A 48253-nucleotide genomic window follows, 5' to 3' on the forward strand; every position below is an offset into this window, starting at 1 on the left:
GCGGCGCGGCGGCGGGACGCGGCCGCAGGGCCGCGTAGCCGTACGGACCGGCACACACGAGGGGCGCCCGGAGGGATCCGGGCGCCCCTCGCGCAACCTCGCCCGCCGCCTACACGTCCGCACCCTCCGCCCGGGTCACCGCGCCCAGCGCCGCGTGGGCCTCGGACATCACCCGTTCCACCAGCTCCGCACAGCTGGGCAGATCCTCGATCAGGCCCGCCACCTGACCCGAGGCCATCACTCCCAGATCCGTCCGGCCGTCGACCATGGACGCCTTCAGCAGCATCGGTGTGTTGGCCGCCAGCAGGACCTGGCTCCACGACAGGTCCTTGCCGTGTTTCATCGCGAGACCGTCGCGCACCATCCGGGACCAGCTCGTCCCGGAGATCCGCCGGAAACCCGCCGCTCGGCGCACCGCCTGGGCCAGTGCCTGGACCCGGCCCGCGTTCTCCAGCGCGGCGACCATCTCCGTACGCAGCATCCGGTGCGGGAGCCCGTCCACCGCCCTGGTGACCGTGATGTCCTTCACGCCCGCCGCCAGATACCGGGCCTTCACCGCGTCCGGCACGGTCGAGTCCGACGTCAGCAGGAACCGGGTGCCCATCGCGATGCCCGCCGCCCCGTACGCCAGCGCCGCGACCAGGCCCCGGCCGTCACGGAAGCCGCCCGCCGCGATCACCGGGATGTCCACCGCGTCGACCACCTGGGGCAGCAGCACGGTGGTCGCCACCTCACCGGTGTGCCCGCCGCCCTCGCCGCCCTGCACGATCACCGCGTCCGCGCCCCACGCCGCGACCTTCTCGGCATGACGCCGGGCGCCGACCGACGGGATCACGACCACACCCGCGTCCTTCAGTTCGGCGATGAGTTCCTCCGAGGGGGCCAGCGCGAAGGACGCCACCTGCACGCCCTCGTCGATGATGATCCGTACCCGCTCGCGCGCGTCGCCCGCGTCGGCACGCAGATTGACGCCGAACGGCTCGTCCGTACGGGACTTGACCTCCCGCACCGCCGCCCGCAGCTGCTGGGTGGTCATCGTCGCGGAGGCCAGGATGCCCAGCGCGCCGGCGCGGGCCGTGGCGGAGACCAGGCGGGGGCCCGCGACCCAGCCCATGCCGGTCTGGACGATGGGGTGGCGGACCCCGACGAGGTCCGTGAGGGCCGTCCGCATCAGACCCTGACCTCGCGGTTCCGGGTGCCCTGCGGGTCGATGACCTCGCGGATCAGGGTCAGCTCCGCGGCGGTCGGCTCCCGGGTGTACGGGACGTCGTCGGCGATCGTGAGCGCGAAGCCGGTGGCCTCGCGGACCTGGTCGACGGTGACGCCGGGGTGCAGCGAGGCCAGGCGCATCGAACGGTCCGGGGTCGCGAAGTCCAGGACGCCGAGATCGGTCACGACGCGCGGGATGCGGTGGAAGCGGGTCGCCGACGGACCGGCCGCCGCGGCACTGTCGTGACCGACCCCGCAGATCATGTCGACGCGCTCGACGAAGACCCGGGTGGAGTGTCTGGGGATCCAGTAACTGACCGGGTTGTTCAGGGTGTTGACCGGTGCGCCGCGCACGCCGAGCAACTGGCGGGAGGGCTGCTCCCAGTCGCCGATGCAGGAGATGTTCTGGTTGCCGAACCGGTCGATCTGGCTCGCCCCCATCATCACGTGACGCCTGCCGCCGGTGACCATGGTGAGGTGATGGCGGTAGGGCAGCCAGCCCTCCGTCGTACCGTCCGGGCCGACGAGCAGCGCCTCGCCGTCGGTGAGCAGCAGATCGGGCGAGAAGGTGCGTCTGGCGAGCCGGGCGCCGACGGACGGGACGAGGCCCATCGGGCTGGCGAGCACCTCGCCGTTGTCGCGCCAGGCATCGGCGCAGGCGATCACGCAGTACTCGGCCCGGGTGGCCGCGGTCGGGTTCGCGGTCGCGTTCTCCGTGGTCACTTCTGCTCCTCGCGCCAGGTCCGGACGGCCGACTGGTAGCTCTTCTCGTCGCCCCCGGCGGGCAGGAAGCGCTCGCTGAAGGCCGCCCAGGCATCGGGGTCGGCGGCGGCGGTCGCGTACGCCTTCTGGAACGCCTCGTCGCGCGGATGGTCGGGCACGCAGGAGGTGAAGTGCGCGCCGTTCGGGGTCTCGACGACACCGGTGACGGAGTGCCGCTTGACGAGGAGGGTCTGCGGGGCGGCCTCCCGGGTCAGTTCGGACGTGTCCACGAGGCGTTCGCAGGACATGTACGCGGTGTCCGCGGCCTCGCAGAAGAGGTCGTCGAAGTACGGGTCCGGGCCGAGGTACTGGCCGTTGCCGGACCGGTCGGCGCGGTTCAGGTGGACCAGCGCGGCGTCCATCCGCAGCGCGGGCATCGCGACGAACTCCTCGCCGTCCGCGTACGGTGAAGTGACCGGGCGCAGGCCCGGGTTGACCCGCATCACGTCGGAACCGATACCGGCGCGCACGGGGAGGAACGGCAGCCGGTTCGCGGCGGCGTGCAGCCCCCACATGAACATGGCCTCGTCGATCTCCATCAGCTCGAACGCACCGCGCTGGCGGGCCGTCCTGAAGTGGGGTTCGAGCGGGATCGAGTCGAGCGTGACGAAGGCCGTGACCAGTTTCCGGATCTTGCCGGCGGCGGCGAGCAGACCCACGTCGGGGCCGCCGTACGAGACCACGGTGAGATCGGTGACCCGGGAGCGGAGCAGTGCCCGCACCAGCGCCATGGGTTTGCGGCGCGAGCCCCAGCCGCCGATGCCGATCGTCATCCCGTTGCTGAGCCGGGAGACGACGTCGTCGGCCGTCATGGTCTTGTCGGTCATGGTCATGCCTCCTTGCCGAACGTTTCGCGGACCCGGCCGGCGACTCCGCTGAGGTTGGCCTCGAAGGTGAAGCCCTGCTCGAAGCGGTAGCTGCGGCGTACGTCCACCGGGTCGATGCCGTTGATGGCGGCCTTCGCCAGCCGGATCAGATACCCGTCCTTGCGCGCTATCTCGCCCGCCAACTCCAGTGCCGCACCGAGAAGTTCGTCACGCGGTACGACCTTCCAGACCGAGCCGTGGGCGTGCAGTTCGGCGGCGGTGGCGGTGCGCGAGGTGTAGTAGAGCGCGCGCATCAGATGCTGGGGTACGAGGCGGGCCAGATGGGTCGCCGCGCCGAGCGCGCCCCGGTCCAGCTCGGGCAGGCCGAACGTGGCGTCGTCGCTCGCCACGATCGCATCCGCGTTGCCGACGAGGCCGATGCCGCCGCCGAGGCAGAAGCCGTTCACCGCGGCGACGACCGGGACCTCGCACTCGTACACGGCGGCGAACGCCTCGTAGCAGCCGCGGTTGGCGCCGATCAGGGTGTCGTGTCCGGTGTCGCGCTGCATCTCCTTGATGTCGACGCCCGCGTTGAATCCGCGTCCGGTGGCGGCCAGCGCGACGCAGCGGACCTCGGGGTCGCGGCCCGCCGCGCGGAGTGCGTCGGCCAGGTCGTACCAGCCCCGCACGGGGAGTGCGTTGACGGGCGGGTGGTCGACCGTGACGAGCCGGATGCCCTTGCCGGGACTTGTGGTGGAGACACCCATGAGCGAATCAGCTACCTTTCCACCAAACATTTGTTAGGTGTGGAAGGTAGCAGCCTGCCCCCGCATCGCCAACAAGGAGGCGAGTGATGACTGGTCTGTGCGACGGCCGCGTGGTGATCGTGACGGGTGCGGGGCGCGGGCTCGGCCGGGCCCACGCGCTCGCCTTCGCCGCCGAGGGCGCGAAGGTGGTCGTCAACGATCTGGGCGTCGGCCCCGGCGGCGACGGCGGCTCCCTGGACCCGGCCCGGCAGGTGGCCGACGAGATCGGGGCGGCGGGCGGCGAGGCGGTCGCGCACGGGGGTGACATCGCCACGACCGAAGGGGCCGCGTCGCTGGTCGCGGCCGCGCTGGAGGCTTTCGGGCGGCTGGACACGCTGGTCAACAACGCCGGATTCCTGCGCGACCGGATGCTGGTGAATCTGGACGAGGGCGACTGGGACGCCGTGATGCGGGTCCATCTCAAGGGCCATTTCCTGCCGTTGAGGCATGCGGCGGCGCACTGGCGGGCCGAGGCGAAGGCGGGCCGCACACCGGCCGCCCGGGTGATCAACACCAGCTCCGGCGCGGGGTTGCTCGGCAGTGTCGGCCAGGGCAACTACTCCGCCGCGAAGGCCGGGATCGTCGGCCTGACGCTGGTCGCCGCCGCGGAAATGGGCCGGTACGGGGTCCAGGTCAACGCGATCGCCCCGGCGGCCCGGACCCGGATGACCGAGCAGACCTTCGCGCAGGCGATGGCGGCGCCGGGGGAGGGCGGGTTCGACGCGATGGCCCCGGAGAACGTGTCCCCGCTGGTGGTGTGGCTCGGCTCGGCCGCGAGCGAGGGGGTGACCGGGCGGGTCTTCGAGGCGGAGGCCGGGCGGATCACGGTCATGGAGGGCTGGCGGCCCGGCCCCACCGCGGACCGGGGTGCGCGGTGGGCACCGGCTCAGGCGGGGGAGACGGTACGGAAGCTGCTCGCGGAGGCGGAGCCGGCGCAGCCGGTGTACGGGGCGGTATCCAGCAGCTCCGGCGTCTGAGGGGCGTTGCCCTCCACTCCGGAGCCCGTCCTACGTGTTGCAGTCCAGCACCGTACGGCACAGCCCGCACCGCGCCCGCAGCCTGCCCCGCACCGGGACCCGGATGCGCTGGTGGCAGGTCGGGCACGCGAAGGAGACCCGCAGCCCGTCCGGGCCGCCCTCGAAGGCGTACGGAACATTGGGGGCCGCGGGGGCGCCCGGATGGTCCTGGGCGTGCCGCCGGTCCTTCGCGTAACGGCGGCGGCCCGCCCAGCCCGCCGCCGTGAGCGGCGGCTGCCGGGTGTCCCGCAGTGCCCGCTCCCGCCCCGCCTCGTACGCCTCGTAGGCCTGCGGGCTGGTGAACCACGGTGACGGGTCCTCGTCGAAGGCGAACGCCCGTTTGGCGAGGACGTATCCGAACTCCTCCGGGGTGAGATAGCCGAGCTTCTGGCTGGAGACCCGGTCCTCGCGGAAGGCGTCGAGCAGCAGCCACCCGGCGCCCAGGTACGTGGTCACGGTGTCGGTGAGGATCTCGTTGTCGCGCGTACCGGGGAACTCCAGGCCGAGGCGGTGCAGCAGCACATGCGTGACCTCGTGCGCGAGCGCGGCGCCGATGTCCCTGCGGTGGGTCCGGAAGCGGTCGTTGAGCTCGACGAAGTACTCGGGCCCCGCGGCGAGTTCGACAGCGGCGGCGTGCTCCATCGCGCGGAAGCCGACGATCACGCGGGCGTCCGGCAGATGCAGATGCTGGACCACCGCCCGCGCCACCCGCTGGGCGCCGAGATACAGATCGTCCTGGTCGGAGAAGGCGGCGTCGACGGGGGCGAGGCTGGTGGCGTAACCGCGGACACCGTCGTACGACAGCCGCCGGTACAACGCCGTGATCGCGGACCGGACCGTTTCGAGATGCGGGAATCCGTGGACCACCGGACTGCTGGTGCTCCGGCTGTCGTCCGCCACGTCCCACCCCCATCCACGAGGTCCGACCGGCTTTCACTGTAGCCGCAACGCCGTGGGCGATCTTGGCCGGAAAGTGAACCTTGTGGGGGCCGTGATCATTTCCCGATAATCCGAATCACGCCCTTGTCGGGGGCATGACCATCCATTCGGTGCTGTGCCGACCGCGGTCAGAACCCGGCCGGGGCGCAGGCACACCCCCCACAAGTACCCCCCACAAGCACCCCCCACGAAAGAAGGCAGTCTCTTGAAGCAGCTTCTGCGTGCCGTGAAGAGATGTTCCGTCATAGCCGCCGTCGTCCTCGCGGGCGTCAGCCTCCAGCCCGCCGGAGCGTCCGCGGCCCCCCTCCCGGTCGTCGGCGGGACCCGCGCCGCCCAGGGCGAATTCCCGTTCATGGTCCGGCTGTCGATGGGCTGTGGCGGCGCTCTCTACGCCAAGGACATCGTCCTCACCGCCGCGCACTGCGTGGACGGCTCGGGCAACAACACCTCCATCACCGCCACCGCGGGCGTCGTCGACCTCCAGTCCGCCGGTGCGATCAAGGTCAAGTCCACCAAGGTCCTCCAGGCGCCCGGCTACGACGGCGCGGGCAAGGACTGGGCGCTCATCAAGCTTGCCAAGCCCATCGACCTGCCGACCCTGAAGATCGCCACCGACACCACGTACAACACGGGCGACTTCACCATCGCCGGCTGGGGAGCGGCCAGCGAGGGCGGCGCCCAGCAGCGCTACCTGCTCAAGGCCTCCGTACCGTTCGTCTCCGACGCCGAGTGCCAGGCCGCATACGGCAGCAGCCTCATCCCCGGCGAGGAGATCTGCGCCGGGCTGATCGACACCGGCGGCGTCGACACCTGCCAGGGCGACTCCGGCGGCCCCATGTTCCGCAAGGACAACGCCGGAGCCTGGATCCAGGTGGGCATCGTCAGCTGGGGCCAGGGCTGCGCCCAGCCCGGCTACCCCGGCGTGTACAGCGAGGTCTCGACGTTCGCCGCCGACATCGCGTCCGCGGCAGCCACGCTCTGACCTCCGCCCCGGCCCCGGCAGCCGCCCCGGCCGGCACCTGAGTCACACCTGAACATCCCCGGGGGTGCCCGTCCGGACGGGCACCCCCGGGCCCAGCTCCGCATACGGCGCGCCCGCACCCTCCAGCTCCAGCACCCACACCTCGTTGACGCCCTCGCGCAGCACCGGTCCCGGCACGTACAGCGTCCGCTGCGCACCCAGCGACCAGTAGCGCCCCAGGCAGAAGCCGTTCACCCACACGAAGCCACGTGTCCAGTCGGGCAGTTCGAGCCCCGCATGCCCGGTGCCGCCCGGCCCGGAGAGCTCGAACGTCCCCCGGAACAGCCCGGTGGGCCCGGCCTCCTCGGCACTGCCGAACGCCACCCCGGCCACCGCGTCCGGCTCCTCGAACGCATCGAGCCGCAGCGCCCGCGCCCGCACCCCGTGCAGATACTGCCGCTCGTGCAGCACCCCGCCCGTGATCCCCTTGGGCTCGCCGAGCCGCGGCCCGTAATTGACACGGCCCAGCGACTCCACCCACAGCTCGACCTCGGCCGGCCCGGCCACCGGCTCGTCCAGGGTGCTGTTCTCCTCGGTCAGCACCCCCTCCCGAACCCCGTTCACATACACCACGGCCCGGTCCCTGAGCCCCGTCACACTCAGCTCGTAGGGCTGGCGCGGACCGGGAACACCCACCTGGTAGCGCACCAGCCCCCGGTCGACCCCCAGCTCCTCGAAGGTCGGCGGAACACCGGACGGCGCCGCCTCCTCGTCGCCCAGCGCCTCCAGCACGGCAGCCAGCGGCGCCCAGTCCGTCAGCTCGGCCCGCACCGGGTCCGCAAGCCCGACAGGCTCGGGCGGAAGCTCCGGAAGCGGCCCGTCCGCGTACTCCGCGAGCACCTCACGGAACAGCCGGAACTTCTCCGTGGGGCGGCCGTACTCGTCGATCGGCGCGTCGTAGTCGTACGACGTCACCGTCGGCAGGAAGTCCTGGTCCTGGATCGGACCCGACCGGTTCGCCCCCGCCCACCCGGCGAAGTTCGTCCCGCCGTGCGCCATGTAGATGTTCACCGACGCCCCGCACTCCAGGATCTCCCGCAGCGCCTCGGTGGCCTGCGCCGGCTTCCGCGTGATCGGCTCGGCACCCCAGTGCTCGAACCAGCCGCACCAGAACTCCATGCACATCAGCGGCCCCTTCGGCTGATGGCGGCGCAGCACCTCGAACGCCTTCTGCGCACCCGACCCGAAGTTCGCCGTGGCCAGCAGCCCCGGAACGGAGCCGCCCGTCAGCATGTGGTCCTCCGGCCCGTCGGAGGTGAACAGCGGCACGGCCACCCCGCGCTCACGCAGCATCCCGGCCATCCACTGGAGGTAGACCTGATCGGAGCCGAAACTGCCGTACTCGTTCTCCGCCTGGACCATGATCACCGGCCCGCCGCGCCCGATCTGGCGCTGCACCACCTGCGGCAGCAGCGCCGTGAACCACCGCTCCACGGCGCCCAGGTACTCCGGGTCACGGGACCGCACCCGCCGGCCGAACCGCCCCGTCACCCAGACCGGCAGACCACCGTTCTCCCACTCGGCACAGATGTACGGCCCCGGCCGTACGATCGCCCAGAGCCCGGCCCGCTGCGCCGCGTCCAGGAACCGGCCGAGCGCCGCCACATCCCGGAACCGGCCGGGCTGCGGCTCGTGCAGATTCCACGGCACATAGGTCTCGACGCAGTTGAGACCCATGGCGCGCAGCATCGACAGCCGGTGATCCCACTGCGCCTCGTGCACCCGGAAGTAGTGCAGGGCCCCCGACAGCAGCCGTACGGGCTTCCCGTCGAGCCGGAAGTGGTCGTCCCCCACGGTGAAGTCAGCCATCGTGCTCGTACTCTCCTGTGCGTGCGGTCCCCCGGAACCGCACGGTCCGGGCCCGTACGACAGCACGCACCACGGAGCGGGCGAACCCGGGAGGAATGTTGCCACCCACCTTCGCCCCCTGGCGTCCGGCCGGTCCATGGACAAAGATCACTGCTGTTTGGACACAATTGTTCGGACCAATCGTTCGGACTCACGGTTCGGACCGACGCGATGAAGACGAAGGGGAGGAAGGAAGGCCTCGATGTACCACACCTGGATGCGTTTCTTCACTCCCAGCCCGCTCCACCACCGGCTGGGCCTCGTCTGCCTGGGCGTGGGACTCCAGCACGGCGCACTGCCGACCGTCGGCCCACGCACCCTGGACCACCATGTGGCCGTCGTCATCAACTCCGGCAGCGGCTGGTTCACCGGCCCCGACGGCCGCCGGGTGCCCGTCACCGCGCCCAGCCTGATCTGGCTGACGCCCGGCACCCCGCACCACTACGGCGCCGACCCGGGCACCGGCTGGGACGAGAGCTTCGTCGACTTCACCGGCCCCGCCACCACCACCTACACCGAACTCGGCTACATCGAGCCCGACCGCCCACTCGTCCCGCTCGCCGACACGGCGGGCCCACGCGCCGCGATCGGACGGATCGTACGCGCGGCACGGCGCGGCAACCCGCTGCTGGAGGTCGAGACCGGCGCCGCCGTCCACGAACTCCTCGTCGCGCTGCGCCGGGCCCGCGCCGATGTCAGCCCCGACGGCGACCCCGTCCTGCAGGCCCTCGCCCGCGACGCCTTCCAGCCGCTGTCCGTCGCCGAGCACGCCGCCCGGCACGGCATGACACCCGCCGAACTGCGCACGGCGGTACGCCGGGGCGCCGGCTGCAGCCCCAAGGACTACCTCCTCGGCATCCGGCTCGGCCGCGCCAAGGAACTCCTCGCCGCCACCGATCTGCCGGTCGCCGCCGTCGCCCGACGCGTCGGCTACGACGACCCGGCGTACTTCTCCCGGCTCTTCGCCCGCCGGGTCGGCACCGCCCCGGTCCGCTTCCGCGAACAACAGGGCCGCAATGTCCCCGGCGGCTGGAGCGACCAGGTCCCGGACCCGGAACACCCACCGACGATCACCCCGCTGGGCCCGGCCGTCTAAGCTCGCTGACCATGACCACGAGGGACATCGACGAGTCCGTGAGCGCGGAACTGAACCGGCTGCGCGAGAGCATCGACAACATTGACGCCGCTGTTGTCCATATGCTCGCCGAGCGCTTCAAGTGCACCCAGCAGGTCGGCCACCTCAAGGCCGCCCACCAGCTCCCCCCGGCCGACCCGGCCCGCGAGAGCAGGCAGATCGCCCGGCTGCGGCAGCTGGCGGAGAGCGCGCACCTTGATCCGGCCTTCGCCGAGAAGCTGCTGAACTTCATCGTGGCGGAGGTCATCCGCCACCACGAACGGATCGCGGAGGAATCGGCGTCGAACGGGGAGGCCTGAGCCCCGGGGACGGAGGGCCCACCGACCGACGCGCCCTGCGCCTCGACCGCACCACCCAGGCACTCACCAGCAGCCCGAACCCCGTGGCCAGCACGACGAGCCCGGCGCCCGCCGACTCGTTGACGTGATCACCGTTGCCCTCCGGGGCGGGCAGCCCGGCAGCCGCGCAGTGGGGGAGGACCAGCAGGCCCACCCCCACCAGGGCCGGCACCGCCCAGCCGAACCGCTCACGGTGCGAGGACCGGGCCGAGACCAGAGCACCCACGGTCAGCAGCACCGCACAGCCGAACGCCGGCAGCACCGTGAACGTCAGCCACTCGGACAGCAACGGCCGCCAGTACCACTGCGACTCCGGCCGCGGCCCGTCGAAGTAGTACAGGGTCCGCGGCTGCGGCTCACCCAGGAAGTCCCGGACGGTCCCGGGCACCAGACCGCCCAGCAGCCCGCCGGCGAAGACGAGACCCGCGTACCGCGCCGCTGCCCTGCCGCCCTCCCGCCACCGGGCCGCCGGGACGACCCGGAGAACCAGCACGGCACACCAACCCGCCAACAGCCCCAGGAACACACCCTTGACCGCCCCGTAACCGATCGGGGTCCAGACGTTCCACGGATAGTTCTCCGTGTACGCGGCCCGCCGGCTCCCCGCGAGACACCAGGCGACCGCACCAGCGGCCACACCCCACGGAGCGACCCCCACGACCCACCGCCGCTCACCGCGCGAACCCCCGGCGCCCTGACCGGCCACCCCCCGCTCCGCTTCGGACACTGCCCGCCCCATCCGCTCCGACACTCCGCCCGGCACCGGACCCCGGCACCCGTCGCAACGCGGGACGCGGCAGCCGCCCGCACGGTTGCACGGCCCGGCCACCGTCCGGCCGACAAGAACGACGAGTACCGGAGTTTCCTCGGCGACCGGTCGTGCCCGCCCCCTCTCTCTCCCGCGAAGGCCCCCGAACCCTCCCGCCCCGCCTCCGCTCAGCCGTGGGAGAACCCGCCTGCGGCCCGCCCACCGCGTACGGCAGCATGGACGCATGTCCGTACTGACGCGCGACGAAGCGCAGACCCGAGCCCAGTTCCTCGACGTACACCGGTACACGATCGACCTCGATCTGACCACGGGGGAGGAGACCTTCGACTCCCGCACCGTCATCCAGTTCACCGCAGCCGCGGCCGGAGACACCTTCGTCGAGCTCAAGCCGGCCACCCTGCGCTCGATCAGCCTCGACGGACAGCCCCTCGACCCCGCAGACCTCGTCGAGAACCGCTTCCCGCTGACCGCACTCACCGCCGGTACCCACGAACTGCGCATCGACGCCGCCATGCGCTACTCCCGCACCGGCGAAGGCATGCACCGCTTCACCGACCCCACCGACGGCGAGACCTACGTCTACACCCAGCTCTTCATGGAAGACGTCCAGCGCGTCTTCGCCGCATTCGACCAGCCCGACCTCAAGTCCGTCTTCGAACTCACCGTCACCGCCCCCGAAGGCTGGACCGTCCTCGGCAACGGCATCGCCGAACACCGCGGCGACGGCCGCTGGGCCCTGGCAGCCACCCCGCTCATCTCCACCTACCTCGTCGCCGTCGCCGTCGGTCCCTGGCACTCCGTGACCACCGAACACGCCGGACTGCCCTTCGGCATCCACTGCCGCCGCTCGCTGGCCCCCCACCTCGACGCGGACGCCGACGAGATCCTCGACATCACCCGGGCCTGCTTCGACCGCTTCCACGAAAAGTTCGACGAGCCCTACCCGTTCGACTCGTACGACCAGGCATTCGTCCCCGAGTTCAACGCCGGCGCCATGGAGAACCCCGGACTCGTCACCTTCCGCGACGAATTCGTCTACCGCTCCGCCGTCACCGACACCGAACGCCAGACCCGCGGCATGGTCATCGCCCACGAAATGGCCCACATGTGGTTCGGCGACCTCGTCACCCTCGCCTGGTGGGACGACATCTGGCTCAACGAGTCCTTCGCCGAGTACATGGGCTACCAGACCCTCGCCGAAGCCACCCGCTTCACCGACACCTGGGTCGACTTCGGCGTCGCCCGCAAGGGCTGGGGCTACGACGCCGACCAGCGCCCCTCCACCCACCCCGTCGCCCCGGACCCGGCCGCCGTCCCCGACACCGCGTCCGCCATGCTCAACTTCGACGGCATCTCCTACGCCAAGGGCGCGTCCGCCCTGCGCCAACTCGTCGCCTGGCTCGGCGAGAAGGACTTCCTGGCCGGCATCAACGCCCACTTCGCCCGCCACAAGTTCGCCAACGCCACCCTCGCCGACTTCATCGACAACCTCGCATCGGCCACCGACCGCGACGTCCACGCCTGGGCCGACGCCTGGCTGCGCACCACCGGAGTCGACACCCTCACCTCCCGCGTCGGGGAATCCGACGGCACCTGGTCCCTCACCGTCGCCCACGACGGCAGCCGCCCCCACCGCATCGCCGTCGGCGCCTACGACCACGCCACGGACACCGGCACCGGCCGGCTCGTCCTGCGCGACCGGTTCGAGATCGACGTCCCGCACAACGGCACACCCGAGGCGCGCCCCGGCAACCGCCCCGCGCTCCTCGTCCTCAACGACGGCGACCTCAGCTACGCCAAGGTCCGCCTCGACGCCCGGTCCTGGGAAACCGTCGTCAACGGCCTGGCCGGCATCCCCGACGCCCTGACCCGCGCCGTCATCTGGAACACCGCCCGCGACATGGTCCGCGACGGCGAACTCGCCCCCGCCACCTACCTCGAAGCGGCCCGCACCCACCTCCCGCACGAAACCGACCTCGCCCTCGCCCAGGGCGTACTCGCCTTCGCCGACACCCACATCGCCCGCCGCTACCTCGGCCCCGAGGACCGCCCCGCCGCCCTCGCCACCCTCACCGCCCTGTGCCGCGACCTCATCCGCCGCACCGAGGACGGCCACAACCCCGGCCTCCGCCTCATCGCCGTACGCCACCTCATCGACGCCGCCACCCAGCCCGACACCATCCAGGACTGGCTCACCAACGGCACCGTCCCCGGCGGACCCGAACTCGACCCCGAACTGCGCTGGCGCATCCTCACCCGCCTCGCCGTCCTCGGCGCCATCGACGAAACCACCATCGCCGCCGAACTCGAACAGGACCCCAGCGCCACCGGACAGGAGGGCGCCGCCCGCTGCCGCGCCGCCCTCCCCACCCCCGAGGCCAAGGCCACCGCCTGGCACGCACTGTTCAACGACGACAGCCTCTCCAACTACCTCTTCACCGCCACCGCCCAGGGCTTCTGGCAACCCGAACAGACCGACCTCGTACGCGAATACGTGCCCCGCTACTACCCCGAGGCCACCGCGCTCGCCGCCCGCCGCGGCCCCGCCATCGCGGACGCCGCGGGACGCCACGCCTTCCCGGCGTACGCCGTCGACGCCGAGAACCTCCGCCTCGGCGAACAGGCCCTCGGCGACAAGGCACTCATCCCCGCCCTCCACCGCAAGCTCACCGACCAGACCGACGACCTGCGCCGCGCCCTCAACGTACGCAACACCCACTGACCCACAGGCCCGCACCCGCACCACCCGTGCCCGGCGCCACCCCACCACAGGGAGGCGCCGGGCACACCCATGTCCGGCGCCACACCCATACCACCGGAGCCCCCGGCCACACCCGCCACTCCACCACCCATCCCCCTTTCGAGTTCACATCCCGCAGCTCCACGGCCGCGCCCCCGGAAACCCCGACAAGCTGGCATGTCCACCCATGCCCGGCCACGCGCACCCGAAGGGCCCAACACCATGCCCACCCCACTTCCGCCCCCACCCCTCGCCGGAACCACCACCGGTCCCACCGCCCTGCGCCCCCTCGTCGACACCGTCCTCACCGCACTCCACGACGGAGCCCACCGACGGGACGGCCCCCTGCCCGCGGGCGGCCCCGACGCCGTCACCCCACGGATGCGCACCGCCACCCACCCCGTCATCCCCGACCACGGCACCGGCCCCCACCACGCCCTGCGCACCCTCGTCACCGCCCTGACCGAAGGCGCCGCAGACCCCGCGGACCCCCTCTGCGCAGCCCACCTCCACACCCCACCCCTCGCCCTCGCCGCCGCGGCGGACCTCGCCGCCTCCGCCCTCAACCCCTCCATGGACTCCTGGGACCAGGCCCCCGCCGCCTCCGCCCTCGAAGCCGACATCACCGCCGCCCTGGCCGCCGAGGTCTACCCCCACCGACCCACCCCCGACGCACTCATCACCACCGGCGGCACCGAGGCCAACCAGCTCGCCCTCCTCCTCGCCCGCGAACGCAACGGCCCCGTACAGACCATCTGCGCCGCCAACGCCCACCACAGCATCACCCGCGCCGCCTGGCTCCTCGGACTTCCCGAACCCGTCGTCATCCCCGCCCCCACCGGCGTCATGGACCTCGCCGCACTCGAAGTGGCCCTCACCCGGCACCACCGCCCCCACCGTGCCCTCTTCGTAACCGCCACCGCAGGCACCACCGACACCGGCCGGATCGACCCACTCGCCGACATCGCCGAGCTCTGCACCGCCCACGGCGCCGAACTCCACATCGACGCCGCCTACGGCGGCCCCCTCCTCCTCAGTCCCACCCACCGGGGCAAGGTCCACGGCCTGGACCGCGCCCACAGCGTCACCCTCGACCTCCACAAACTCGGCTGGCAACCCGCGCCCGCGGGCATCCTCGCCGTCCCCCACCGCCACCACCTCGACCCGCTCCACCACCGAGCCCCCTACCTCAACGCCGACGACGACACCGAAGCCGGCCTCCCCGACCTCCTCGGCCGCTCCCTGCGCACCACCCGACGCCCCGACGCCCTCAAGATCGCCGTCACCCTCCAGGCACTCGGCCGCAACGGACTCGCCGACCTCATCGACCGCACCCTCGCCACCGCCCAACAATTCGCCGACCTCATCGCCCGAACCCCCACCCTCGACCTCTACGACCGCCCCACCATCAGCACCGTCCTCTTCCGCCCCACCGACGCCGACGACAACACCGTCGCCACCATCCGCCGCACCCTCCTCACCCGCGGCCAGGCCGTACTCGGCCGCGCCCACACCGACAACCGCCTCTGGCTCAAAGCCACCCTCCTCAACCCCCACACCACCCCCCAACACCTCCGCTCACTCCTCGACCTCGTCAACCAACTCACCAACGACCTCGCGGAAGGCAACACCCCCCGATGACCGACCTCCCCACCCCCGACACCGACCGGCCGCACGACCTCATCGGCATCGGCATCGGCCCCTTCAACCTCTCTCTCGCCGCCCTCGCCCACGGCGTCCCCGCCGACCCCCAACCCCTCACCACCGCCTTCTACGAACAACGCCCCGCCTTCCACTGGCACCCCGGCCTCCTCATCGACGGAGCCAGCCTCCAAGTCCCCTTCCTCGCCGACCTCGTCACCCTCGCCGACCCCACCAGCCCCTGGACCTTCCTCAACTACCTGCGCAGCCGCGACCGACTCTTCCCCTTCTACTTCGCCGAACGCTTCCACATCCAACGCGCCGAATACGACGCCTACTGCCGCTGGGTCACCGACCGGCTCCCCGGCCTCCACTTCGACCACCAGGTCGACGCCGTCCGCTGGAACAACCAACGCAAGCTCTTCGAAATCGACTTCACCCAGCTCGACAGCCAAGGCGAAGCCGAAGCGCTCGGCCGCGCCCACGCCCGCCACATCGCCCTCGGCATCGGCACCGAGCCCTACATCCCCGAACCCCTCAAACCCCTCACCGAAGCCGAGAACGTCCCCGTCATCCACTCCGCCGACTACCTCGACCACCGCCAAGAACTCCTCGACGCCACCCACATCACCGTCATCGGCTCCGGACAGTCCGGCGCCGAAATCTTCCTCGACCTCCTCCGCGCCCGCCCCCAGGGCCACGAAAACCTCCACTGGCTCGCCCGCACCCAGGCCTTCGCCCCCATGGAGTACTCAAAACTCGGCCTCGAACACTTCACCCCCGACTACAGCCGCTACTTCCACGCCCTCCCCGAAGCCGTACGGGACGAACTCGTCCCTCGCCAGTGGCAACTCCACAAAGGCATCGACGCCGACACCATCGCCGCCATCCACGACGAGCTCTACCGCCGCACCCTCCACGGCGGCTGGCCCGACACCACCCTCACCCCCGGCGTCTCCGTACGCACCGCAGGACGCGTCGCCAACACCCGCATCGAACTCCACCTCGAACACACCCAGCAGAACACCCGCTCCCGCCTCACCACCGACGCCGTCGTCCTCGCCACCGGCTACCGCGAACGCTCCCTCGACCGCATCCTCACCGGCCTCGACCCCCACATGCGCCGCGACGCCTCCGAACGCCCCCGCATCGACGACCGATTCCGCCTCGTCCTCGACCCCACCGTCACCGGCAACGTCTACGTACAGAACGCCGAACGCCACACCCACGGCGTCGGCGCCCCCGACCTCGGACTCGCCGCCTGGCGCAGCGCCACCATCCTCAACGACCTCACCGGCACCAACCCCTACCCGCTCCCCGAACGCACCGCCTTCACCACCTTCGGCCTCACCCCACAGAACCCCCGCGTCCCCACCCAAGGACCCGACCTCATCCCCCTCGCCCAGAACAACTGACACCCACCCCCACAAAGAAGGCGGCCGCCCCCTCCCGAAGGAGAAGACGGCCGCCCCACGACGACACCGCCGGACAGCCCTAGAACACCGACGTGCCCTCACGCGTCAGACGCCAGTCCACCGACGCGAACTGCGCACCGTCCACCGAACCCTTCGCCTGCACCCAGGCGATGATCGTGTTACGGATCTCCTCCGAGTTCGCCCACAACTGCTTCGCGCCCGCGACATGCGGGAAGTTCCCGCCACCACTCGCCCGGTAGTTGTTCACCGCCAGCACGAACTCCGCCGCCGGGTCGATCGGCTTCCCCCCGAACGAGAGATTGACGATCCGCGAACCATTCGGCTTCGCGATGTCGATCTCATACGTCAGACCCGACACCGCGTCATAGTTGTAATCCGGGATGTTGTCCGCGTTCGTCAACTTCGCCGTATCCACCGGCGCACCCACCGGAGTCTGCACGTAGTACCGCGCCGAGAACTCCAGATAGTCCTTCAGCTGCGCACCGGTCAACAACCGCGCCTCAAGCGTGTTCTCGAACGGATACAGACCCGCCGCATCCTTGATCGTCACATTCCCGGCCGGGATCCGCGCCGTACGCGAGAAGCACGACGCCTGGGACAGAACCGGAAGCGCCGCGTACGCGCCACCCGCCAGCGCCGCCTTCACCGTCTCCGCCTGGACCACATTGATCAGGTCGATGATCGGCTCGTCCTTCCAGGCGGCCTCCTCCGTCGTCATCGCCGCCGTCGACGTACCGATGACCTGGTTGACGTACGCCACAACCTTCTTGTGCTCGTCCGCCAGCAGCCGCGTGATCCCGGGATCCTCCGCCACGGTGTTGGAGTTCAGCACCTGCGAACCCGCCTTCTCCACCACCCAGCGGCCCTTCTCCCGCACCAGATCGAAGTCGAACAGCGTCAGCCGCTGCCCCCACTTCAACGGCTCGGAGAGCACCACCTTCTTGCCGGTCTGCTTGTTCTCCACGAAATACTCGGGGATCTCCTGGTGCGCGTGCCCGACCAGAATCGCGTCGATCCCCGGAACCTGCTCGGCCACCAGACCGGCCGCGTTCTCGACGTACGGGATCTGATCACCGTACGACGACGTGCCACTGCTGCCCGAGTGCGCCGAAACGATCACCACATCCGCACCCATGGAGCGAAGCCGCGGCACGAACTTCGCCGCCTGCTCCTCCAGCCCCGGGAACACCATCTTCCCGCTGACGTTCGCCTTGTCCCAGATGGCGATACCCGGATTGGTCAGCCCCAGGATCGCGACCTTCACATCCGGACCGTGCGGCGTACGCATCCGCTTGATCACATACGGGGCGAACGCCGGCCGCAGCGTCTTCGCATCCAGCGCGTTCGCACCCAGCAGCGGGAAGTCGCACTGCTCCTCGAACTTCCGCAGCACCGGAATGCCGTAGTTGAACTCGTGGTTGCCGAGCGCCGCGGCGTCGTACCCGATCGCATTCATCGCCTGAGCCATCGGATGCACCGGACCACGCTTCGCCGTGATCGGGTCGATCTTGGCGTAGTAGTACGACAACTGGGTGCCCTGGATCGTGTCGCCCGCATCGATCAACAGCGTGTTGCGGCGGCCCTTCTCCCGGCGTACCTGATCCACCAGCGTCGAGATCTTCGCCAGACCGACATCGTTGTGCGCCTTGTCGTCGAACTCCTTGTCCGTGAAGTAGTCCCAGTTGAAGACGTTCCCGTGCAGATCGGTGGTGCCCATCACCGTGAACGAGTACCGCTTCGGCGGACGCCCGTGGCCGTGCCCATGGCCATGGGCCGCGGCGGGCACCGCGGAGCCCCCCGCGATCGCCACGCCCGCACCGGCGGCCGCCGATGTGCCCAGGAACGTCCTACGGTTCAGCGGCATTTCGTCTCCCACATCTCAGTTCTCACGCAGTTCGGTTCGCGCACGGCCGGGATCTCGATCAGCCAGGACACCCGCCGCACACAACGCGCGTAGATAATGACCCAGGAGCCACACCCGGCAACACCCCTTGCGGGTTTCGATCTGATGACCACCGGCTGTCGGACCCGGATGCGACAGTGGACCCATGACCAGCACCCCACCGTCCTACGGCACCCCCGAGCACCCCCGCGTCGCCGTCCGGGGCGACGCCCGCCTCGAAGTCGACCCGGAAATCGCCCGCGTCGGCATCACCGTCACCGCCCGCGGCAAGGACCGCCGCAACGCCCTCGAAGACCTCACCCGCCGCAACAACCACGTCCTCGAACTCGCCCGTTCCTACGGACAAGCGATAGAAAAACTCGAAACCGGCGCATTCTCCATCACGCCCGAACTCACCCCGCAGAGCCGCAACGAGAAGGTCCGCGCGTACCACGGCCGCGTCCACATCACCGCTGTCCTCAACGACTTCACCGCACTGGGAGAATTCACCACCCGAATCGCCGACCTCGAAATGACTCGGGTCAACGGCCCCTGGTGGGGACTGCGCCCCGGCTCGCCGGCCCACGCGGACGCCCGCCGCCAGGCCGTCCGCGAAGCCGTCCAGCGCGCCCGCGAATACGCCGACGCCCTCGGCGCCCAGCTCACCGCACTCGTCGAACTCGCCGACCTCGGCGCGGAGAACACCGCCCCGCCGGCCCCCGCCGCACCCGGCGCCATGCGCGGCGCCGCCTTCGGCGCAGCGGCACCCGGTTCCGCCCCCGCCCCCGCCCTCGACCTCGAACCACAACGCCAGACCGTCTACGCCCAGGTCAACGCCCGCTTCATCATGTCACCGCCAAAACTGTAGAGAAGAATGCTCATCCGAGCACTCCGCCGCACAATTCAACACTTGTCAATAACCCTTCATCCAAAGGTCGTTGAGCAGTCACGGCACACCGATTCACTACCCGTAGGTAAGGTCTAGGGTCGAACCATGCGCCGAGCAAAAATCGTTTGTACCCTGGGCCCCGCCGTCGACACTTATGAGCAGATCAAGGCATTGGTCGAAGCGGGAATGGACATCGCCCGCCTCAACCTCAGCCACGGCACCTACGCCGAACACGAAGAGCGGTACCACCACGTACGCAAGGCCTCCGACGAGAGCGGACGCAGCGTCGGCATCCTCGCCGACCTTCAAGGCCCGAAGATTCGCCTCGGACGCTTCCGCGAAGGCCCCGTACTCCTTGAACGCGGCGACAGCTTCACCATCACCGTCGAACCCGTCGAAGGCGACCGCCACACCTGCGGCACCACCTACGACGGCCTCGCCGCCGACGTCACCACCGGCGAACGCATCCTCGTCGACGACGGCCGCGTCACCCTCGAAGTCACCGAGGTCGACGGCCCCCGCGTCCACACCACCGTCGTCGAGGGCGGCATGGTCTCCGACCACAAGGGCCTCAACCTCCCCGGCGTCGCCGTATCCGTCCCCGCGCTCTCCGAGAAGGACATCGAGGACCTCCGCTGGGCCCTGCGCACCGGCGCCGACATCATCGCCCTCTCCTTCGTGCGCAGCGGACGCGACATCGAGGAAGTCCACCGCATCATGGACGAGGAGGGCCGCCGCCTCCCCGTCATCGCCAAGGTGGAGAAGCCCCAGGCCGTCGAGAACATCGACGGCATCGTCGCCGCCTTCGACGGCATCATGGTCGCCCGCGGCGACCTCGGGGTCGAAATGCCCCTGGAGCAGGTGCCGATGGTCCAGAAGCGCGCGATCAAGCTCGCCAAGCGCAACGCCAAGCCGGTCATCGTCGCCACCCAGATGCTCGACTCGATGATCGACAACTCCCGCCCCACCCGCGCCGAGGCCTCCGACGTCGCCAATGCCGTCATCGACGGCACGGACGCGGTGATGCTCTCCGGCGAGACCAGTGTGGGCAAGTACCCCGTCGAGACGGTCCGCACGATGTCCCGCATCGTCGAGGCCGCCGAGGAGGACATCCTCACCAAGGGCCTGTCGCCCCTGACCGACCGCAACAAGCCCCGCACCCAGGGCGGCGCGGTGGCCCGCGCGGCGGCCGAGATGGGTGACTTCCTGGGCGCGAAGTTCCTGGTCGCCTTCACCCAGAGCGGCGACACGGTCAGGCGCCTCTCCCGCTACCGCTCACCCATCCCGCTCCTCGCCTTCACCCCGGACCCGGCCACCCGCTCCCAGCTGAACCTGACCTGGGGCGTCGAGACCTTCCTCGGCCCGCAGGTGGACTCGACGGACGCGATGGTCGCCCAGGTCGACGAGGAGCTGCTGAAGATCGGCCGCTGCGAGAAGGGCGACGTCGTGGTGATCACGGCCGGCTCCCCGCCGGGCGTCCCGGGCTCGACGAACCTGGTGCGGGTGCACCGCATCGGCGAGGACGACAGCCCGAAGTAGGCCGGTCGTCAGTACTTCGGCCCGACGTGGGCGTCCATCAGCGCGACGGACGCCCGTCGGGCGACGGAGATGTTCTGCCTGTTGGCCTGCTTCCAATGAACGCCGACGAGGTCCAGGGCATCGGTGAAGAGTCCCAGGATGTCGGCCGGCAAGTTCGTAAAGAAGTACCGGGGGCACTCGTAGCGCTTCTGCTCGCCGCCGATGAGTCTCGTGGTCCAGTTGGTGACTCGGCATCCGTCGGAGTGGATCAGACCGCGGATGAACTCCCAGGGGTGGATGCGCACGATCTGCTGTTGCCAGGGCTCAAGAGAGATCGCGCGGTCGTGCTTCTTGCCGGGGCCGTGCTGGGGGAAGAGGCAAGGCCAGTGCTTGCTGTAGCAGGTCACGTTCTGGCACCCTGTCGCTGGACTCGGAACACCTTGTTACCGGGACGCACGAGCTGCATGGCTTCGGCGCAAGCATCGATGAGGCCCGGCCAGCTGTCGGCGCAAGCGATCCGGAGGAAGTACACGCCCCTTTTACTGGAGCCGATACAGCCGTCGCCGAGATAGAGGCCGAGCAAGTAGGCGTACGCGGTGGGGTGTTCCGGATCATTCGGCATGTCGCCGCACCGCGGACAGTGCGCAGTGAGGCTCCGGCCGAGAGGCTCTGTGCGCGTCTGCCACGAACGGATTGCGGCGCGAGAGATACCGGTCTGCTTGCTTACGGAGTTCTGGCTGAAGCCCTGCGCGATGAGGGCCAGGGCGCGCTTGCGCGTATCAAGGTCGTACACCAGGCCGAGCCTGTCTGGATCTTCACAACCTGGAGGCGGAATAGGCTGGCATTCACACGTTCATGTGAAGTTCTGCTATTCTTCGGCGGCCTTGGAATCGAAGGAAAGTGCCCCGAGTCGGATTCGAACCGACACTGTATGGGTTTTGAATCCATTGCCTGCTGCCAATTGGGCTACCGGGGCTCACAGAATCGAAGGCGCTCTTCGACCCGCTGCGCGACCACCATACCGCAGGTGGGTAGGCTCAAGGGAGCTGCACCTGCCCCAGAACAAGGAGCCCCGTGACCGCCCCCGAGTCGCCCCAGCCCGCTGCCGACGACGACAAGTCGCACGTTCCGCCGCTGACGACCCGCGTCGTCATCGCCGAGGACGAGGCGCTCATCCGTCTCGACCTCAAAGAGATGCTGGAGGAAGAGGGCTACGCGGTCGTGGGCGAGGCCGGGGACGGGCAGCGGGCCGTCGAGCTGGCGCGGGAGCACCGGCCGGACCTGGTCATCCTCGATGTGAAGATGCCGGTCCTGGACGGGATCTCCGCGGCGGAGAAGATCGCCGAGGAGTCCATCGCGCCGGTCCTGATGCTGACCGCGTTCTCGCAGCGCGATCTCGTCGAGCGGGCCCGGGACGCCGGGGCGATGGCGTACCTCGTGAAGCCGTTCAGCAAGAGCGACGTGGTGCCGGCCATCGAGATGGCGGTGTCGCGGTTCGCGGAGCTGAAGGCGCTGGAGACCGAGGTCGCGGACCTGGCGCAGCGGCTGGAGACGCGGAAGCTGGTGGACCGGGCGAAGAGCATTCTGCAGACGGATTACGGGCTCTCCGAGCCGGCCGCGTTCCGGTGGATCCAGAAGACGTCGATGGACCGGCGGCTGTCGATGCAGCAGCTGGCCGAGGCGTTGATCGAGGACGCCGAGGAGAAGAAGAAGGCGGCCGAGTAGGCCGTACGCGAGTACGAAGAAGGCCCGCGTCCCGGATGTCCGGGGCGCGGGCCTTTCTCGTATGTGTCAGTCCTCGCCGAGATAGGCCTTGCGGACGGACTCGTCGTGGAGCAGGTCCGGGCCGGTGCCGGAGAGGACGATCTTGCCGACCTCCATGACGTGGCCCTGGTCCGCGAGGGAGAGCGCCGCCTGGGCGTTCTGCTCGACGAGCAGGATGGTGGTGCCCTGGGCCTTGAGTTCGACGATGGTCTCCATGATCTTCTGCATCATGATCGGGGAGAGGCCCATGGAGGGTTCGTCGAGCATCAGGAGTTTGGGCCGGCACATGAGGGCCCTGCCCATGGCGAGCATCTGCTGTTCGCCGCCCGAGAGGGTTCCGGCGGCCTGTTTCCGGCGTTCCCCGAGGATGGGGAAGAGGTCGTAGGCGCGCTGGATGTCCTTCTCGATGCCTGCCTTGTCGTTGCGGAGGTAGGCGCCGAGCTGGAGGTTCTCGGTGATGGTCAGCCGGGGGAAGATGTGGCGTCCCTCGGGGGAGTGGGCGAGCCCCAGGGAGACGACCTTGTGCGCGGGGACGTCGGTGAGGGGTTTGCCGTCGAAGACGATGCGGCCGCCGACCGGCTTGAGCAGGCCGGAGAGGGTGCGCAGGGTGGTGGTCTTGCCGGCGCCGTTGGTCCCGATGAGGGTGACGACCTGGCCGGCTTCGACGGTGAAGGAGATGCCCTTGACGGCTTCGATCTTGCCGTAGGCGACGCGGAGGTCCTCGACCTCCAGAAGTGCGGTCATCGGGTGTCCTCCTCCTCGGTGCTGGTGGTGGCTGTTCTGGCGGCGTCCGCTTCGGCGGCTTCGACCTCGGCGGCTTCCTCGGCGCCGGGGGCGCCTTCGAAGGGGGTGCCGAGGTAGGCGGCGACGACGCGTTCGTCGCTCTGGACGACGTCGGGGGTGCCTTCGACGAGCTTTTCGCCCTGGACGAGGACGGCGACGCGGTCGCAGAGGTTGAAGATGAACCGCATGTCGTGCTCGATGACGAGGACGGCGATGCCCTGGTCACGGATGGCGAAGATGAGTTCTTCGGTGACGCGGGTCTCTTGCGGGTTCATGCCGGCGGTGGGCTCGTCGAGGAGGAGGAGTCCGGGGTCGCTGGCGAGGGCGCGGGCGATTTCCAGCTTGCGCTGGTCTCCGTAGGGGAGGTTGCGCGCGAGGTGGTCGGCCTTGTCCGCCAGGCCGATGAACTCCAGGAGTTCCATGGCGCGTTCGCGGCTGGCGTGCTCGGCCCTGGTGAAGCCGGGGAGGCGCAGGAGGGCGGACCAGAGGCCTTCCTTGGTCCTGGTGTGGCGTCCGACGAGGACGTTCTCCAGGACGGTCATGTTGGCGAAGAGCCGGATGTTCTGGAAGGTGCGGGCGATGCCTGCCTGGGTGACGAGGTGGGGCTTGGGTGGCAGGACGGTGCCCTTGTAGCTGACCTTGCCCTCGGTGGGGACGTACAGGCCGGTGAGGCAGTTGAAGAAGGTGGTCTTGCCGGCGCCGTTGGGGCCGATGAGGCCGACGATCTCACCTGCGTTGACGGTGAGGTCGACGTCGCGTACGGCGGTGAGGCCGCCGAATCGCATGGTGACGCCGTTGGCGTCGAGGACGGTGGTGGCGGTCTTCGTGGTGGTCATGGTGGTCACGCCCCCGCCTTGGCGACGCCGGCGCCGGTCTCTTCGGACTGTCGGGGTTCCGGTACGTCGAGCTGGTCGTTCTCGTGGAATTCGAGTTGCTTCCGGCGGTCGGCGACCAGTCCTTCGGGGCGCAGACGCATCAGGAGGATGAGTGCGATGCCGAAGAGGAAGAGCTGGTAGTCCTGCATGAACTGCAGTTTGGCCGGGATGAGGTAGAGCAGTGCGGCGCCGATCAGGGGTCCGCTGAGCGTTCCCATGCCGCCGAGGATGACGGCGGCGAGGAGGAAGGCGGAGTTGGGGGGTACGGAGCCGGCGAACTGGTACTGCTCGGGTGTCACGGTGTAGTTGACGTGTGCCTGGACGGTTCCGGCGAGTCCGGCGAGGGTGGCGCCGAGGGCGAAGGCGAGCAGTTTGAGCCGGAAGGCGTTGATGCCCATGGCGGTGGCTGCGGTTTCGTCCTCGCGGATGGCGACCCAGGCGCGGCCGATGCGGGATTCTCCGGAGCGGCGGAAGACGAGGACGACGACGGCGGTGAAGACGAGCATCAGCAGGTAGTAGTTGGCGGACCTGCCGAGGTCGAAGCCGAGGATGTTGTGTTTGAGTCCGAAGTCGAATCCGAAGAAGTTGAGGTCGGGGATGCTGGGGATGCCCTGGGAGCCGTTGGTGAGGTCGGGTCCGCTGTTGCCGTTGAGGTTGTTCACGGTGAGGCGGAAGATTTCACCGAAGCCGAGGGTGACGATGGCGAGGTAGTCGCCGCGTAGCCGCAGGGTGGGTGCGCCGATGAGGACGCCGAAGACGAGTGATGCTCCGGCGCCGGTGAGGACGGCGGCCCAGAAGGGGAATTCGACCCCGATGGCCGACATGGTGGAGCCGGAGACCAGGGCGGCGGCGTAGGCGCCGACGCCGAGGAAGGCGACGTATCCGAGGTCGAGGAGGCCGGCGAGGCCGACGACCACGTTGAGGCCGAGCGCGACGGTGCCGAAGATGAGGATGTTGGCGCCGATGAGCGCGTATTCCTCTTTCTGCTGGGTGAAGGGGAAGCAGACGGCTGCGACGAGGGCTGCGGCGAGGGTGATGTTGCGGTGCTTCGCGGTCAGTGCGGTGAGGCGGGAGACGAGTCCGGCCCGGTGGAGTGCGGCGAAGGCGAAGCCGACGGTGATGAGGAAGCCGATGAAGAGTTCGGTGTAGTCGGTGTCGATGCCGTAGGCGAAGACGAAGAGGCCGATGCCGAACGAGGCGACGATGACGAGGATTTCGGCCCAGGAGGGCAGGGCCTTGGCGCGGGGGGCCTGGGGGGCGCCGAGGCTGTTGCGGAAGCGCTGCCAGGCGGTGGTTTCGGTGTCGGCGAGTGGTTGGTCGCCGGGGAGTCCGAGCGCGGTGACGGCGGCGACGAGTGCGCCGATGCCGCTGACCCAGGCGCCGGGTTCCAGGTTGACGATGCCGCCGAGGTCGTAGGCGATGGCGCCGATGGTGTAGCCGGTGGTGCCGAGGGTGCCCAGGGCCAGGAGGCGGACGGGGCTGTTGGTGCCGCCGGGGGTGAGCCAGCGCAGGCCTCGGATGCCGTATCCGGACAGCGCGAGCAGCAGGGTGAGCGCGGCGCCGATGAGGGTGAGGACCTGGAGGCCGCCGGGGTATCCGGTGACGGTGAGGTCGCCCGGGAATTCGTCGGTCCAGGTCCAGGCGAGGAAGGTGCCGGCGAGCGCGACGGCGGCGCCCGCGACGGTGCCGATGCGGGCCGCGTTCGTGGGGATCGGCAGGAAGGAGGCGGGGTCGGGTGCGGTGGTGTGGTTGGTGGTCATCCGTATCACGCCCGATCCGCGACGCGTTCGCCGAGCAGGCCCTGGGGGCGGAGCAGCAGGACGATGATGAGGAGGACGAAGGCCCATACGTCCTTCCAGGCGCCGCCGCCGAAGAGGTCCATGCCGGGGACGTTGCTCATGTAGCCGGTGGCGAGGGATTCGGCGATGCCGAGGACTACGCCGCCGAGCATGGCGCCGTAGATGTTGCCGATGCCGCCGAGCACGGCTGCGGTGAAGGCCTTGAGGCCCATGATGAAGCCCATTTTGAAGCCGATCTGGCCGTTCTTGAGCCCGTAGGCGACGGCGGCGACGGCGGCGAACGCGGCACCGATGGCGAAGGCCATGACGATGATGCGGTCGGTGTTGATGCCCATGAGCTTGGCGGTGTCGGGGTCCTGGCTGGTGGCCTGCATGCCGCGGCCGGATCGGGTCTTGGAGACGAAGAGTCCGAGGGCGAGCATGCAGACGGGTGCCGTGATGAGGACGAAGAGGTCACCGCGTTGGATGTGGGCGCCGAAGATGTCGATCGCTTCGCCCTTGAACTGGGGGAAGGAGCGGTCCTTCTTGGCGTCGGGGTACCACTTCCAGATGGCCTGCTGGAGTGCGAGGGAGAGTCCGATCGCGGTGATCAGCGGGGCCAGTCGGGGGGCGTTGCGCAGGGGCCGGTAGGCGAAGCGTTCGGCGGCTGCGCTGACGGCGACGGAGCATATGACGCCGCCGATGATCATGAGGGGGATGATCGCGAGGAGGGAGACACCGGCCGGCATCCAGAGGTACACGGTGAGAGCTCCGAAGCCTCCGATCATGAAGATCTCGCCGTGGGCGAAGTTGATGAGCTGGATGATTCCGTAGACCATCGTGTAGCCGATCGCGATGAGTCCGTACATCGCGCCGAGGATGAGTCCATTGGCCAGCTGTTGCGGCAGTTCGTTCACCGCAGGGCCTCCGTGGAGTGGTTCGGATATGGCACCGCGCGGGAGCGCTGGTAGCGCTCCCGCGCGGTCTGGTGTGGGTCGGGCGTGGCCCGGGAGCTTGCTACGGCTTGTAGGCCTCGCTGAGCTTGGAGGTCCACTTGCCGCCGTCGACCTGGTAGGCGGTCATCATGGTGTTGGTGGTGTCGCCGTACTCGTCGAAGGAGACGGGGCCGGTGACGCCGTCGAACTTGACCTTGGCCATGGCTTCGAGGACCTTGGCGCGGGCGTTGTCGGGGAGCTTGCCGTTGTTCTCGGCGACGGCGAGCTTGACCGCCTCGATGATCGACCAGGTGGCGTCGTAGGTGCCGCCGCCGTAGGCCTCGTAGGCGTCCTTGTATCCGGCGGTCTTGTAGTCCGCGATGAACTTCTTGGCCGAGTCGAGTTCCTCGACGGGCTTGCCGACCGAGGTGGCGATGTCGCCCTGGGCCTTCTTGTTGAGCTTGATGAAGTCGGCGCTGTACATGCCGTCGCCGCCCATGAGGGGGATCTGGACGCTGTCCTTGAGCTGCTGGCTCAGGGGTGCGCCGGCGGGGTACTCACCGCCGTAGTAGACGGCCTTGGCGCCGGACTTCTTGACCTTGGTGACGACGGCGTTGAAGTCGCGGTCGTCGGGGTTGACGTGGTCGGAGCCGACGATCTTGCCGCCGAGGGTGGTGAAGGTGTTCTTGAAGGACGCGGCGAGACCGGCGCCGTAGGGCTTCTGGTCGTCGATGAGGTAGACCTGCTTGATCTTCGCGTTGTTGAAGAGGTACTTCGCCGCGAAGGCGCCCTGGATCTGGTCCGTGGTGGCGGTGCGGAAGTAGGTCTTGAAGGGGCGCTTCTTGTCGCCGGTCTTCCAGTTCTCGCCCTGGGTGAGCTCGGTGCCGGTGTTGGCCGGGGAGACCTGGGTGAGGCCCGCGTCGTTGAGCGGCTTCTGCATCGACTGGGAGACGCCGGAGTTCAGGGGGCCGACGACGCCGAGGACGGTTTCGTCGTCGATGAACTTCTGGGCGTTCTGCTGGCCGACGGAGGGCTGTGCCTGGTCGTCGAGCGGCTTGACCTCGAATTTGATGCCCGGGACGGTCTTTTCCTTGTTGGCCGTCTGGGCGGCGAGGTCGGCGGAGTTCTTGATGCCGAGGCCGAGGGCGGACAGGTCGCCCGTGATGGGCGCGTCGACGCCGATGACGACGGTCTGGGTGCCGCCGCCGTCGCTGTTCTTCTTGCTGTCGTCGCGCGACCCGCAGGCGGTGAGGGTCAGTGCTCCGGTCGTGAGCACGGTGGTGAGGATGAGCAAAGAACGGTGTCGCACGAAAGGTCCTTTCCCTGGCGCGGCCTCCTCTGCTTGAGGTGCCGTGTTGTTCGCCGGGCCGTACTGGGTGGTACAGGGCCGTGCTGCAGACGCGCCCGGCGGCGCGGTGACTGGCGGTGACTCTAGGCGCAGGTGTGGGGGTCCGGGATGGGTCCGCCGCAGGATGTGACTGTCTTGTTATGCCGTTGAGGAAGGCTTGAGGTGGCTGTGCTGACATGTACGGCTTTTTACCGGACGGCGAAGTGACCGCATTCTGAGAACGCGCAGCTCTGCTAAGGGGCTTGAGCCGATCACGCTGCTGTCGCGCGAGGTGGGCGCGGTGGGGTGCGCGCGGGCATGGTGAGGCGCCCTGCGGCTGCGGGGTCGGGCGCGTGGAGCCGCGTGGGGGGAGTCTGCGGATCGGTTCTGGTTACACAGCGTCACATCGGGGGTGGGGTGGTAGACGCGGTGTTGTGTGTGTGTGGGGTGCCGAGTGGGCCACACAACGGTGTCGCCGGTCAAGGGAGTTGGCGTGCCAGGTCGTCAATTGCGGTTAGTGCGTGGGTGGTTGTGAGCGGGTATGGCGCTGCCCGGCCGGATTGCGTTCCGGCCGGGCAGCGGTGTTGTGCTGTGTGTTGTGTTCCGGCCCGTCAGGCGGCGTCGGGGCGGGGGGCGTCGCGGAGCATGCAGGTGAGGCGTGCGGTGCAGACCCGCTTGTCCTGTTCGTCGGTGATGGTGATCTCGTACGTGGCGGTGGAGCGGCCGCGGTGTACGGGGGTGGCGACGCCCGTGACGAGTCCACTGCGTACGCCGCGGTGGTGGGTGCAGTTCAGGTCGACGCCGACGGCGAGTTTGGAGGTCCCGCCGTGGAGCATCGAACCGACGGAGCCGAGGGTCTCGGCGAGGACGGCGGAGGCGCCGCCGTGGAGCAGTCCGTAGGGCTGGGTGTTGCCCTCGACGGGCATGGTGCCCACGACGCGGTCCGCGGAGGCTTCGACGATGGTGACGCCCATGCGTTCGCCGAGGTGGCCGGCGGAGAAGAGCGCGGGCAGGTCGACGCCGAGTGCGGCGTACTCGTCGATGATCTCCTGGGGGAACTTGGGTGCGGTGTGCTCGCCCATGGGTCCGGCTCCGATCGTCTGCGATGGTTCACTGCTGCATTGCTGTGTGCACCGTTCTTATCAGACGGCTGAGCGGATGCTTAGGGCTTGTCCGGAGGATCACATGCCGGGGTTCTCGAAGCGGACGACGACGGACTTGCTGGCCGGGGTGTTGCTGGTGTCGGCGGTGGAGCCGAGGGGGACCAGCACATTGGTCTCCGGGTAGTAGGCGGCGGCGCAGCCGCGGGCGGTCGGGTAGTGCACGACGCGGAAGCCGGGGGCGCGGCGCTCCACGCCGTCCTTCCATTCGCTGACGAGGTCGGTGTACGCGCCGTCGGCCAGACCGAGTGCGCGGGCGTCGTCGGGGTTGACCAGGACGACGCGGCGGCCGCCCTTGATGCCGCGGTAGCGGTCGTCGAGGCCGTAGATGGTGGTGTTGTACTGGTCGTGGGAGCGCAGGGTCTGCAACAGCAGCCTGCCTTCGGGGAGTTCGGGGTATTCGACGGGTGCGGCGGTGAAGTTGGCCCGGCCGGTCGCGGTGGGGAAGCGGCGTTCGTCGCGCGGGGCGTGCGGGAGGGTGAAGCCGCCGGGATGTGCGACGCGGGTGTTGAAGTCCTCGAAGCCGGGGACGACGCGGGAGATGCGGTCGCGGATCGTCGCGTAGTCCTTCTCGAACTCCTCCCAGGGGGTGTTCGAACCGGGGCCGAGAACGGCGCGGGCGAGGCGGGCGACGATGGCGGGCTCGGAGAGCAGGTGGGGGCTCGCGGGGGTGAGGTTGCCGCGCGAGGAGTGGACCATGCTCATGGAGTCCTCGACGGTGACGAACTGCTTGCCGCTCGCCTGGACGTCCTTGTCGGTGCGGCCCAGGGTCGGCAGGATCAGCGCGCGGGTGCCGGTCACGGCGTGCGAGCGGTTGAGCTTGGTGGAGACGTGGACGGTGAGGCGGGCGCGGCGCATCGCGGCCTCGGTGACGTCCGTGTCGGGGGTGGCCGCGACGAAGTTGCCGCCCATGGCGAAGAAAACCTTGGCGTCGCCGTCGCGCAGGGCCTGGATGGAGCGGACGACGTCGTAGCCGTGGTGGCGCGGTGAGGTGATCCCGAACTCTTTGTCGAGGGCGTCGAGGAAGGCCGGGGCGGGGCGCTCGAAGATGCCCATGGTGCGGTCGCCCTGCACGTTGGAGTGACCCCGGACGGGGCAGACTCCGGCGCCGGGGCGGCCGATGTTGCCGCGCAGCAGCAGGAAGTTGACGACCTCGCGGATGGTCGGCACGGAGTGCTTGTGCTGGGTGAGGCCCATGGCCCAGCAGACGATGGTGCGTTTCGAGGCGAGGACCATGGCGAGCGCCTCCTCGATGGCGTCGCGGTCCAGGCCGGTGGCGGCGAGGGTTTCCGCCCAGTCGGCTTCGCGGGCCGCTCGGGCGAACTCCTCGTAACCGTGGGTGTGTTCCCGTACGAAGGTCTCGTCGACGGCGCCCTCGGTCTCCAGGATCATTTTGTTGAGGAGCCGGAAGAGGGCCTGGTCGCCGCCGATCCGGATCTGCAGGAAGAGGTCGTTGAGCGCGGCGCCCTTGATCATGCCGAGCGGCGTCTGCGGGTTCTTGAACCGTTCCAGGCCGGCCTCGGGGAGCGGATTCACCGAAATGATCTTCGCGCCGGCCGACTTGGCCTTCTCCAGGGCGGAGAGCATCCGGGGGTGGTTCGTGCCGGGGTTCTGTCCGGCGACGATGATCAGGTCCGCCCGGTGGAGGTCCTCCAGGGACACGCTGCCCTTGCCGATGCCGATGGTCTCCGTCAGTGCCGAGCCGGAGGACTCGTGGCACATGTTGGAGCAGTCGGGGAGGTTGTTGGTGCCGAATTCGCGGGCGAACAGCTGGAGCAGGAACGCGGCCTCGTTGCTGGTGCGGCCCGAGGTGTAGAAGAGGGCCTCGTCGGGGGAGCCGAGCGCGTTCAGCTCCTCGGCGATGACGGCGAAGGCGCGCTCCCAGGTCACCGCCTCGTACCGCTCGGCGCCCTCGGGGAGGTACATCGGCTGGGTGATCCGCCCCTGCTGACCCAGCCAGTACCCGCTGCGGGTGGCGAGGTCGGCGACCGGGTGCGCGGCGAAGAAGTCGGGGGTGACCCGGCGCAGCGTCGCTTCCTCGGCGACGGCCTTGGCGCCGTTCTCGCAGAATTCCGCCGTGTGCCGTTTGTCGCCCTCGGGCCAGGCGCAGCCGGGGCAGTCGAAGCCGTTCTTCTGGTTGACCTTGAGGAGGGTCTGCGCGGTGCGCCGCACCCCCATCTGCTGCTGGGCGATGAGCAGGCTGTGCGCGACGGCGGGCAGCCCGGCGGCGGCGTGCTGGGCCGGCTCGACCCGCGGTGCGTCCTGGACCGGGTCACCTGTGGGCGGCTTGGTGGCCATTTCGCGCTCCCTTCGAGCCGACTGCGGACCTGTCCGGTGCGCCGTGCGCATCGGTGTGTCCGTGTTCCTCTTCCGATCCTGTCACGCGGCACCGACCGGGCGGGCGGCGAGCCGTGCCGGTCGGGAATGTCAGTGGTCCGTGGCAGGATCGGGGGCGTGGCTGAGACGGCATCGAAGAAGACGGCAGACAACCGACCGCGCCTGCTCCTGATGGACGGGCACTCCCTGGCGTACCGGGCGTTCTTTGCGCTGCCTGCGGAGAATTTCACGACAGGGTCGGGGCAGCCGACGAACGCGGTGTACGGCTTCGCGTCGATGCTCGCGAACACGCTGCGTGACGAGTCGCCGACACATTTCGCGGTGGCGTTCGACGTCTCCCGCAAGACGTGGCGCTCGCAGGAGTTCCCGGAGTACAAGGCGAACCGCTCGAAGACCCCGGACGAGTTCAGGGGACAGGTCGAGCTGATCGGCGAGCTGCTGGACGCGATGCATGCGGACCGTTTCGCGGTCGACGGCTTCGAGGCGGACGACGTCATCGCCACGCTGGCCACGCAGGCCGAGGCGGCCGGCTTCGAGGTGCTGATCGTCACCGGTGACCGGGATTCGTTCCAGCTGATCACGGACAACGTCACCGTGCTGTACCCGACGAAGGGCGTCTCGGAGCTGACGCGGTTCACCCCGGCGAAGGTCGAGGAGAAGTACGGGCTCACGCCGCAGCAGTACCCGGACTTCGCGGCGCTGCGCGGCGATCCGTCGGACAACCTCCCGGGCATCCCCGGTGTCGGTGAGAAGACCGCCGCGAAGTGGATCAATCAGTTCGGTTCGTTCGACGAGCTGGTCGAGCGGGCCGAGGAGGTCAAGGGCAAGGTCGGCCAGAGTTTCCGGGACCATCTGGACGCGGTGCGGCTGAACCGCAGGCTGACCGAGATGGTCCGGGACGTGGAGCTGCCGAAGACCCCGCAGGACCTGGAGCGCGCCCCGTACGACCGCACGGCGGTGACGGGTGTGCTGGATGTCCTGGAGATCCGCAACCCGAGCCTGCGCGAGCGGCTGCTGGCCGTCGACCCGGGCGCGGCCGAGGACGAGGCCCCGGCGCCCGCCGCGGGCATCGAGCTGGACGGTGCGGTGCTGGGCGCGGGCGAGCTCGCGCCCTGGCTCGCCGAGCACGGCGGGCAGCCGCTCGGTGTGGCCACGGTCGACACCTGGGCGGTGGGCAGCGGCGCGGTCACCGAGGTCGCGCTGGCCGCGGCGGACGGGGCGGCGGCCTGGTTCGACCCGGCCGGGCTCGACGAGGGCGACGAGCAGGCGTTCGCCGCGTGGATCGCCGACGCGGCCCGGCCCAAGGTCATGCACAACGCGAAGAGCGCCATGCGGGTCTTCCCCGAGCACGGCTGGCAGGTCGACGGCGTCACGATGGACACCGCGCTGGCCGCCTATCTGGTCAAGCCCGGCCGTCGGTCCTTCGCGCTGGACGCGCTGGCGGTGGAGTATCTGGGCCGTGAGCTGGCCCCCACCGCGGCCTTTGACGGCCAGCTGGCCTTCGGTGCGGACGACCGGGCCGAGGCCGAGTCCCTGATGGCGCAGGCCCGCGCGGTCCTGGACCTGGGCGACGCGTTCACCACGCGGCTGGCGGAGGTGGGTGCGGCCGAGCTGCTGCACGACATGGAGCTGCCGACATCCGCGCTGCTGGCCCGTCTGGAGCGGCACGGCATCGCCGCCGACCGGGCCCATCTGGAAGGCATGGAGCAGCAGTTCGCCGGTGCGGTGCAGCAGGCGGTGAAGGAGGCGCACGCCGCGGTCGGCCGCGAGTTCAACCTCGGCTCGCCCAAGCAGCTCCAGGAGGTCCTCTTCGGTGAGCTGGGCCTGCCGAAGACGAAGAAGACGAAGACCGGGTACACCACGGACGCCGACGCGCTGGCCTGGCTCGCCGCGCAGACCGAGCACGAGCTGCCGGTGATCATGCTGCGCCACCGTGAGCAGGCCAAGCTGCGGGTCACGGTCGAGGGCCTGGTCAAGACGATCGCGGCGGACGGCCGTATCCACACCACGTTCAACCAGACGGTGGCGGCGACGGGCCGGCTCTCCTCCACCGACCCCAACCTGCAGAACATCCCGGTCCGTACGGACGAGGGCCGGGCCATCCGCCGCGGCTTCGTCGTCGGCGAGGGCTTCGAAACGCTGATGACGGCCGACTACAGCCAGATCGAGCTGCGGGTGATGGCGCACCTCTCCGAGGACGCGGGCCTGATCGAGGCGTTCACCTCCGGCGAGGACCTGCACACCACGGTCGCCTCGCAGGTCTTCGGCGTCGACAAGTCGGCCGTCGACCCGGAGATGCGCCGCAAGATCAAGGCCATGAGCTACGGACTCGCGTACGGGCTCTCCGCGTTCGGCCTCTCCCAGCAGCTGAACATCGAGGCGGGCGAGGCGCGCGGCCTGATGGACACCTACTTCGAGCGGTTCGGCGGAGTGCGTGACTACCTGCACCGTGTGGTGGAGGAGGCCAGAGCCACGGGATACACGGAGACGGTCTTCGGCCGCCGCCGATACCTCCCCGACCTCAACAGCGACAACCGCCAGCGCCGCGAGATGGCCGAGCGGATGGCGCTCAACGCGCCGATCCAGGGCACGGCCGCGGACATCGTCAAGGTCGCCATGCTCCAGGTCGACCGGGCGCTGACCGAGGCGAAGCTGAAGTCCCGGATGCTGCTCCAGGTCCATGACGAAATCGTGCTGGAGATCGCCGAGGGCGAGCGGGCGCGGGTCGAGGAGATCCTCCGGCACGAGATGTCCACGGCCGTGCACTTGCGCGCCCCGCTGGATGTCTCGGTGGGCGTCGGCACGGACTGGGAGTCCGCGGCGCACTGACGCTCCGACGGCGCCGGACGGGCCGGGGGCGCGATGTCCCCGAGCCCGTCCGGGTTCTGTGCGGGTCCGGGTTCCTACGCCCGTCCGGCGGTCGCGGGTGCGGCCGCGCGCGGTCGCCGCAGCCGCACCCATGCCCCGTACAGCACCAGGCCCACCGCCAGCCCCGCCCCGGCGCCGAAGCAGGCGGTCGGGATGATGTCCAGCGGGGTGTCGATGTGCCCGAAGTACGCGTACCAGCGTGCGCACCGGTGGACGACACCGAGCAGTACGCAGACGCTCAGCAGCACCCCCGCAGACCACCGCCCCCGACGGTCCAGCACCGGCACGGACGGCGGTGCCGGGCGCGCCCCGGTCCGCCGCAGCCCCGACGCCGTGAACCAGGCGAGCACGGCCAGGGCCACCGCCGAACTGCCGTACTGCACCAGCTGGAACACCGGGAGTCCGCCGACGCTCCGGTCGAGCACCGGCACCAGGCGCACACCCCACCGGTCGTGATGGGTGAAGGCGTCCCAGACAACATGAGTGGCCGCCCCGATGGCCGCCGACAGCACGAACCCCCCGGCCTCCCGCAGACCCCGGGCTCCGTGCCGTCCCCGTACGAACGCATGGACACGCCCCTGCCAGGGTCCCGGCAGCAGTGCCACCAGCGGTTCGCGCAGCAGCAGCCACAACGCCACCACGGCCGCGGTGATCAGCACATCGACGGTGAACACGCCCCACACCGAGTGGGTGACCTGCCCGAACTCCATGGCGCCGGGGATCGCGGTGTCCGCGTAGTACGTCATGTCGGGGGCGAACGAACCCGCGATGAGGGCCGAGGCGAACAGCGGCCCTCGCGCCGTCCCGTCCCGCCGCATCCCCGGCAGTACGGCGGCGGCATGACTGAGTGTGAACGGCATGGCGGCAAGTATGCGTGAGCCGCCGTCGCCCACCCGACGACCGCCGTACAACTTGCTGTCCGGAACGTGAAAAAGAGGTAAGAACCGGTCAGGACACAGTGTTCCGGCGGCACAAGTTGCCGTAGGGTCGCCAGAGTCCTGCCGCTGGGGAGCGCGGACAGTCGTCGAAGGGGAGGGGCCAGAGGTATGGCAGCGCAATTCGGTCGCCGGCTTCGCAAGGGGGCGACCACGACCGCTGTGGCCGCCGTTGCCGTGGCGGCGCTCTCCGCCTCGGGGGCCCCCGGCGCCACACTGGTCACCGGGAGCGGCGACCCGCAGGCCACCGGGTCGACACCGCCGCCCGACGACAGCGCGGCCACCGGCAACTCGCCGTACTACACGGACCTGCCCCCGCTGAACACCCCCAACAAGCCGGGCACGTCCACGAATCTGCCCGTCACCGGCAGCGCGGAATCCGGCATCCCGGCCTCGATCCTGGCCGCGTACAAGAAGGCCGAGCGGACCGTCGCCGGCAGCGACGCCGCCTGCCGGCTGCCCTGGCAGCTGCTCGCCGCGATCGGCAAGGTCGAGTCCGGCCAGGCCCGCGGCGGCCGGGTCGACGCGAACGGCACCACGTTCTCGCCGATCCTCGGCCCGGTCCTCGACGGCCGCGGCTTCGCCATGATCAAGGACACCGACAACGGGGCGTACGACGGGGACTCGACCCACGACCGGGCCGTCGGCCCGATGCAGTTCATCCCGTCCACCTGGGCGACCTGGGGCCAGGACGGCAACGGCGACGGCCGCAAGGACCCCAACAACATCTACGACGCGGCGCTCGCCGCCGGACGCTATCTCTGCGCCGGCTCCCGTGATCTGTCCCTGGCCGCGGACCTCGACCGGGCGGTTTTGAGCTACAACCACTCGGACGCCTACCTGCGAACCGTCCGCTCGTGGTTCGACTACTACAAGCGCGGCACCCACGAGATCCCCGACGGAACCGGCGCCGTCCCGCCCGGCCTCGGTTCAGGCGCGGACCGCAGTCCCGGCAGCCCGAGCCCGTCGCCCTCGCCGTCCGGAACGACCAAACCGAAGCCGAAGCCGAGCCCGGACCCGTCGAAGCCCGGTGGCGGCGGATCGACCAGCCCGACGCCGAAGCCCACCCCGACCCCCACGCCGTCGCAGACCCTCGCGGGCGTGGAGAACGCCGGCACCGGCACGCTGACCGCCACCACGGGCGACGCCTTCGCCGAGCGGATCAAGGTGCGGGCCAAGAACAGCCTCGGCGGCCCGCTCGCCAAGGTCTCCGTGACCTTCACCGTCGCCGGTGACACCGACGCCGCCTTCGACGGCGGGAAGAAGGCGGTCACCCTCCTCACCGGAGCCGACGGCACGGTCACCGCCCCGGTGCTGAAGGCGGGTGAGAAGGCCGGGAAGTTCACGGTGCGGGCCGCCGCCACCGGCCGCTCGCTGCCCCCCGTCACCTACAACGCGACCGTCACCGCCCGTCAGGCCGACGCGATCGCCAGGACCGACGACAAGGCGCTGACCGCGGCGCCGGGCACCGAGTTCGCCGACACCGTCGAGGTCAAGGCCACCTACAAGGGTGCGGTCGCGGCAGGTGTCGCCGTCACCGCCACCATGATCACCGACGCCGAGGAACCGGCCGAGAACGACAAGGGCCCCTACTTCAAGGACGCCGACGGCAAGACGGTCCGTACCCTCACGGAGCTGAAGACCGGCGCCGACGGCACCCTGAAGCTCCCCACCATCTACGCCGACGGCACCGCGGGCACCTACAAGCTGCGCCTCACCACCGAGGGCGGCGCCACGGTCGTCATCGAGCTGAAGGTCGAGGCACCCGAGGCCTCCGGGACGCCGCAGCCCTCCGGGACGCCCGCCGCCTGACCCCGCCCCGGCCGCACCTGAGAGCAGCCCCTCTGCCACCATCCGGCAGAGGGGCTGTTCCACGTGTTCTCATCTCGCGCCCGCGTTGCTACGGTGCCCCAACCCTGACGACCCATCAGATCCGTGCTCTCCGGGAGGACCGGCATGCGTGCCCTCGTCGCCGCCGCCATCGGGCTGGCCGCAGCTCTCGCGCTCGTCTTCACCGTCACCGCGATCGGCGCACCGCCCGGAGAGACCTCGCCCAAACCCCTGCTGACCACCGTCCCGGGCCCCAAGAACTAGTGCCCCTCCGGCACTGACCACCGGAAGAGCAACCCAAGCCGAGGGAGGGCACCACATGCGCCGCCGAGCCGGCCTCGTACTCCTGGCATTCGCCGTCTTCTTCGCCGCCATGTCGCCACTGCTGCGCTGGTACGCCTTCCCCAGGCTGGCGAAGATCCCGCCCAGCCAGTACCAGGAGACGGTGCTGGAGGCGAAGCCCGCCACCCTCCTCGACTACAACGACAACATGAAGGTGAAGACGGTCCCCAAAGTCACCATCGTGCAGACCCTCAAGGGCAACGTCGAGGAGTCCGAGAAGATCGAACGCAGCGCCGGGCGCGATGTCGTCGTCTGGGACGCCCTCAGCTTCGTGGCCGGCCCGGACGGCAAGATGGTCTCCCAGATCCCCGAGCGCTACATCTTCGACGCCCACAGCCAGGCCCCCGTCCACGCCACCGGCGAATCCGTCGACGGCGACCCGGTCAGGCGCGAGGGCATCGAGTTCAAGTGGCCCTTCCTCACCGAGAAACGCGACTACGAGTACTTCGACGCCCAGGCCCGCACCAACTCGCCCATCCACTACCGGGGCACCCGCACCTTCCACGGCATGGACGTCTACTACTTCGAGCAGACCATCCCGTGGACCAAGGTCCCGATGCCGAAGAAGATGCCGATCAAGGGCGTCACCCCGGAACAGATCGCGAAGACGGGCATGACCCGCTGGTACTCCACCAAGCGGATGTTCTGGGTGGACCCGGTCACCGGAGCGCCGGTCAACGGCGAGGAGATCCACAAGGAGGAGCTGCGCAACGCCAGGAAGATGGGGATGCCCCAGGACACCGTCACCGTGTTCGCCGGGCATGTGAAAATGCGCCCGGACTACGTCGAGTCGGTCGTCGACCTGGTCAAGTCCCAGCGCCTGCTGGTCCTGCTGCTCACCTCGTACCTGCCCCGGGGCTTCCTGGTCCTCGGCGCCGGACTGCTCGCCCTCGCCCTGTGGCTGGAGGCCCGCTCCCGCCGCCCGGACGGGACAGCGGACCCTGCCCCTACTCCCGCCTGATCTTGGTGAACCGGGTCGCCTCCACCGTCGTCGGGTCCTCCGGCCACGGATGCTTCGGATAGCGGCCGCGCAGTTCCGCCCGTACGGCCCGGTAGCCGTCCCGCCAGAACGACGCCAGATCCGCGGTGACGGCGGCGGGCCGGCCGGCCGGGGAGAGGAGATGGACCAGGACCGGCACCCCGGCCACCCCAGGGGTCTCCCGCAGCCCGAACATCTCCTGGAGTTTCACCGCGAGTACGGGCTGCGCCCCGCCGTACTCCACCCGGATCCGGGAACCGCTCGGCACCTCGATCCGCTCGGGCGCCAGCTCGTCGAGCCGTACCGCCTCGCCCGTCGCCCACGGCAGCAGCCGCCGCAGCGCCTGCCCGGCGTCGATCCGCGCCAGATCGGAGCGCCGCCGGGCCCGTGACAGCTCGGGCTCCAGCCACTGCTCGGTACGCTCCAGCAGCGCATCCTCCGACACGTCCGGCCAGGGTGCGCCCAGCTCACGGTGGAGAAACGCGAGCCGCTCCCGCAACTGTCCGCTCTCCCGCGTCCAGCGCAGCAGCCCCAGCCCTTCGCGCCGCAGCCCCTCGACCAGTGCCTCGCGCACCAGCCCGGACGCCGGCTGCTTCAGCGGGCGCACCGACAGCTCGACGGCGCCCAGCCGCTCCACCCGGCGGGCCACCACGTCGCCGTCGGCCCAGTGCACCTCCTCGCCGCCGCGGAGCAGATGCCCGGCGGCCGCCCGCGCCGTGTCCTCGTCGATGACGGCGGCCAGCCGCACCCGCGCGGACGCCGCGTGCGCGGGCCGGTCGGCGACCGCGACCGCCAGCCAGGGCGCACTGCGCAGCCCCGAACCGTCGCGCAGCTCCGCGCCCGTCCCCGATGCCATCAGGAACACCCCATCGCCCCGGGCCCGTGCCACCCGCTCCGGGAACGCCAGCGCGGCCACCAGGCCGACGGCCGCGTCGTCCGGACCGGACCCCCCGGCCACGTCCTTCACCGACGAGGACAGCCGCCGGACCTCCTGCCGCCAGCGCGCCGCATAGCCGTCCCCGCCGCGCCGCGCGGTGCGCAGCGCGGCCGCCAGATCGTCCCCGTACTCCCGCGGCGGCTCCTCGCTCAGCAGCGCCACGACCTCGGCCGCCCGCCGCCCGCCCACCTCGGCGGCGCCGTCCAGCAGCGCCCGCGCCAGCCGCGGATGCAGGCCGAGCCGGGACATCCGCACACCCCGGTCGGTCACCCGCCCGTCCGGGCCCACCGCACCGACCGCCGTCAGTACCTCGCGCGCCGCACCCATCGCACCCGCGGGCGGCGGGTCGAGCAGCGCCAGCCCCGACGCGTCCGGATCGCCCCAGCACGCCGCCTGCAACGCGAACGCCGCCAGATCCGCGACCTTGATCTCCGGGGACGGGAACCGGGCGAGCCGCCCGTCCTCCGCCTGCGCCCAGCACCGGTACACGGCCCCGGGCGCCTCACGCCCGGCCCGGCCCGCCCGCTGCCTCCCCGCCGCCTGCGAGGCCCGCACCGTCGTCAGCGCGCTCAGCCCGCGCGCGTGATCGGTACGCGGCTCCCTGGCCAGCCCCGAGTCGACCACGATCCGCACCCCGGGCACCGTGAGGGACGACTCCGCCACCGAGGTCGCCAGCACCACCCGCCGCCCCTCGGACGACCCGGCCAGCACCGCGTCCTGCGCCGCCGCCGGAGCCCGCCCGTGCACCTGGAGCACCTCGGCGGCCACCCCGGCCAGCTGTCCCGCCACCCGCCCGATCTCGCCGACCCCGGGCAGGAAACACAGCACGTCGCCGTCCCGCTCGGCGAGTGCCCGGCGCACCGTCGCGGCGACATGCGTCAGCAGCGCCGGATCGACCCTTCCCCAAGCTCTCGGCTGCGATACCGCATTCCCATGCGGTGGCCGCACCGGAGCGGCGGGCGGCGCCCAGACCACCTCCACCGGATGGGCGACACCCTCCGCCTCGATCACCGGGGCATCGCCCAGCAGCCGCGCCCAGCCCTGCGCGTCCGTCGTCGCGGACGCGGCGACCAGCCGCAGTTCGGGCCGGATCGCCGCCCGCACATCGAGCAGGAACGCGGCGACCGTGTCCGCGTCCAGATGCCGCTCATGGCACTCGTCGATGATCACCGCATCGACCCCGGCCAGCTCCTGGTCGCGCTGCAGCCGCTGGAGCAGCACCCCGGTGGTCACCACCTCCACCACCGTGTCGCGCCCCACCACCCGCTCGCCGCGGACCGTGAACCCCACCCGCCCGCCGGCCTGCTCCCCGATGAGCCACGCCATCCGCCGGGCCGCCGCCCGCGTGGCGATCCGCCGCGGCTCCGCGACCACCACCCGGCGCACCGGACCGCCCCCGGCCAGACCGGCCAGGACCAGCGGTACGAGCGTCGTCTTGCCGGTGCCGGGCGGCGCGCACAGCACCGCGACGCCGCGGTCGTCGAGCGCCCGCCGCAGGGCGGGCACGGCGGTGCGTACGGGCAACTGGTCCAGGGCGTCGGTACGGATCACGCCCCCAGTCTCGTACGACCCGCCCCCGCCGGGTCCCGGGCCCCCGCACCGGACCCGCTCAGTCCCGTCCGCCAGGGCCCGTCAGTCCCGCTCGCAGACGAAGATCGCCGTGCCGGGGATGAGATTTCCGCGCAGCGGGGACCAGCCGCCCCACTCCTGGTGGTTCCAGGCGGGCCACTCCGGTTCGACCAGGTCGACCAGGCGGAAGCCGCCGGCCACCACGTCCCGCACCCGGTCGCCCAGCGTCCGGTGGTGCTCGACGTACACGGCGTCGCCCCGCTCGTCCTGCTCGACATAGGGAGTGCGGTCGAAGTAGGAGGCCGCGACCGAGAGGCCCTCCGGCCCCGGCTCGTCCGGGAACGCCCAGCGGACCGGGTGCGTCACCGAGAAGACCCAGCGGCCCCCGGGGCGCAGCACCCGGTGCACCTCGCGGAACACCTGCACGGGGTCGGCGACGAACGGCACCGCGCCGTAGGCGGAGCACGCCAGGTCGAAGGAGCCGTCCCGGAACGGCAGCACCCCGGCGTCCGCCTCCACCAGCCGGACCGTCGGCACATCGCTGCCGCCGATCCGCAGCGCGTGCTGCAACTGCCGGTGCGAGAGGTCCAGGGCCACCGGACGGGCACCCTGTGCGGCGAGCCAGCGCGAGCACTGCGCGGCGCCCGCGCCGATCTCCAGGACGTCCAGGCCCCGCAGGGACGCGGCGGGGCCCAGCAGACCGGCCTCCGCCTCGTCGAGCCCCTCCGGGCCCCAGATGAAACGGTCGTCGCCGAGGAAGGCGCCGTGGTCGCTCTGGTACTCGTCGGCGTTCCGGTCCCACCAGCCGCGACTTGCCCGGCTGCTCTCGGCCTCCGACGCGTCGCGGCGGGTCGCTTCGGGTTCGGCCGCGTAGATCTCTTGGCTCATCGTGTCCGTCGTTGTAGTTTGCCTTCACCCCGCCGCACGCGGTACGTACCTGGGGGTACCTGTGGGCACGGCTCGCGTGCCCATGAAATGTCTCCTGCGGCCGATGTGGCCTCGGGGAACACGAGTTGTGCCGGATATGAGCCGCTGCGCCCCCGGTGTGCGCCTTCGCGCATTGACCGTGCCCGGCTGCCCCCGTATGCTACAAGTTGCGCTGCGAGCCTGCGCGCCTCAGACCTAGCAGGCCGCGCTCGCATCTGTTGTATGTCCCCTCGGTTCACGAGGCGTCTCCCGTCCAGCGGGTTCGGTGCTTCCCGAGCTGTCCGGCTTCTGCAGAAGTGATAAGGGCTCCCGGCGTAGCAGTACCTACGACTCACTGTCCGTACCGGAGCCCTTTCCCACATGACGAGCAGCACCGAGACCACCGCCACCACCCCGCAGGTAGCGGTCAACGACATCGGTAACGAGGAAGCCTTCCTCGCCGCGATCGACGAGACGATCAAGTACTTCAACGACGGCGACATCGTCGACGGCGTCATCGTGAAGGTCGACCGGGACGAGGTCCTGCTCGACATCGGTTACAAGACCGAAGGCGTCATCCCCTCCCGCGAGCTTTCGATCAAGCACGACGTCGACCCGAACGAGGTCGTCAAGGTCGGCGACGAGATCGAGGCCCTGGTTCTCCAGAAGGAGGACAAGGAAGGCCGCCTCATCCTGTCCAAGAAGCGCGCTCAGTACGAGCGTGCCTGGGGCACGATCGAGAAGATCAAGGAAGAGGACGGCATCGTCACCGGTACCGTCATCGAGGTCGTCAAGGGTGGTCTCATCCTCGACATCGGCCTCCGTGGCTTCCTGCCGGCCTCCCTCGTCGAGATGCGCCGCGTCCGCGACCTCCAGCCCTACGTGGGCAAGGAGCTCGAGGCCAAGATCATCGAGCTGGACAAGAACCGCAACAACGTGGTCCTGTCCCGCCGTGCCTGGCTGGAGCAGACCCAGAGCGAGGTCCGCCAGACGTTCCTCACGACCCTGCAGAAGGGCCAGGTCCGCTCCGGCGTCGTTTCCTCGATCGTCAACTTCGGTGCGTTCGTGGACCTCGGCGGCGTCGACGGTCTCGTGCACGTCTCCGAGCTGTCCTGGAAGCACATCGACCACCCCTCCGAGGTTGTCGAGGTCGGCCAGGAAGTCACCGTCGAGGTTCTCGACGTCGACATGGACCGCGAGCGCGTCTCCCTGTCGCTCAAGGCGACGCAGGAAGACCCGTGGCAGCAGTTCGCCCGTACGCACCAGATCGGGCAGGTCGTCCCCGGTAAGGTCACCAAGCTCGTTCCGTTCGGTGCGTTCGTGCGCGTCGACGAGGGCATCGAGGGTCTGGTCCACATCTCCGAGCTGGCCGAGCGCCACGTGGAGATCCCGGAGCAGGTCGTCCAGGTCAACGACGAGATCTTCGTCAAGGTCATCGACATCGACCTCGAGCGCCGCCGCATCAGCCTCTCGCTGAAGCAGGCCAACGAGTCCTTCGGTGCCGACCCGGCCTCGGTCGAGTTCGACCCGACCCTGTACGGCATGGCCGCGTCCTACGACGACCAGGGCAACTACATCTACCCCGAGGGCTTCGACCCCGAGACCAACGACTGGCTCGAGGGCTACGAGACCCAGCGCGAGGCGTGGGAGACGCAGTACGCCGAGGCGCAGCAGCGCTTCGAGCAGCACCAGGCCCAGGTCATCAAGTCCCGCGAGGCCGACGAGGCCGCTGCTGCCGAGGGCGCTGCCGCCCCGGCCGGTGGCGCCCCGGCTGCCTCCGGCGGCAGCGGTGGCGGCTCGTACTCCTCGGAGTCCGCGGACAACTCCGGCGCCCTGGCGTCGGACGAGGCCCTGGCTGCCCTGCGCGAGAAGCTGGCGGGCGGCCAGAGCTGACGCTCTGCACCCCCTCCGGTCGCTGATCGACCGCAGTAGCTGAAAGTGAGGCCCGCTCCCTTCGGGGAGCGGGCCTCACTCGTTTTCCGCGGCGCGGTTACGGCGTGACGGTGATGTTGGTCAGGCCCTTGCCGCCGGTCACCGTGTTGCTGCTGTGGACGGTGGTCGGGCAGTTCGCGCCGTAGTTGGTGACGTTGATCGCGATCTGCTTGTCGCCCTTGGCGCCCGTCAGGTCCGAGTGGTTGTCGCGGAAGACGGTGCCGCAGCCCCAGCCGCTCTGCTGGGTGTGGGTCTCGTAGCCGTTGTTGGTCGTACCGGAGCCCTTGTTGCCTTCGACCAGGACGCCATTGCCCTTCACATCGACCCAGGAATCGTCGTAGTTGGCGCCGGTCAGCCCACTGCCGTCGAAGGTGTTGCCGATGATCCTCGCCCCGGTGGTGCCCTCCTTGATGTCGACGTTCTCGCCGCCGACCCCCGGGCCGATCGTGTTGTCCAGGATCTGGACCCGGTCGCTCCGGTCGGAGAGATCGCCGGCCGTGCCGACATAGACGCCCTCGCCCATGCCGCGGCCGTCGTGCCCGGTGTCGTAGATCCGTGAGTTCTTGATGACGCCGTCCTTGCTGGACTTGCGGAAGTGGACGCCCTCCATGTCCAGGTCGTGCACGGTCACCGAGTCGATGACGACGCCGGTGGCGGTGTCGGCCATGATGCCCTTCTGGCCGCCGGTGACGGTGATGCCCTCGACGGTCCAGTACGAGGCACCGTCGAGGTGCAGTCCGTAGCCCCCGCCGGCCGTGAGGATCGCCTTGGCGGAGCCCGCGAGGGTGATCCGGGCGGAAGCGGTCCCGGGGACGGTCGCCCTGAAGTTGCCGGTGTAGGTGCCGTCGGCGAGCCGGATCGTGTCGCCGGGGGCCGCGGCGGTGAGGGCGGACTTGAGCTGGGCGGCGGTGCTCACGTCGATGACCGTTGCCGCACCCGCCGTGGTGGCGGAGGCGAGGGCGAGGCCGCCGGTGGCGAGCGCGGTGGCCAGCAGGGCCGGGAGCAGTGTGCGGGTGCGCATGTGGGGGTGCCTTCCCGTCGAAGGAGTTCGAGGTTCTCGTACATGAATATGGGGCGAGTCCCTGAACTTGCTGCCCAGTGACGGTAGGGACGCGGTGCGGCCGTGTCAATGTCTGGACCATTGCCCGCGAGACAGTGGCGGTGGGTGGGGGCGACGGGCGGGTGAACGGGGGAACACCTGTGGGATGCCCAGGGAGCTGACGGACCGTTACGTACTTTCACGCGGATCCCGGCGGACTCGGGTCGGCCGTGAACTCGGCACTCCCGTCGAGGTGTTCACCGACATGAACGCCAACGTCTCTGCCTTCAAAGGGAAGGCGGGAGCCCGCCACCGCCGACGCATCCCGGGTTCCGCGCGGGTTCCGGCATGAACCGGCGGGTGAAAGGGCACAGTCCGGGAATGCATGTGTCCTGCGGGACGTTCTTCTCGACGAACACGAGGAGGAGCGGTAACCGTGCCTGATCCGCAGAGTTTGTACGAATGGGAGCCGAAGGGCCTGGCCGTCGTCGACATGGCGCTCGCCCAGGAGTCGGCCGGCCTGGTCATGCTCTACCACTTCGACGGATACATCGACGCGGGCGAGACCGGCGAGCAGATCGTGGACGGCCTGCTCGAAACGCTGCCGCACCAGGTCGTGGCCAGCTTCGACCACGACCGTCTCGTCGACTACCGCGCACGGCGCCCGCTGCTGACCTTCCGGCGCGACCGCTGGGCCGCCTACGAGACCCCGACGCTCGACGTCAGGGTCGTGCAGGACGCCACCGGAGCGCCCTTCCTGCTGATGTCCGGGCCCGAGCCCGATGTGGAGTGGGAGCGCTTCGCCGCCGCCGTCGAGCAGATCGTCGAGCGCCTCGGCGTCCGCCTGGCGGTGAATTTCCACGGGATCCCGATGGGTGTCCCGCACACCCGCCCCGTCGGCATCACCCCGCACGGCAACCGCACGGACCTCATGCCCGGCCACCGCAGCCCCTTCGACGAGGCGCAGGTGCCCGGCTCCGCGGAGGCCCTGGTGGAGTACCGGCTGATGGAGGCCGGGCACGACGTCCTCGGTGTCGTCGCCCATGTGCCGCACTACGTCGCCCGCTCCGCGTACCCGGACGCGGCGCTCACCGCGCTGGAGTCGATCACGGCCGCGACCGGCCTGGTCCTGCCGTCCGTCGCCCACGCCCTGCGCACGGAGGCGCATCGCACCCAGACCGAGATCGACCGGCAGATCGACCAGGGCGACGAGGAGCTCGTCTCGCTCGTCGAAGGCCTTGAGCACCAGTACGACGCGGTCGCCGGATCCGAGACCCGTGGCAATCTGGTCGCCGAGCCCGTGGACCTGCCGTCCGCCGACGAGATCGGCCTCGAATTCGAGCGGTTCCTCGCCGAGCGCGAGGGGGACGCCTGACCGCTCCCGCCGGTCACCCCTCGTACTAGGCTGCCGGTCATGCTGAAAGTGGGCCTGACCGGTGGGATCGGCGCCGGCAAGAGTGAAGTGTCACGGCTGCTCGTCGGATACGGAGCCGTACTGATCGACGCCGACCGGATCGCCCGTGAGGTCGTCGAGCCGGGGACACCCGGGCTCGCGGCCGTCGTCGACGCGTTCGGCACCGGCATCCTCACCGCCGACGGCACCCTGGACCGGCCGAAGCTCGGCTCGATCGTCTTCTCCGACGCCGACCGGCTCGCCGCCCTCAACGCGATCGTCCACCCACTGGTCGGCGCCCGCTCCGCCGAGCTGGAGCGGGCCGCGGGCCCCGACTCGGTCGTTGTCCACGACGTACCCCTCCTCACCGAGAACGGCCTCGCGCCGCTCTACGACCTGGTCGTCGTCGTGGACGCGAGCCCCGCGACCCAGCTCGACCGGCTCGTACGGCTGCGCGGCATGACCGAGTCCGAGGCCCGCGCCCGGATGGCCGCCCAGGCCACCCGGGAGCAGCGGCGGGCCGTGGCGGATCTGGTCATCGACAACGACGGACCGCTGGAGCACCTGGAGCCGCAGGTCCGCAAGGTCTGGTCGGAGCTGACCGAGCGGGCCGCGGCCGGCTGACCCCGGCACCGGGGCAGCCCGGAATACCGGACCCCGGCCGGGCGTTGATGACCCGGTGACGAAGGGAAGGACGAGACCGTGCCTGAGAGGACCCCGGAGACCGACGTCATCGACTTCCGCGCGGCCGAGCACCTGCTGGCGGCGCGCGACCCCCGAGGCGCCGTGAAACTGCTGGATTCGGTGATCGCGGCCCATCCGGAGAGCACCGCGGCCCGGCTGCTGCGGGCCCGTGCGTTCTTCGCCGCCGCCCAGCTGCGTCCCGCCGAGCTCGAATTCGAACTCGTCCTGGAACGCGAGCCGGACAACGCCTTCGCACACTTCGCGCTGGCCCGCACCTTCGAGCGCTCCGGCCGCACCGACCGGGCCGTCCGCCACTTCCGGCTGGCCGCCGCGCTCGACCCGAACCCGGAGTATCTGAAGGCGGCCCGCTTCCCGGCCCAGGACTGACGCCCGGGGCCGGGCGGGCGCGCCCCGGCCCGGTTCAGTGCCCCTATCTGCCGCGCCCGCCGTGGTCGGGTTCGTACGGTGGGACATCGCGGCCGGGCTGGTAGTGCGGCCCCTGGTGGATGTGGTGGACGATCACCGTCAGGTCCACGAGCACCAGCAGGAGCAGCAGGCCGCAGGCGGCGGCCCAGCCCGGCCGGTCGGTGAGCGTGAAGGCTGCCAGGCCGAAGACGGCCCAGGCCAGCCCCCATAGACTCAGCCAGAGCCGCAGCCGCAGTGGACTGCGGGCAGTCGTCGGTTCATTACCGGTACGCATGGCGATCGCCTCTCCTACCAGGATGGACCCGCGACGGCGTTCTGGGACACTTCGACGTCGGACTGAGGAGAGCGTGCGTGAACGGCACATCGTGGGAGGACCGGACAGGCCGCAGGGCGAGGGTCCGGGGCTGTCTGCTGGGCGGGGCGATCGGGGACGCACTGGGAAACCCGGTGGAGTTCCTGTCCCTGGCCGGTATCCGCCGCGCGCACGGTGAGCACGGCGTACAGGGACTCCTCCCGGATGAGCAGGGGATCGTCGGGCGGGTCACGGACGATACGCAGATGACCCTGTTCACGGCCGAAGGGCTGATCAGGGCCCATGCCCGGGAGGCATCGAAGGGCGGCGGTGCCGGGGACGGCGGCGGGATCGGGATCGTACGGAACGCCTATCTGCGCTGGCTGGACACCCAGAACCACCCCGCT

General features: G+C 70.2%; 39 protein-coding genes, 1 tRNA gene and 1 pseudogene. 19 read left to right on the top strand and 22 right to left on the bottom strand.

The window, feature by feature from the left end:
* Window positions 1-109: 109 nt before the first annotated feature.
* The 4 genes from ABZY11_RS17285 to ABZY11_RS17300 are packed head-to-tail and all read right to left on the bottom strand — an operon-like array spanning window position 110 to window position 3544.
* The gene (locus ABZY11_RS17285; protein WP_356479921.1) at window positions 110-1171 is read right to left on the bottom strand and encodes a nitronate monooxygenase; all 1062 of its coding nucleotides are present in this window, start codon (window positions 1169-1171) and stop codon (window positions 110-112) included.
* Window positions 1171-1932, bottom strand: a complete 762-nt coding sequence (locus ABZY11_RS17290; RefSeq protein ID WP_356479922.1) for a CoA-transferase — start codon at window positions 1930-1932, stop codon at window positions 1171-1173. Before ABZY11_RS17290 ends, ABZY11_RS17285 begins: the two co-directional genes overlap by 1 nt.
* Entirely contained in the window at window positions 1929-2798 is an 870-nt protein-coding gene (locus tag ABZY11_RS17295; protein ID WP_356479923.1) for a CoA-transferase, read from the bottom strand. The genes ABZY11_RS17290 and ABZY11_RS17295 overlap by 4 nt, the downstream gene beginning before the upstream one ends.
* Before the next feature lie 2 nt (window positions 2799-2800).
* A complete protein-coding gene (locus tag ABZY11_RS17300; RefSeq protein WP_356479924.1) occupies window positions 2801-3544 on the bottom strand; it encodes an enoyl-CoA hydratase family protein in 744 nt (247 codons plus the stop codon).
* An 86-nt stretch (window positions 3545-3630) separates the two neighbouring features.
* Here ABZY11_RS17300 and ABZY11_RS17305 point away from each other — a divergent pair, with 86 nt between their 5' ends.
* On the top strand, window positions 3631-4560 hold the full coding sequence (locus tag ABZY11_RS17305; RefSeq protein ID WP_356479925.1) for an SDR family oxidoreductase: 930 nt from the start codon (window positions 3631-3633) through the stop codon (window positions 4558-4560).
* Window positions 4561-4590: 30 nt separating this feature from the next.
* Here ABZY11_RS17305 and ABZY11_RS17310 read toward each other — a convergent pair whose 3' ends face one another.
* The gene (locus tag ABZY11_RS17310) at window positions 4591-5499 is read right to left on the bottom strand and encodes a hypothetical protein (RefSeq protein ID WP_356479926.1); all 909 of its coding nucleotides are present in this window, start codon (window positions 5497-5499) and stop codon (window positions 4591-4593) included.
* 244 nt (window positions 5500-5743) lie between these two features.
* Here ABZY11_RS17310 and ABZY11_RS17315 point away from each other — a divergent pair, with 244 nt between their 5' ends.
* Window positions 5744-6520, top strand: coding sequence for a serine protease (locus ABZY11_RS17315; protein ID WP_356479927.1), 777 nt, complete (start codon window positions 5744-5746; stop codon window positions 6518-6520).
* 42 nt (window positions 6521-6562) lie between these two features.
* Here ABZY11_RS17315 and ABZY11_RS17320 read toward each other — a convergent pair whose 3' ends face one another.
* The gene (locus tag ABZY11_RS17320; protein ID WP_356479928.1) at window positions 6563-8368 is read right to left on the bottom strand and encodes a beta-galactosidase family protein; all 1806 of its coding nucleotides are present in this window, start codon (window positions 8366-8368) and stop codon (window positions 6563-6565) included.
* A 241-nt stretch (window positions 8369-8609) separates the two neighbouring features.
* On the opposite strand from ABZY11_RS17320, the gene ABZY11_RS17325 reads away from it, so the two are divergent.
* Both ABZY11_RS17325 and ABZY11_RS17330 read left to right on the top strand, forming a co-directional pair.
* The gene (locus ABZY11_RS17325) at window positions 8610-9503 is read left to right on the top strand and encodes an AraC family transcriptional regulator (RefSeq protein ID WP_356479929.1); all 894 of its coding nucleotides are present in this window, start codon (window positions 8610-8612) and stop codon (window positions 9501-9503) included.
* Window positions 9504-9514: 11 nt separating this feature from the next.
* Window positions 9515-9841 (top strand): chorismate mutase, encoded by a 327-nt coding sequence (locus tag ABZY11_RS17330; protein ID WP_356479930.1) that lies wholly within the window; start codon window positions 9515-9517, stop codon window positions 9839-9841.
* On the opposite strand, the gene ABZY11_RS17335 is transcribed toward ABZY11_RS17330, so the two are convergent.
* Window positions 9786-10607, bottom strand: a complete 822-nt coding sequence (locus ABZY11_RS17335) for a hypothetical protein (RefSeq protein ID WP_356479931.1) — start codon at window positions 10605-10607, stop codon at window positions 9786-9788. The two genes, ABZY11_RS17330 and ABZY11_RS17335, sit on opposite strands and share 56 nt — an antisense overlap.
* Window positions 10608-10872: 265 nt before the next feature.
* Here ABZY11_RS17335 and pepN point away from each other — a divergent pair, with 265 nt between their 5' ends.
* The 3 genes from pepN to ABZY11_RS17350 all read left to right on the top strand — a co-directional run bounded on the left by pepN (window position 10873) and on the right by ABZY11_RS17350 (window position 16445).
* A complete protein-coding gene (pepN, locus tag ABZY11_RS17340) occupies window positions 10873-13371 on the top strand; it encodes an aminopeptidase N (protein WP_356479932.1) in 2499 nt (832 codons plus the stop codon).
* Window positions 13372-13611: 240 nt separating this feature from the next.
* On the top strand, window positions 13612-15030 hold the full coding sequence (locus ABZY11_RS17345) for an aminotransferase class V-fold PLP-dependent enzyme (protein ID WP_356479933.1): 1419 nt from the start codon (window positions 13612-13614) through the stop codon (window positions 15028-15030).
* On the top strand, window positions 15027-16445 hold the full coding sequence (locus ABZY11_RS17350; protein ID WP_356479934.1) for a SidA/IucD/PvdA family monooxygenase: 1419 nt from the start codon (window positions 15027-15029) through the stop codon (window positions 16443-16445). The genes ABZY11_RS17345 and ABZY11_RS17350 overlap by 4 nt, the downstream gene beginning before the upstream one ends.
* Before the next feature lie 79 nt (window positions 16446-16524).
* Here ABZY11_RS17350 and ABZY11_RS17355 read toward each other — a convergent pair whose 3' ends face one another.
* Window positions 16525-18330: a 5'-nucleotidase C-terminal domain-containing protein gene (locus tag ABZY11_RS17355; RefSeq protein WP_356479935.1), complete on the bottom strand. Its 1806-nt coding sequence runs from the start codon at window positions 18328-18330 to the stop codon at window positions 16525-16527.
* A 184-nt stretch (window positions 18331-18514) separates the two neighbouring features.
* Between ABZY11_RS17355 and ABZY11_RS17360 the strand changes: the two genes are divergently transcribed.
* Together ABZY11_RS17360 and pyk are read left to right on the top strand one after the other, a co-directional pair.
* Entirely contained in the window at window positions 18515-19216 is a 702-nt protein-coding gene (locus ABZY11_RS17360) for an SIMPL domain-containing protein (protein ID WP_356479936.1), read from the top strand.
* A 126-nt stretch (window positions 19217-19342) separates the two neighbouring features.
* The gene (gene pyk, locus ABZY11_RS17365; RefSeq protein WP_356479937.1) at window positions 19343-20776 is read left to right on the top strand and encodes a pyruvate kinase; all 1434 of its coding nucleotides are present in this window, start codon (window positions 19343-19345) and stop codon (window positions 20774-20776) included.
* A gap of 8 nt (window positions 20777-20784) precedes the next feature.
* Here the strand turns inward: pyk and ABZY11_RS17370 are convergent.
* Both ABZY11_RS17370 and ABZY11_RS17375 read right to left on the bottom strand, forming a co-directional pair.
* A pseudogene (locus ABZY11_RS17370) lies at window positions 20785-21548 on the bottom strand (transcriptional regulator).
* Window positions 21549-21656: 108 nt separating this feature from the next.
* A tRNA-Leu gene (locus ABZY11_RS17375) sits at window positions 21657-21731 on the bottom strand.
* Window positions 21732-21829: 98 nt separating this feature from the next.
* Between ABZY11_RS17375 and ABZY11_RS17380 the strand changes: the two genes are divergently transcribed.
* Complete coding sequence (locus ABZY11_RS17380) at window positions 21830-22480, top strand: response regulator (protein WP_356479938.1); 651 nt, start codon at window positions 21830-21832, stop codon at window positions 22478-22480.
* A gap of 66 nt (window positions 22481-22546) precedes the next feature.
* On the opposite strand, the gene ABZY11_RS17385 is transcribed toward ABZY11_RS17380, so the two are convergent.
* From ABZY11_RS17385 to ABZY11_RS17415, 7 genes are all read right to left on the bottom strand, one after another.
* Window positions 22547-23263, bottom strand: coding sequence for an ABC transporter ATP-binding protein (locus tag ABZY11_RS17385; RefSeq protein WP_356479939.1), 717 nt, complete (start codon window positions 23261-23263; stop codon window positions 22547-22549).
* Window positions 23260-24147: an ABC transporter ATP-binding protein gene (locus tag ABZY11_RS17390; RefSeq protein WP_356479940.1), complete on the bottom strand. Its 888-nt coding sequence runs from the start codon at window positions 24145-24147 to the stop codon at window positions 23260-23262. Before ABZY11_RS17390 ends, ABZY11_RS17385 begins: the two co-directional genes overlap by 4 nt.
* Window positions 24144-25937: a branched-chain amino acid ABC transporter permease gene (locus ABZY11_RS17395; protein WP_356479941.1), complete on the bottom strand. Its 1794-nt coding sequence runs from the start codon at window positions 25935-25937 to the stop codon at window positions 24144-24146. The genes ABZY11_RS17390 and ABZY11_RS17395 overlap by 4 nt, the downstream gene beginning before the upstream one ends.
* 5 nt (window positions 25938-25942) lie before the next feature.
* Window positions 25943-26872, bottom strand: coding sequence for a branched-chain amino acid ABC transporter permease (locus ABZY11_RS17400; RefSeq protein WP_356479942.1), 930 nt, complete (start codon window positions 26870-26872; stop codon window positions 25943-25945).
* Window positions 26873-26972: 100 nt separating this feature from the next.
* Window positions 26973-28184 (bottom strand): branched-chain amino acid ABC transporter substrate-binding protein, encoded by a 1212-nt coding sequence (locus ABZY11_RS17405; RefSeq protein ID WP_356479958.1) that lies wholly within the window; start codon window positions 28182-28184, stop codon window positions 26973-26975.
* Between the two features lie 644 nt (window positions 28185-28828).
* On the bottom strand, window positions 28829-29299 hold the full coding sequence (locus tag ABZY11_RS17410) for a hotdog fold thioesterase (protein WP_356479943.1): 471 nt from the start codon (window positions 29297-29299) through the stop codon (window positions 28829-28831).
* Window positions 29300-29398: 99 nt separating this feature from the next.
* Window positions 29399-31675, bottom strand: coding sequence for an FdhF/YdeP family oxidoreductase (locus ABZY11_RS17415; RefSeq protein ID WP_356479944.1), 2277 nt, complete (start codon window positions 31673-31675; stop codon window positions 29399-29401).
* A 156-nt stretch (window positions 31676-31831) separates the two neighbouring features.
* Between ABZY11_RS17415 and polA the strand changes: the two genes are divergently transcribed.
* The gene (gene polA / locus ABZY11_RS17420; RefSeq protein WP_356479945.1) at window positions 31832-34543 is read left to right on the top strand and encodes a DNA polymerase I; all 2712 of its coding nucleotides are present in this window, start codon (window positions 31832-31834) and stop codon (window positions 34541-34543) included.
* 74 nt (window positions 34544-34617) lie between these two features.
* Here polA and ABZY11_RS17425 read toward each other — a convergent pair whose 3' ends face one another.
* Window positions 34618-35442 (bottom strand): DUF4184 family protein, encoded by an 825-nt coding sequence (locus ABZY11_RS17425; protein WP_356479946.1) that lies wholly within the window; start codon window positions 35440-35442, stop codon window positions 34618-34620.
* A gap of 186 nt (window positions 35443-35628) precedes the next feature.
* Here ABZY11_RS17425 and ABZY11_RS17430 point away from each other — a divergent pair, with 186 nt between their 5' ends.
* From ABZY11_RS17430 to ABZY11_RS17440, 3 genes are all read left to right on the top strand, one after another.
* A complete protein-coding gene (locus ABZY11_RS17430; RefSeq protein ID WP_356479947.1) occupies window positions 35629-37329 on the top strand; it encodes a lytic transglycosylase domain-containing protein in 1701 nt (566 codons plus the stop codon).
* Window positions 37330-37473: 144 nt separating this feature from the next.
* Window positions 37474-37611, top strand: a complete 138-nt coding sequence (locus tag ABZY11_RS17435) for an SPW_0924 family protein (protein WP_356479948.1) — start codon at window positions 37474-37476, stop codon at window positions 37609-37611.
* 55 nt (window positions 37612-37666) lie between these two features.
* Window positions 37667-38650, top strand: coding sequence for a DUF3068 domain-containing protein (locus ABZY11_RS17440; RefSeq protein ID WP_356479949.1), 984 nt, complete (start codon window positions 37667-37669; stop codon window positions 38648-38650).
* On the opposite strand, the gene hrpB is transcribed toward ABZY11_RS17440, so the two are convergent.
* Together hrpB and ABZY11_RS17450 are read right to left on the bottom strand one after the other, a co-directional pair.
* The gene (gene hrpB / locus ABZY11_RS17445) at window positions 38637-41156 is read right to left on the bottom strand and encodes an ATP-dependent helicase HrpB (protein WP_356479950.1); all 2520 of its coding nucleotides are present in this window, start codon (window positions 41154-41156) and stop codon (window positions 38637-38639) included. The two genes, ABZY11_RS17440 and hrpB, sit on opposite strands and share 14 nt — an antisense overlap.
* Before the next feature lie 81 nt (window positions 41157-41237).
* Entirely contained in the window at window positions 41238-42062 is an 825-nt protein-coding gene (locus ABZY11_RS17450) for a class I SAM-dependent methyltransferase (RefSeq protein ID WP_356479951.1), read from the bottom strand.
* A gap of 399 nt (window positions 42063-42461) precedes the next feature.
* Here ABZY11_RS17450 and rpsA point away from each other — a divergent pair, with 399 nt between their 5' ends.
* Complete coding sequence (rpsA, locus tag ABZY11_RS17455) at window positions 42462-43973, top strand: 30S ribosomal protein S1 (protein WP_072483117.1); 1512 nt, start codon at window positions 42462-42464, stop codon at window positions 43971-43973.
* A 97-nt stretch (window positions 43974-44070) separates the two neighbouring features.
* Here rpsA and ABZY11_RS17460 read toward each other — a convergent pair whose 3' ends face one another.
* Complete coding sequence (locus ABZY11_RS17460) at window positions 44071-45033, bottom strand: right-handed parallel beta-helix repeat-containing protein (protein ID WP_356479952.1); 963 nt, start codon at window positions 45031-45033, stop codon at window positions 44071-44073.
* A 454-nt stretch (window positions 45034-45487) separates the two neighbouring features.
* Here ABZY11_RS17460 and ABZY11_RS17465 point away from each other — a divergent pair, with 454 nt between their 5' ends.
* From ABZY11_RS17465 to ABZY11_RS17475, 3 genes are all read left to right on the top strand, one after another.
* Window positions 45488-46426 carry a PAC2 family protein gene (locus ABZY11_RS17465; protein WP_356479953.1) on the top strand — a complete coding sequence of 313 codons (939 nt, stop codon included), beginning with the start codon at window positions 45488-45490 and terminating at the stop codon, window positions 46424-46426.
* Window positions 46427-46465: 39 nt separating this feature from the next.
* Window positions 46466-47068, top strand: a complete 603-nt coding sequence (gene coaE / locus ABZY11_RS17470; RefSeq protein ID WP_356479954.1) for a dephospho-CoA kinase — start codon at window positions 46466-46468, stop codon at window positions 47066-47068.
* A gap of 78 nt (window positions 47069-47146) precedes the next feature.
* The gene (locus ABZY11_RS17475) at window positions 47147-47515 is read left to right on the top strand and encodes a tetratricopeptide repeat protein (protein WP_356479955.1); all 369 of its coding nucleotides are present in this window, start codon (window positions 47147-47149) and stop codon (window positions 47513-47515) included.
* A 43-nt stretch (window positions 47516-47558) separates the two neighbouring features.
* On the opposite strand, the gene ABZY11_RS17480 is transcribed toward ABZY11_RS17475, so the two are convergent.
* On the bottom strand, window positions 47559-47828 hold the full coding sequence (locus ABZY11_RS17480) for a DUF6343 family protein (RefSeq protein WP_356479956.1): 270 nt from the start codon (window positions 47826-47828) through the stop codon (window positions 47559-47561).
* 77 nt (window positions 47829-47905) lie between these two features.
* Between ABZY11_RS17480 and ABZY11_RS17485 the strand changes: the two genes are divergently transcribed.
* The coding region (locus tag ABZY11_RS17485) for an ADP-ribosylglycohydrolase family protein (RefSeq protein ID WP_356479957.1) at window positions 47906-48253 on the top strand (348 nt) is incomplete at its 3' end.

The organism is Streptomyces sp. NPDC006510 (assembly GCF_040611955.1).
Classification (GTDB): domain Bacteria; phylum Actinomycetota; class Actinomycetes; order Streptomycetales; family Streptomycetaceae; genus Streptomyces.

Bases quoted from the DNA above. Each gene is read 5' to 3' on its own strand.
- ABZY11_RS17300 (WP_356479924.1), bottom strand. From the start codon at position 3,544: ATGGGTGTCTCCACCACAAGTCCCGGCAAGGGCATCCGGCTCGTCACG.
- ABZY11_RS17430 (WP_356479947.1), top strand. From the start codon at position 35,629: ATGGCAGCGCAATTCGGTCGCCGGCTTCGCAAGGGGGCGACCACGACC.
- ABZY11_RS17440 (WP_356479949.1), top strand. From the start codon at position 37,667: ATGCGCCGCCGAGCCGGCCTCGTACTCCTGGCATTCGCCGTCTTCTTC.
- ABZY11_RS17395 (WP_356479941.1), bottom strand. From the start codon at position 25,937: ATGACCACCAACCACACCACCGCACCCGACCCCGCCTCCTTCCTGCCG.
- ABZY11_RS17460 (WP_356479952.1), bottom strand. From the start codon at position 45,033: ATGCGCACCCGCACACTGCTCCCGGCCCTGCTGGCCACCGCGCTCGCC.
- ABZY11_RS17295 (WP_356479923.1), bottom strand. From the start codon at position 2,798: ATGACCGACAAGACCATGACGGCCGACGACGTCGTCTCCCGGCTCAGC.
- rpsA (WP_072483117.1), top strand. From the start codon at position 42,462: ATGACGAGCAGCACCGAGACCACCGCCACCACCCCGCAGGTAGCGGTC.
- ABZY11_RS17415 (WP_356479944.1), bottom strand. From the start codon at position 31,675: ATGGCCACCAAGCCGCCCACAGGTGACCCGGTCCAGGACGCACCGCGG.
- ABZY11_RS17410 (WP_356479943.1), bottom strand. From the start codon at position 29,299: ATGGGCGAGCACACCGCACCCAAGTTCCCCCAGGAGATCATCGACGAG.
- ABZY11_RS17325 (WP_356479929.1), top strand. From the start codon at position 8,610: ATGTACCACACCTGGATGCGTTTCTTCACTCCCAGCCCGCTCCACCAC.
- ABZY11_RS17355 (WP_356479935.1), bottom strand. From the start codon at position 18,330: ATGCCGCTGAACCGTAGGACGTTCCTGGGCACATCGGCGGCCGCCGGT.
- ABZY11_RS17385 (WP_356479939.1), bottom strand. From the start codon at position 23,263: ATGACCGCACTTCTGGAGGTCGAGGACCTCCGCGTCGCCTACGGCAAG.
- ABZY11_RS17285 (WP_356479921.1), bottom strand. From the start codon at position 1,171: ATGCGGACGGCCCTCACGGACCTCGTCGGGGTCCGCCACCCCATCGTC.
- pepN (WP_356479932.1), top strand. From the start codon at position 10,873: ATGTCCGTACTGACGCGCGACGAAGCGCAGACCCGAGCCCAGTTCCTC.
- ABZY11_RS17320 (WP_356479928.1), bottom strand. From the start codon at position 8,368: ATGGCTGACTTCACCGTGGGGGACGACCACTTCCGGCTCGACGGGAAG.
- ABZY11_RS17425 (WP_356479946.1), bottom strand. From the start codon at position 35,442: ATGCCGTTCACACTCAGTCATGCCGCCGCCGTACTGCCGGGGATGCGG.
- ABZY11_RS17330 (WP_356479930.1), top strand. From the start codon at position 9,515: ATGACCACGAGGGACATCGACGAGTCCGTGAGCGCGGAACTGAACCGG.
- ABZY11_RS17450 (WP_356479951.1), bottom strand. From the start codon at position 42,062: ATGAGCCAAGAGATCTACGCGGCCGAACCCGAAGCGACCCGCCGCGAC.
- ABZY11_RS17360 (WP_356479936.1), top strand. From the start codon at position 18,515: ATGACCAGCACCCCACCGTCCTACGGCACCCCCGAGCACCCCCGCGTC.
- pyk (WP_356479937.1), top strand. From the start codon at position 19,343: ATGCGCCGAGCAAAAATCGTTTGTACCCTGGGCCCCGCCGTCGACACT.
- ABZY11_RS17480 (WP_356479956.1), bottom strand. From the start codon at position 47,828: ATGCGTACCGGTAATGAACCGACGACTGCCCGCAGTCCACTGCGGCTG.
- ABZY11_RS17305 (WP_356479925.1), top strand. From the start codon at position 3,631: ATGACTGGTCTGTGCGACGGCCGCGTGGTGATCGTGACGGGTGCGGGG.
- ABZY11_RS17435 (WP_356479948.1), top strand. From the start codon at position 37,474: ATGCGTGCCCTCGTCGCCGCCGCCATCGGGCTGGCCGCAGCTCTCGCG.
- ABZY11_RS17345 (WP_356479933.1), top strand. From the start codon at position 13,612: ATGCCCACCCCACTTCCGCCCCCACCCCTCGCCGGAACCACCACCGGT.
- ABZY11_RS17350 (WP_356479934.1), top strand. From the start codon at position 15,027: ATGACCGACCTCCCCACCCCCGACACCGACCGGCCGCACGACCTCATC.
- coaE (WP_356479954.1), top strand. From the start codon at position 46,466: ATGCTGAAAGTGGGCCTGACCGGTGGGATCGGCGCCGGCAAGAGTGAA.